This is a genomic window from Pontibacter sp. Tf4, assembly GCF_014212495.1.
Lineage (GTDB): Bacteria > Bacteroidota > Bacteroidia > Cytophagales > Hymenobacteraceae > Pontibacter.
In genome coordinates, this window is record NZ_JACKZC010000002.1 from 519044 (window position 1) to 576714 (window position 57671).

Consider the following 57671-nt stretch of genomic DNA (forward strand, 5'->3'; position numbering starts at 1 on the left):
CCTTAGCAACAGCCCTGTTCTGCCTTCCTTTACTGTTAAGCCGGTCTGCCGCTGCAACCGTTGCACAAACGATTTGCTAAAACCAGCCGGCAAATGCACTGCCAGCAGTATGGTGGCGCTCAGTTCCGCAGAAAGCTCTTTCACCAGAAATTCTACTGCCTGCTGGCCGCCTGTTGAGGCGCCGATCACTATCACGGAGTCTACCAGTGGTTCAGGCTTCGGTTCTTCGGTAACTATAGTTTCCGCTTCCTGCAGCACTTTCGCCAGTTGTAGTTCCATATCAGCTATAGTTACCAGCCGGGCAGTACGCACCTTGTCTATCACTTTGGCTGCTATGTTCCTGTAGTTCGGGTATCGTTTATGATCCGTATCCGAAACAAACGCGTAAACACCCAAACGCATAGCATGTTGTATTAAATCTGCTGTCAGTTGTTCACGTTTCAGCAGCAGTACAACCGGTACCGGCGCTTCATGAAAGATCCGCTGCAGTGCAAACAGATTTTTATTGCCGGGTAAACTATAGTTCAGGAGTACCACATCCGGCCGCTGCTGTTTTACAAGCTTCACCAGCGCATCGGCATCAACCGCTCCGCCGGCAACCTGCAGGTCGGGCTCCTCTTCCAGTATGTTCCCGAGCACTAAACGCGCGCGGCTCGACTGGTCTGCCAGCAACACCCTTATCCTGGTACCCGAAACACTCATAAAAATTCTAAACTATAGTTGCAGGTACTGAAATGCTTATTCTTCTTTCAGCGCCTGGCTTACTATTTCCAGTACTTTTTCTTCCGAAAACGGCTTCACGATATAGGCAAGCGCTCCGTTTTCCATCGCCTCATTCACGATCACTTCCTGGCCTACGGCACTCACGATCACCACTTTCATATCGGGTTGCTCGGCTTTTATGCCTTTCAGCACATCCAGCCCGGTATTGTCCGGCAGTATTACGTCCAGCGTCACCAGGTCAGGTACCAGCTCTTTTGTCAGTTCCAGGGCAGTCTGCCCGTTCGGGGCCTCGCCCACTACGTCGTAACCTGCATCTGTCAGCATGTTCTTTAACATGGTGCGCATGTAAAAAGAATCATCAACGATCAATATTCTCTTCATAAGGTATGTTTTGCTTTGTTAGCTTGATAACTGTCTGATCTCATCGCCTGAAAGTATCTTGTACATATCCAGCACAATGATCAGGCGGTTATCTACTTTTGCAATTCCTTCAATATAGTTTTCCTGCACGGCAATGTCCTGCAAAAAAGACGGCGTTTTATCTAATTTTGAAACCGTAAGATTCAGCGACTGAGGCACTTCTCTTACTACTACGCCAATACTGTATTCCTTTGCCTCAATTACAAGCGTATAGGTTACACCATTCTCGGATTCAGCAGGCTCCGGTCTTATCCGGAAGCGCTCTTCCAGATCCATAATAGCGATGATATCCCCGCGTATATTGGCTACTCCTTTCACAAAGTCAGGGGTGCGTGGCATTCGGGTAATTGCAGGCGTAACCGTTACTTCTTTTACCTGTTCTATCTTAATACCATAATATTCGGCACCAAGCTTAAACACGATGAGATGCAGCAGCGGCTCATTTACCTTTCCTTTATCCGCCTCTTCCTTCCCGTTAGTCGTTGCAGGTGTCAGTTCATCGGCAGGCAACGCTGGGGTTGCCTGCCCTTTATCCTTTTTGGTAGGCATGCTTGCTCTCTTAGTTGTTGCTGTTACCCGGTCTGTTTACCCGACCTGTTGCTTTGGTAGTGGCACGTCTGGCCGCTCCGTTGCCTGCAGGTATCGAAGTCAGTCGTTTTGGTTTAGCCTGGTTAAAGATGATGTTACCATCAATAAGTTTGAAGGCTGAGATACTGATCTGCAGGTCGGCCGCGATGTCGTTCAGGTTCTGAGACGATGAGGTCAGCTCCTGCATCGAAGTGGAAAGCTGCTTGGCTGTACTTGCTACCTGCTGCGTACCAGAAGCTGTCTGTTCCGCAATGGCAACCACTTCTTCCACGTACTTCACAACGTCTCCGATAGATGACTTCTGAACTTCGGTTGCCGTTAAGATGTCCTGTGCCGTTCTCAGCGTTTCACCACTTGATGCCGCAATGTTCTTAAAGGCGCTGGATGCTTCGAATGTTGCATTCTTTCCTTTCAATACACGGCCTTCCATGGTCGAGATCGCTGTTGCAGCAGAAGCCGTATCTTTCTTCACGTCCTCAACCAGCGTTGCAATCTCACTGGCTGATTTACGGGATCCTTCGGCCAGTTTCCTGATCTCTTCGGCTACTACCGCAAAACCACGTCCTGCTTCGCCTGCTCTGGCCGCCTCAATAGCAGCGTTAAGTGCAAGTAGGTTGGTTTGTGCCGCAATATCAGTGATCACACCAAGCGATTTGGATATCTCCTGAGAGCGAGTGCTCAATACTTCAATCGTTTTCGCAGTGAGGGCTGCAGAGCTGGAAATCTCTTCCATGTTCTTCACCACTTCCGCTACTGTTTTCAGACCTATCTGAGAGCTTTCCTCACCAAGTAACGCTGTTTTGTTCACTACTTCGGCACGGTTTGCAGTCTCTTTAGTACCTTTCATGATCTCCTCGATCAGCTTAAAGGCCTGGTCTGTTTTTAACGCCTGGTTCTGTGCACCTTCAGCCATTTGCTGCATTGCCAGGGCCACATCCAAGGTTACTTTGTTCATCTCTAGTCCTTTGCCAGCCATTTCTTCAGAAGAAGAACCAACTACAAGCGAAGAGTCATTTATCTCACCAAGAAGCGCATTCAGGTTATCAACGGCAAGGTTCAGGGCATTGGCCATATCCAGAATATCACCGGCAGTCTGGATCTCCGCTTTCTGGGTCAGGTCACCTTCTGAGATAGCACGTACTACACGAGATACTTCCAGCACCGGGGTAACTATAGATTCCAGCAGGTCATTCAGGGTATCTACCAGTTCTTTCCAGCTACCGCCCACACCTTTCAGCGTGGCACGTTCAGTCAGTTTACCTTCCACACCCGCAACTCTGGCCACACGCGATACCTCACCAGCCAGTCTGTTCAGGTCAACCACCATCGTGTTGATCGTTTCAGCAAGCTCTGCTACTTCACCCCGTGCTTCAAGGCTCAGTTTCTGGGTCAGGTCACCTTTTGATACTGCTGTTACTACTTTAACTATACCACGTACCTGCGTTGTCAGGTTAGATGCCATGGTATTTACATTATCAGTCAGGTCTTTCCAAACACCGCCTACATTCGGCACCGATGCCTGGCCACCTAATTTACCTTCCGTACCTACCTCGCGGGCAACACGGGTTACCTCACCGGCAAATATGTTCAGCGAGTCCACCATCTGGTTCAGGTTCACTTTCAGGTCAGCAAGTTCGCCTTTTACATCTACCGATACCTTCTGGGTCAGGTCGCCTTTCGCTACCGCCGTTGCTACGTTGGCAATGTCACGCACCTGTAAGGTAAGGTTGGCAGCCATGGTGTTCACGTGGTCGGTCAGGTCTTTCCATACACCCGCCACATTCGGAACTATAGCTTGTCCGCCCAGTTTACCCTCAGTACCCACTTCACGTGCCACACGGGTTACTTCGTCGGCGAAGATGTTCAGCGAGTCCACCATCTGGTTCAGGTTTTCCTTCAGGTCGGCAAGCTCACCGCGCACATCCACTGATACTTTCTGAGCCAGATCACCCTTCGCCACCGCGGTGGCTACGTTGGCAATGTCACGTACCTGGTTGGTCAGGTTACCAGCCATCAGGTTTACGTTGTCGGTCAGTTCTTTCCAGATACCGGCAACGTTTGGTACGTTCGCCTGGCCACCTAATATTCCTTCGGTACCCACCTCACGTGCCACACGCGATACTTCCGCGCCAAACACATTCAGTCGGTCCACCATTTCATTCAATATATCCTTCAGTTCACCCAGCTCGCCTTTCACATCCACAGATACTTTCTGCGTCAGGTCGCCTTTTGCCACTGCCGTTGCTACGTTGGCAATATCGCGTACCTGCAGTGTCAGGTTGCTGGCCATCAGGTTCACATTCTCGGTCAGCTCTTTCCAGGTACCTTCTACTTTTGGTACATTGGCCTGGCCACCCAGTTTACCTTCTGTTCCTACCTCGCGGGCAACACGGGTTACCTCACCGGCAAATACGTTCAGCGAATCCACCATCTGGTTGATGATGTCTTTCAGGTCGGCCATCTCGCCGCGTACGTTCACCGTAATTTTCTGGGTCAGGTCGCCTTTTGCAACCGCTGTTGATACGTTGGCAATATCACGCATCTGAGAGGTAAGGTTGCTGGCCATGGTATTCACGTTGTCGGTCAGGTCTTTCCAAACGCCGCCTACATTCGGCACTTTGGCTTGTCCGCCCAGTTTACCTTCTGTGCCTACTTCACGTGCCACACGGGTTACTTCGTCCGCAAATACGTTCAGCGAGTCCACCATCTGGTTCATGTTGTCCTTCAGCTGGGCAAACTCACCACCAACATCCACCGAAATCTTTTGGGCCAGGTTACCTTTCGCTACAGCAGTTGCCACATTCGAAATGTCCCGTACCTGTAAGGTCAGGTTCGAGGCCATGGTATTTACATTATCGGTCAGGTCTTTCCATACACCGGCCACGTTTGGCACCGATGCCTGGCCACCCAGTTTACCTTCGGTACCCACTTCAAGGGCCACACGCGTTACCTCACCGGCAAACAGGTTCAGGTTGTCGATGGTACGGTTTATCGTTTCCGCCATCACCTTAAAGTCACCTGACACCGGGATCTGGAATGTTTCGTCCAGGTTACCGCGCGAGATGTTCTTTAGTACCTTGCCTACCTCAAGTACCGGTACCGCAATTGAGTCTACAAGACCGTTGATGTTGTTGATCATGTCCTTCCAGAAACCGGAAGCGTTCTCGGCAGAGGCACGTGCTTTCAGGTTACCCTCCACACCGGCTACTTTCGAGATACGGGATACCTCGCCACCTACACCACCGATCATTTCCACCATCGAGTTGTAGGCTTCGGCTATCTCAGCAAAAATATCGTTGTTCTGTTTGGTAAGTCGCACCGAAATATCACCCTTTTTAAAGGCATCAAGCGCGTACAATACCCTGTTCAGTTGCTCATTAATGTAGTCGGGGTTCTGCAGCAGTTTTTCGTCCGTCATTTTTCCATTTCCATTCCCGTTGCCGTTACCGTTTCCATTCTCACTTCCGTTGGTGGTTCTGGCGTTCGGCGACTGTGCTGTTCTGCCTTCCTCGGCAGTAGTTACAGGCACTGGTGCCACCTTTGCAGCGGAAGTTTTACGGGCACCTGTTGTTGTTTTAGGCGCCTGCGGAGCGTTAGCGGTACTGCCTTCCACGTCACTGATGAGCTTGTCTTTGCTCAGCTTCAAGTTTTTACCTAAGGCCATATAAGTTGAGTTGCGTTACTACTTAAAGTTGCACTGAAATCTCTTTCTAATCCTGATCTGATACTAATTTCGAAATATAGTACACACCGAATGTAATGCAAAATAGTTTAATTAATCTGTTCGTTCAAATGTAAAAAAAGCGTTGGTTAACCGGAGATGAACTCTTCGGCAAGTGCTTTGTAATCTTTCGCGCCGTTTGAAGCAGGGTCGTAGTCCATTATGCTTCTACCAAATGAGGGCGCTTCGGCAAGTTTAACATTAAGGCGTATACTTTGGTTAAAGATGTGTTCTTTCACGTTTTCGCGGAGGTATTCCAGCACTTCCTGGCTTAGCTTTCTGCGCACATCAAACATGACAACTACGATCCCTTTTATTTTAAGTTGCGGATTGAACGCTTTTTTTATTTTCTGGACCGTATTCATGATCTGATCGAGGCCCTGTAATGTGAGCACTTCCATCTGCAGAGGAATGAGCACTTCGGTGGCTGAGGTAAGTGCGTTGAGTGTTAAAACCGACAGCGAAGGAGGACAATCGATGAGGATATAGTCGAATCCTTTCAGGTCCTGCAGCATGTTTTTCAGAAACTTCTCGCGTTCCGGCTGAGCCACCAGCGATATTTCCACATCTACCAGCTCGTTGGAGCCCGGCACCACCCACAACCCGTCTTTTTCAACGAGCACTTCCTGCAGGGTGTTATTTCCTAAAAAGGCATCAGCCAGCGTAGCCTTTGTTTCGGTTACAGCCAGCGAGTACGAGAGGTTTGCCTGTGGGTCAAGGTCTACAAGCAATACGCGTTTTCCTAATTTGCTCAGGGCGCTGCCCAGGTTAATGGTAGTGGTGGTTTTACCGGTGCCACCCTTTTGGTTTATAACGGCCACTGTGGTTGTTGCCATGGTGTTTCTTCAGTTGTATAGGTTTATGCCTTCGGCCCGACCCCCTAAACTAACTATAAATAGGGCTTTAGCCAAAACAAAATAACTAAACGCGCTGCGGCAGATTGGTACCGAGCAGCGTAGCCTCTGTTATAAAGATATCTTCCCAGGTTTCCAGATCGGCGGCAATGACTGCTACCTGGCCCGGCTCCAGATAAGGTAAATTTTTGTTTACCAGGCTCCTGAGCAATTGCGTGAGGGCGGGGTTATGCGATACAACTATAGCTTTCTGTACGGTAGCCGGTAACTGGCTTATAGTTTTCAGCAGCTGCGATTCTTTTGGGTTGTAGATATCCGGGGCATAGGTAATTTTCTCGGCATCAAAATAAAGCCGTTCGGACAGGATACGGGCGGTAGCACCAGCGCGCCGTGCCGGGCTCGAAACGATAGCATCGGTTTTCTGATACTGTTCGCGCAGCCATTTGCCTGTTTCATGCGCCTGCCGTATACCTTCGGGTGTGAGGTCGCGCTCAAAATCAGATTGCAGCAGATAGGTGTCCTGGGCTTCGGCGTGCCGGCACAGGTATAAATAGCGTTGCATAGGTTTTACAAGTATAACCGTATTAGGTGCTTAAGTATAAAACAGTTTGTAACGGGGAAGTAATTTAAGCACTATTAAACCTATGTTCTGCATAGGAGGTTGTATTTGTTAGAAAAAAAATATGAACTTTGGGCAAATTTGAGCTCAGACCGGTTGGGAAACAAAGCATGATAAAAAACTTAGTAATAGTAGAGTCGCCTGCGAAGGCAAAGACAATAGAAGGGTATTTAGGGAAAGATTTCGTTGTTAAGTCGAGCTTCGGCCACGTACGCGACCTGCCTAAGGACAATAATGCCATTGATATAGAGAACGGGTTTAAGCCAACCTATGTCATCAGCAGCGATAAAAAAGAGGTAGTAGCCCAGCTCCGCAAATTAGCCAAGGAAGCAGAAACTGTATGGCTTGCATCGGATGATGACCGCGAAGGAGAAGCCATATCCTGGCACCTAACCGAAGCCCTGAACCTGAATGATGCTAAAACGCGCCGCATCGTTTTCAGGGAGATCACTAAAAATGCCATTCTGAACGCTATCAGTTCGCCACGAACGATAGACATGGACCTGGTAAATGCCCAGCAAGCCCGCCGTATACTCGACAGGCTGGTAGGTTTTGAGCTGTCGCCGGTGCTATGGAAAAAGATCAAAACGGGTCTGTCGGCCGGGCGTGTGCAGTCGGTGGCGGTACGTCTGGTGGTGGAGCGTGAGCGCGAAATAGAGCGTTTTAAAGCAGAAGCCGCTTTCAGGATAACTGCACAGTTTGATGTACAGGGCCGTACCCTGGAAGCCGAACTGCCGACCAAATTTAAGACCGAAGAAGAAGCACAGGCATTTTTAGAAAAGTGTCTTGGCGCCAGCTATACGATAGAGAACCTGGAGAAGAAGCCGCTGAAGCGCAGCCCCGCTCCTCCCTTCACTACTTCTACCCTGCAGCAGGAAGCCAGCCGTAAACTATATTTTTCGGTAGCGCAGACCATGACCGTAGCCCAGCGCCTGTACGAGGCCGGTAAGATCTCCTACATGCGTACTGACTCCGTAAACCTGTCGGATGAAGCTATTTCCGGTGCTGCCAATGCTATTCAGCAATCATTTGGCGAAAAGTTTGTAAAGACACGTCGCTTCAAAACAAAATCATCAGGCGCACAGGAGGCGCACGAAGCCATTCGCCCCACAGATTTCTCGCAGCTGCAAGTAAGCAGCGACCGCAACGAGCAACGTCTGTATGAACTGATCTGGAAACGGGCTATTGCCTCGCAGATGGCCGATGCAGAAATAGAGAAAACGACTGCAACAATAGGTATCTCTACCCAACCTGAAAAACTGATTGCAACCGGAGAAGTCATCAAATTTGAAGGCTTCCTGAAAGTATACATTGAGTCGAAAGATGATGAGGATGTGCAGGATGAGGATGTGAAGGGCATGTTGCCTCCGCTTTCGGTTGGCCAGACTATAGCTTTGCGCCAGATGCTGGCTACGCAGCGTTACTCCCGCCCGGCCGCCCGCTATACAGAGGCAAGCCTGGTAAAGAAACTTGAGGAAATGGGCATCGGGCGTCCTTCTACGTATGCCCCAACCATCTCGACAATACAGAAACGTGGGTACGTAGAAAAAGACAGTCGCGAAGGAAAAGAGCGCCCTTACCGCGTGCTTACCTTGCAGAAAGACCAGATCAACAGCCAGACCAAAACCGAAATAACCGGCGCCGAAAAAGCCAAACTGTTCCCGACGGATATGGCAATGGTGGTGAATGATTTCCTGGTAGAGCACTTCCCTACCGTGATCGACTACTCGTTTACAGCTAAAGTAGAAGCCGAGTTTGACGAGATTGCCCAGGGCCATGAAGAATGGAAGGCGATGCTCGAAAAATTCTATGAAAAATTTCACAAGCGCATTGAGTCGAGTGAGACGATTGACCGGGCGGCCGTATCTGGTGCCCGCGAACTGGGAACAGACCCGAACACCGGCAAAAAACTGATCGCCAAGCTGGGTCGTTTTGGCCCCTATGTGCAGTTGGGTGAAGAGGATGCGGAAACAGGTGAAAAGCCCGTGTACGCCAGCCTTCGCAAGGGGCAGTTTCTGGAGAGTATTACGCTGGAAGATGCGCTGGAACTGTTTAAACTGCCACGTGTTGTCGGCAACTACGAAGACAAGGAGATGAAAGCTGCCATCGGTCGTTTTGGTCCGTACATCAGCCACAACAGCAAGTTCTACTCCCTGCCAAAGGGCATGGACCCACTGTATATTACCCCGGAAGAGGCGATTGCCCTGATCGAGCAGAAGCGCAAAGCCGATGCTGAGAAAATGATCAAAACCTTTGACGAGAACCCGGATGTGCAGGTACTGAATGGCCGTTATGGTCCTTATATTGTTGTCGGTAAAAAGAACGTCAAAATCCCAAAAGGCAAAGAGCCTTCCGAGTTAACACTGCAGGAATGTTTAGACCTGGCAGAAGCAACGCCTGAGAAAAAAGGGAAAGGTGGTTTTAAAAAGAAAGCAGAAACTACAACTGCTGAAAAGAAACCTGCTGCCAAAAAAGCACCAGCCAAGAAAGCTGCTGCTAAACCGAAAACCGCAGCAAAGCTAAAAGCGAAGAAGTAATTTTTTGTTTATTGTTCATTTGAAAAACGCAGCAGGTTTGGTCCTGCTGCGTTTTTTGTTTTAGTAGAGATCTGTAGTTCAATACTTACGATAAATGTCAACCGAGCATTCTTGAGATGCGAGTCGAAAAAGAGCTAGCATAGCTACAAGGGATTTTATATGTCCTATATTTCCACTATTGTCATTTCGAACGCAGTGAGAAATCTATCTCAGACTATAGTTGCTTCTTTGTCATCCAGAGCGAAGTCGAGGGATCTTATTTGTCCTATAGTTTGAATAGCTATAGTTCTATAGTTGACTTTGCCTGCCATCCGAACCAAGCCATTGTTTTATAGTTTACTCTAATCCTGGGAGCTCTACTAACCCATAGTTCTATAGTTTGCTTGGCTCCCTCCCGGGCCGGGAGGCCCGGTCTTTGGGCATCGCGCTGCTGCCTTCTTGCTATCCTCGCTGCGCTCGGATTGCCTGACGGCACCGCAACAAGTCAAAGGCGCTCAACCCAAAGACTGATATCAATTCGATAGCTAAAGCTTAATCTATAGTTGCTGTATCTGCTCTTGGTTGAAGCAGATCGGTTATTTTCTCGTGGTTGTAATTCCTTGGGGTAGGCTATGCCTACCTGCTCGTGGGCTGTAACTACAGAACTATAGCTCCAACTATAGCAATGTCAGAGTTCCCCTCCTTGGATAAGGAGGGGCAGGGGTGGTTGGACCGACACCAACTATAGAACTATAGCTGCCCCAACTATAGCAAAACCCCAAATCCTGAAAATCCTGATTCAGACTAAAGATCAGCAAACTATAGTTCAGAAAACCAGGCCTCTACCCTTTTTATAACTACTGTAAAGTTTTCAGATGAATCACCTCCTGTTCCTATTTCACTTGTATAATCAAACCCTAAGCCTTTGCATAACAGAAAGTAATGGGTTTTCACCAGGTTGGCCGGGTGTAGTTCCAGCACTTTACAGTTCTCCGCGAACAGGAGGTTCGTCAGCCCGGCGCCGTGGGGGGCTATAACGGCCTCGGTATTATAAAAGAGCTGCACCTGCTCTTGGTAACTGAGTTCTTCTGCGCGAACAATCTCGAATCCATAGTTGGACAGCAAAGGCAATAATTCCGGCTCGTTCAAAACCCGACGCGTTTTAGCCTTGCTCCTGCTGATGTAAATTCGTTTTTTGCTCCCGGTATGCTTTACCTGATATCCTTTCCAGATAGCCTCGCGCAGCCACTGGCTAACTTGTAATGGCAGATAGCCGCTCTGCGGGTTAGAGATGAACGACGGAAGAATAAACTGCTCCACCTCCCACTTTTCGTGCTCCCCAATATACATCACTTCTACATTCGGGTGCTCCTGCAGTAAAAATTGCAGCGTTTCGTACTGGTAGGCAGGCAGATCGCGGCGCATGATGAGCTGGATCGGCTCCTGCACCTGCTGTAATAAAAAGTATAAACGCGGCAGGCAATCAAAGAACCAGTGGTAGTTGTTATTTTCGGCCCAGGGCAAATGCAGCACCGAAGTATAAAGTCCGGGCCTGGTCTTGGATAACATAAAGGCGGGCGTTTTAAATGCCGGCGATTTTGAAAGCCTGCTCCCATCAAACACCGACTCTACCACAACTTTACCACCTTGCACTATTGCACCCGAATTACCTAAAAAAGTTACATCCTGCAGCGTAACTATAAACTGGGGCTTAATGCGGTAACCCAAAGTATAATCTAAACTATAGTTAAAGCTGGCCGCCGACTGTTCCAGAAATTCCTGTTCCTGCTCATTAAAGTAAATAACCTGTGTTGGCGCTACCACCCTTTTAGAAGCATGATGCAGCACCGAAGTATAACGGAAATAATAGCTGGCTGTATGAAGAATGCGGAAGAGTAACTTTTTCAGCATAGGTTAAGGGTATAGCCCGAAAGATACGATTTATAGTTTTTAGTTAAGAGTTATGTGTTAAAAGTTCAACTGACAGCAGTCAACAATTCAACAATCAACAATTAAATAGTAACTTGCACCACAAATGTTGGCTATAGTTTGCCGCACTCAAAAAGTATAAAATCAGCATGGCATTAGACCTGAATCATAAGTCTATTTTGGTAACGGGCGGCACGGGCTCGTTTGGTAAAAAATTCGTGGAGATGGTATTTGCCCGTTTCCCGGATGTGAAGCGCCTGGTCATTTATTCGCGCGATGAACTGAAGCAGTTTGAAATGTCGCAGACCTTTCCGCACAGCAAATACAAGGCTATCCGGTATTTTATCGGCGATGTGCGTGACGGTGAGCGTTTTAAGCGCGCCTGCGAAGGCATCGACATCATTGTGCATGCCGCCGCTATGAAGCAGGTGCCTGCTGCTGAGTACAACCCGATGGAGTGCATCAAGACCAACGTGTTGGGCGCTGAGAACGTGATCAATGCGGCCCTGGACAGCGGCGTGAAGGACGTGGTGGCCCTTTCGACTGATAAGGCGGCTGCGCCTATAAACCTGTATGGAGCTACCAAACTATGCTCCGATAAGCTGTTTGTGGCCGCTAACAACATGAAAGGCAAACGCGACATTAAGTTTTCGGTGGTACGCTATGGCAACGTGATCGGTTCACGGGGCTCTGTTGTGCCATTCTTTTTGAAAAAACGCGAGGAAGGTGTGCTGCCTATCACTCACCAGGACATGACCCGTTTCAATATCTCCCTGGAAGAAGGTGTAGAAATGGTATTCCATGCCCTGGAAACGCATTGGGGCGGTGAGATCTTCGTTCCTAAAATTCCATCTTACGTGATCACAGAGCTGGCAAAAGCTATTGGTCCGGATTGCAAACAGGAGATTGTAGGCATTCGTCCGGGCGAGAAACTGCACGAAGAAATGATTACGGAAACAGATTCGCTGAACACGGTGGAGCTGGATAAATATTATGTGATCCTGCCGTCTACACCAACCTGGGCGACCGAAGATTTCCTGAAAGCATTTAATGGTAAAATGGTACCGATGGGCTTTAAATACAACTCCGGTACCAACGACGAGTGGCTGTCAGCCGAGCAACTACGCGACCAGATACGCCAGCATGTAGACCCGGCATTTAATGTGTAATGATTAATTCTCATTTTATTACATTTAAAATTATTCATTATTCATTCCTAATTATTCATTAAAGAGATGAAGCCAATTCCCTACGGTCGCCAGCATATTACGCAGGAAGATATCGATGCAGTGATTGAAACGTTGCAATCTGATTTCCTGACACAGGGACCTAAAGTAGCTGAGTTTGAGCAGGCTTTTGCCAACTATGTAGGCGCAAAATATGCAGTAGCCGTAAGCAATGGCACAGCGGCTTTGCACTTATGTACACTGGCACTGGGCGTGAACGAAGAATCCAGGGTGATCACAACGCCGATCACTTTTGTGGCTTCGGCCAACTGCGTGCGCTATTGCGGCGGTACCGTTGAATTTGCAGACATCGACCCTGAGACTGCTCTGCTTGATATAAATAAGGTACGTGTGATGCTGGAAAGCAAGCCCAAAGGCTACTATACCGGCCTCATCCCTGTCGATTTTGCCGGCAACCCGGTAAACCTGGAAGAATTCAGAAAACTGGCCGATGAGTTTGGCTGCTGGATCATAGAAGATGCCTGCCATGCCCCTGGCGGTTATTTTATGGATAGTAACGGCGAGAAACAACTATGCGGAAACGGCAAATATGCTGATCTGGCTATTTTCTCGTTCCACCCGGTAAAGCACATTGCAACCGGCGAGGGCGGCATGATCACAACCAACTCCGACGAACTATACCAGGAACTGCTGAAACTGCGCACCCACGGCATTACCCGCGACCCGCAACTGATGGAAGAAAACCATGGCGGCTGGTACATGGAGATGCAGGAACTGGGCTACAACTATAGAATTCCGGATATGCTCTGTGCCTTAGGTGTTACACAATTGCGTCGCGCCGATGCCGGCCTTGCCCGTCGTAAAGGCATTGCCAAGGTGTATGACGAAGCATTTGAAACTATAGCCGGCATTGAAGTATTGGGCACATCTGCAGAGGCCTTATCCGAAAACGGCGACACCGGCCATGCGTACCATTTGTATGTTATTAAAGTAGCTGACCGAAAAGGCCTATACGATTTTCTGCGCGGGCATAACATTTTTGCACAGGTGCATTACATTCCGGCACACACCATGCCGTACTACAGAAACCTGGGCTATAAAAAAGGCGATTTCCCGGAAGCTGAAGCTTACTATAGCGAGTGTCTGAGCCTGCCTATGTACCCAAGTCTGACGGCAGAAGAACAGGAATTTGTAATTGAGAAGGTGAAGGAATTTGTTGGATGAAAGCCATTGCCATCATACCAGCCCGTGGCGGCAGCAAACGTATTCCGCGCAAGAATATAAAATCGTTCTTAGGTAAGCCGATCATAGCTTATTCCATAGAAGCTGCCATTGCCTCCGGGCTGTTTGATGAAGTAATGGTATCGACAGATGACGCAGAGATCGCAACTATAGCGGAGCAGTATGGGGCGAAAGTGCCTTTCCTGAGAAGTAACGCTACAGCCGATGACTATGCCACAACGGCCGATGTACTGCTGGAGGTGCTGAAAGAATATGCCGGACTTAAACAGGAGTTTGCTGTAGGTTGCTGCCTTTACCCAACAGCGCCGCTTGTCAGGATTAGTGCCCTGAAAGAAGCGTATGACCTGCTGAACAGCCAGCACTATGACACCGTGTTTCCGGTATTGAAATACAGTTACCCCATCTGGCGCAGCCTGAAACTACAGGAAGCTAAAGTGAGCATGAACTGGCCGGAGCATCTCAACAGCCGCTCCCAGGACCTGCCCGCTGCCTACCACGATGCCGGCCAGTTCTACTGGTTTAAGACAGTTAGCTTCCAGCGGTCAAAGAAACTCTTCACTGAAAATTCAGGCGCCATAGAACTCGAAGAACTGGAGGTGCAGGACATCGACAACGAAACGGACTGGAAACTGGCAGAGCTAAAGTATAAACTGTTACATCACATTGACTGAAGCATCCACAAAACGTCGCATCATTTTCCGTGCCGATGGCAACAGCCGGATTGGGTTGGGCCATGTGGTCCGGTCGCTGGCGCTGGCCGGTATGCTGCGCGATGATTTTGAATGCGTGTTTGCCATTCAGGAACCAGATGATGCCCTGAAGAGCCAGATACTGGAGACTTGCCATGGCCTGATCACGTTGCCGGTATGTGCCCCAACTGAGGAACGCTTTAACTATGAACTGGCTGCCTACATCTCCGAAGAAGAAATGGTGGTGCTGGATGGCTATAGTTTTGATACCGACTATCAGCAAACTATAAAAGCACGGGGAGCGCAATTGATTTGTATAGACGATATCCATGCCTACCGGTTTGTGGCCGATGTGGTACTGAACCAGGCAGGTGGCGTGGCACCCGACAACTATAGCATTGCCCCCTATACCAAACTGCTGCTGGGTCCGGAATATGCCCTGCTTCGTGCCCCTTTTTTAAAAGTGGCCCGGCAAGAAAGAACGCTTCCAAACGGCAACAGTAAACTACTCTTAAACTTAGGCGGTGCAGACCCCGAAAACTATACACTCAGGTTAGCGCAGGAAATAGCTGCTTTACATAAAACTACAACTATAGAAATCATAGTTGGCAGCGCTTACAAACACCTTCCCCAACTACAAAGCTGGCTTCAGGATAAACCAATCTATAGTTTACACCAGAACCTGGATGCCGAACAGATGTGCAAACTAATGCAACAGTGCGCCATAGCTGTTACATCGGCAAGTGGCGTGGCCTACGAGTATGCAGCGGTAGGCGGTAAGTTGTTCATTCTTCAAACCGCAGATAACCAGTCAGGACTCTATCACTTCCTGATAAAAAGTGGCATTGCCCAGCCCTATACAATGGATGCGTTGCCTGCAGCTATTGATAGTGAATTTGAAGAACTGGTAACTATACAACGTCGCTTTTTCGATGGTCATAGCGATGAGCGTTTGCGTACGGTATTTCTGCAGTTAAGCCTACGGGCAGGCCTGATACTCCGGAAAGCAACTATAGCTGATCTGCAACTGGTGTACGACTGGAACAACGATCCGGAAGTACGCCAGCGGTCTTTTAACCCGCAGCCAATCCTGCTGGAAAATCACACCCGCTGGTTTACCGCCAAACTTGACGATGCGACCTCTAAATTTTATATTGCAGAAGCAGCCGGCACTCCTGCAGCACAGATCCGGTTCGATATAAAAGCTGAGAAAGCAACTATAAGCTACCTGATCAGCAGAGATTTCCGGGGCAAAGGGTTGGGACATACGGTGCTACAGAAAGGCATCGCACAACTGCAAAAGGAGGTTCCGCAAGTGAAGGAGGTAGAAGGACTAGTGCAGCAGGATAACATGGCATCGGTAAGAGCATTTGAGAAAGCCGGTTTCAGCTACGGTACACCAGACCCTAACCACCCGGAAGCGCACCGTTTTGTGCTGGAGCTGCTTTAACAACTATAAGTTCAGACAATCATGATCAACGATATAACTATAGCCGGCCGCCTGGTTGGTGCTAACCATAAGCCTTTTATTATTGCCGAAATGTCGGGCAATCACAACCAGTCGCTGGAGCGGGCACTGGCTATAGTTGATGCCGCCGCCGACGCCGGTGCCGATGCCATTAAACTACAGACCTACACCGCCGACACCATGACCTTGCCCGGCGCTTTTACCATCGAAGATGAGAACTCGCTCTGGAAAGGTCGTGAACTATACGATCTCTACAAAGAGGCCTATACGCCCTGGGAATGGCATAAACCTATTTTTGAACGGGCCAGAGAACGCGGTATGATCGCTTTTTCGTCGCCGTTTGATGAGACTGCCGTTGATTTCCTGGAAGAGCTGGGCGCACCGGTTTATAAGATCGCCTCTTTTGAGAATACTGACCATCCGCTGCTGCGTAAAGTAGCAGCTACCGGCAAACCGGTCATCATGAGTACAGGCGCGGCTACCGTGCAGGAAGTGGCCGAAGGCGTTCAGGTGTTACAGGAAGCCGGTTGCAGGGAACTCATTCTTTTAAAATGCACCAGCACCTACCCTTCTACTCCCGAAAACACAAACCTGCTGACCATCCCTCACATGCGCGAACTTTATACCGTGCAGGTTGGCTTATCGGACCACACGATGGGTGTAGGTGCAGCTGTGGCAGCCGTAGCATTGGGTGCCACGGTTATCGAAAAACATTTTACCCTGCGCCGCGCGGATGGCGGTGTGGATTCAGCCTTCTCGTTGGAGCCAGAAGAACTGAAGCTGCTGGTTGTGGAATCGGAAAGGGCCTGGCAGGCTATGGGACACGTGCAGTATGGCGTGCAGAAAGCCGAAGAGAAAAGCCGCCTGTTTAAACGCTCGGTTTATGCTGCTAAAGACATAGCTGCCGGCGAAGCGTTTACAAAAGAAAATATCCGTGTCATCCGACCGGGGTTAGGCCTGGCGCCCAAGCATTACGAGGAACTGTTGGGCAAAGCTGCTGCTACTAACATAAAAGCCGGCACTCCCCTCACCTGGGACATGGTATAACTCGTGAAAAACTGGTACGCCCTTTACAGCAACATCCTGCACCTGCACTTTTCGGAAGGCTTTTACAGACTGCCAGAGAGTGCCAAAAATGCTGTGTCTCCTGCTCAACCGCTCAGGCGTTTCCTTAAAGTACTTGGCTATAGTTTGGTCAGGCTTATAGGTAATCTTTTTAAAAACGTTGAGCATAGCGAGCAACTACAGGGCAAGGTATGGCTGTATGTGGTCAGCCAGAATAATGTGGATAGCCTGCAGTTCATAAAACACGGTTTGCCGAATGCCGTTTTTGTAGCCGGGCAGAGCAAGGAAATAGGCAAGTACAATAAAACGGTCCAGCGCATTTCTCTGCGCCGGAAACTATTCTATTACTATAAGTTCCTTCCCCTTTACTTCCAGTTTCTGAAGCGCAAAAAGCAGAGCACGCTACGGTTTTATGATATACTGTTCGATGCCGTTGGTTTTTATGAAGTGTACCTCCAAAAGCTCCGAAAATATAAACCCGCAGCCATAGTTTTTGCCAACGACCACAATGCCGATGCCCGATCCATGTTGTTAGCTGCTAAGGCGGCAGGTATCAAAACAATTTATATTCAGCACGCCAGCGTCAGCCCTATATTTCCGCCACTGCAGTTTGACCTGAATCTGCTGGAGGGACAGGATGCGCTGCAGAAATATAAAATCTGCGGGCCCATAGAGGGAAAAGTAGAGCTGATAGGGATGCCTAAAGCGGATGCTTTTGTGCCGTTCCGTAACAGAAACCAACAGATACAAACGATAGGCATTGGCTGCAACCTGATGGACGATTTAGGGGAAATCGGAAAGCTGATACGCCAATTAAGTTCAGATTTCCCGTCCATACACTTTATACTACGCCCCCACCCCCGCGACAAACGTGACTTTAACGCACTCTCAACTATAGGCACTAACATCAGCCTCTCTGATAGCCGAACTATAGTTACCTTCGATTATCTGCGCCAGGTAGATGTACAGATCAGCGGCAACTCCGGCATCCACTTAGAAGCAGTTTTACTGAACGTGTGGTCCATCTTTTATAACATGAACCCAACCGAAAAACTGGACGATTATTACGGGTTTATCGCGCACGGTTTGGTTGATGCTCCTGCTGGTTACGAGGAACTGAAGCACCTGCTACAACAACACCTGCACGAAAAGCCGAATGTATACCAGCGAGCGAAATACTACAACGAAACAGTAGGGTCCACTTACGAAGGTAAAAGCAGCGAGCTGGCTTTAAAATTCCTGAAAGATTTTGTTCAGGTTGGTCGGCCTGCAAAGGCGAATCTATAGTTACTTTACTATCCCCAAAAACTTTACCTTTGCTCTCTGACTTTAGCCAATGAGTAGACAATTACAGCGCGAAGGCATCTGGAACACCATCATCTCGTATGCCGGCATTGCCATCGGGTACGTGAATGTACTTATCCTTTTCCCGAACATCCTGGATGAAGAACAGGTTGGTTTAACGCGCTTGCTGCTAACTATAGCCGAGATGTTCGCACAGTTTGCCGCCCTGGGCTTCGTGAACATGAGCGTGCGGTACTTCCCGTACTTCCGCAATAAGGAGAAACAACACCACGGCTTCCTGTTTGTGTTGCTCTCAGTACCGATGTTCGGGTTTGCACTCATGACGGCGCTGTTCATCATTTTCAAGCCTGTAGTTGCCGATTATTACCGCGAGAACTCTTCGCTGCTGCTCGATTACTATTACTACATTATTCCACTGGCGTTCTTCACGCTGCTGTTTAACCTGTTCACGGCTTACCTGCGGTCGCTTTTCAAAACTATAGTTTCGTCTTTTGTCAAGGATTTCCTGTCGCGGGTACTGATACTGGTGTTGCTGCTGGCCTATAGTTTTGGCTGGATGGATTTTGAGATGTTTGTGCTACTGTACGTGGCTGCCAACTCTGCCATTGCGCTCGTGCTGATCGGGTATACTATGTGGCTGAAGCAATTCCACATACGTCCTGCATTCTCAGAGGCGGTAAGCATTGTTCCTTTCCGGGAGATGCTGTTTTTCGGGCTGTTCACGTTTATGGGTAACATTTCGGTCACCATCATCAAGTCCGTGGACCAGGTAATGATCAGTTCTGTAAGTTTGAGCGACAACGGGATTTACACTACTGCCTTTTACATGACGAGTGCCATTGTTACACCTGCGCTGGCCATTTTCAAGATCGCTTTCCCGCAGGTGGCGGAGTTCTGGAAGGAAAGAAACATGCCGGGCATGGCAAAATTTTACAAGCAGATCACGCTCATAAACCTGATCATCGGGCTGCTGCTTTTTATAGGCATCTGGGCCAACCTTGATAACCTGTTCTCTTTCATGCCCGACACCTATAGTGCCGGCAAATATGTGGTGCTGTTTCTGGCCATCGCGCGACTGGTAGATCTGGCCACCGGCATAAACGGCATTATCCTGGCCACTTCGGATAAATATCGCTGGGACCTGCTGTTTAATATTGTGCTGGCGGGCCTCACCATCTGGACAAACTCTATTTTTATTCCGCTTTACGGCATGAACGGGGCTGCTTTTGCCACTATGCTGTCGTTGGTATTTATTAACCTGCTGCGGATGTTCTTTGTGCTATGGGCATACAAAATGCAGCCCTTCGCCTGGAGTTCGCTGGGCATAACCATAATTGCTTTGGTGGCATTGGGAGTGTCTTACCTTATTCCTTACCTGGGCAATGTGTACCTCGATATTGCTGTGCGGTCTATAGTTATAACTATAGTTTACAGCGCCCTAACGCTCGGTTTTAAAGTGTATCCGGATCTGAATGACTGGGTTCGAAAACTCGTAAAAACTTATACCGGAATATAAACAAGCTATAGTTTCGGAAGATATAGCTATAGTTCACCCACACGAAGTTTAAAACTATAGTTTAGCAGGGTTAAAGCGTATCTACTGTGAAAGCCAACAGAATAAATTCTACCAACTATAAACTATAGCTGGTTATCTAAAACACTGTTAACCTGAAAGAGAGGCTGCTTAGTAGCTGGCGGTTGTAAAAGCGAAAGTTTCTTTGTTGGAATCCAGCACTTTGCCGCTTTCGCATTTTAAAACCCGTTTTGGATAACGGTTGATGATCTCGTAGTTGTGGGTAGCCATTAGGATGGCCGTGCCGCTGTTGTTAATTTCCATAAACAGCTGCATAATGCCATCGGCCACGATCGGATCGAGGTTACCGGTTGGTTCGTCGGCGATCAGGATTACAGGCTCGTTCAGCAGGGCGCGAGCTACTACAATACGTTGCTGCTCCCCTCCTGATAGCTGGTGTGGCATTTTGTTTGCAGCAGCATCCAGGCCAACTCGCATCAGCACTTCCGAAATGCGCTGCTTTATTTTGCTTTTGTCTTTCCAGCCTGTTGCGCGTAGCACAAAGCTCAGGTTCTCGGCCACTGTACGGTCGAACAACAACTGAAAATCCTGGAAAATAATACCCAGACGGCGACGCAGAAAAGGAATTTTAGTGCGTGGAAGTTTGCTTAAGTTGAAATCAGAAACAGTAGCTGCGCCCGTCAGCAAAGGCAGGTCCGCATACAACGTTTTAAGTAAAGAGCTTTTCCCACTGCCTGTGCGCCCCACCAGGTACACAAATTCCCCTTTCTCGATATCAAAGGATACGCCACTCAGAATGGTATTGCTGTCCTGGTAAACAGCTACATCGCGAAGGGATACTACGGGTGAAGAGGAAAAACTCATGGGTACGTTACGCTACTTAAATCTCTAATTTCTGCAGTTTACCAAATTCCAACGACTCTATCAAAGCGGCCAGCGCATCTTCTTTACCTTCCAGCCCGTAACGGTCCAGGTTTTTAAGCGGCCGGTCGGCCCGGAAATAAGCTATCAGCACAAAATTGCTGTCGCGCAACTGTATGTAATCCGGAATTTTAGCCTTGCCTTTAACTTTGATGATGTACATTTTTTTGGAATGAGTAATTAATAATGATTAATGAATAATAAAGCTTGTATGCTCCATTACTCATTAATCATTACTCATTAATAATTATTTATTTCCTTTGGCGTGGTCGGCCAGGAACTTCTGCAGACCGATATCGGTAAGTGGGTGGTTCAGCAGGCTGGTGATTACGTTCAGCGGGCAGGTAACCACGTCGGCACCAATCTCAGCGCACTGCACCAGGTGCATTACGTGGCGCACCGAAGCCGCCAGTACCTGTGTCTGGTAACCATAGTTGCTGTAAATCTGCACGATCTGGTCAATCAGCTGCATACCGTCTGTCGATACATCATCTAAACGACCTACGAACGGAGACACATAGGTTGCACCGGCTTTAGCCGCCAGAATAGCCTGACCAGCAGAGAACACCAACGTACAGTTTGTTTTAATTCCCTTTTCGCTGAAGTAACGGATCGCCTTCACGCCATCACGGATCATAGGCACTTTCACCACGATGTTCGGGTGCAGCTCAGCTAAAAACTCACCTTCTTTAATGATGTTCTCGTAATCCGTTGCAATAACTTCCGCGCTGATGTCGCCGTCTACTATTTCGCAGATCTTTTTGTAATGCGCCATCACGTTATCGTGACCAAAAATGCCTTCTTTGGCCATTAAAGATGGGTTGGTTGTTACACCGTCGAGCACACCCAGGTCGTGTGCTTCCTGAATTTCCTGCAGGTTTGCAGTATCAATAAAGAATTTCATAGGAATTGGGATGATTATAGTACAAAGCTAAACTATAAATCCTGAAACCGGAAAGAAAGCGGGTATTTTTAGGTTTGGCGGGGAGCGCCGTTGGGGTATGGGCAAAAAAAAGTGGCAAACCAACATCGCGCCGCTTCGACCGCCTACCCTTGCTACCTTCCGGTCCTGGGGGATTTGGCAGGAGCTGGCCGTGCCGATTTGCCGTTACAAAAGTACTGATTTTATCATTCAATGCAAACTATAGCCGCTTAAAAAGTAGTTTTATTTATGTTGAGAGCCATAAGTCTCAATTATTCAGGCAGATTGTTTTAAAGTATTAATCATGTAGATCGCAGCCGAGTGATTTGATGTGTCCTATAGTTTCCACTATTGTCATTTCGAACAAAGTGAGAAATCTATTTCAGACTATAGTTGGTTCTTTGTCATCCCAAGCGTTAGCCGAGGGATCCTTGTCATTTCGAGTGCAGCGAGAAATCTATCTCAGACTATAGTTGAAGCTCACAAGCTATCCTTCTATAGTTGACTTTGCTTACTTCTGGAACCAAGCCATAGTTTCATAGCCTCTTTTTATCCTGGGAGCTCTAAGAGCCTACAGTTTTATAGTTTAGTTGGCTCCCTCCCGGGCCAGGAGGCCCCGTCTTCGGGCATCGCGCTGCTGCCTTCTTGCTATCCTCGCTGCGCTCGGATTGCCTGACGGCACCGCAACAAGTCAAAGGCGCTCAACCCAAAGACTGATATCAAGTTCGATAGCTACAACTATAGTTTATTTGAACAGCTATAGTTGCATAGCTTTTCTCATGTCTATAGTTCCTTGGGGCAGGCTGCGCCTGCCTACTCGTGGATTGTAACTATAGAATTATAGCTTCAACTATAGCAGTATCAGAGTTCCCCGCCTTAGATAAGTAGGGGCAGGGGTGGTTGGACAAACAGTAACTATAGAACTATAGTTAAACTATAGCAAAGGCAGAAATTGTCCCCTTGAGGGGACTACAGGGGTGTTGAAGCGGCCACTATAAAACTATAGCCACCAACTATAGCCAAAGGCCAAATCCTGAAAATCCTTTAATCCTGTAAACCCCGGTTCAGACAGACCAAATCCGTCCATAATTCCCCTAACCTTCACTTATCTTCAAAAGTATTGGCAATTGCTATAAAAGCACCTTACCTTTGCGCATGCCAGAAAAAATTCTCATCCTCGACTTTGGCTCCCAATATACCCAGCTTATAGCAAGACGGGTTCGCGAGCTTAATGTATACTGTGAGATTTACCCCTACAACAATGTTCCTGCGCTCACGGCAGATGTAAAAGGTGTCATACTTTCAGGGAGCCCCTGCTCTGTGCGGGATGCCGAACACCCAACCATAGACCTTGATCAGTATTTAGGCAAGCTGCCGGTACTCGGTGTTTGCTACGGCGCGCAGCTTATTGCGCACGAGAGCAAAGGCGAAGTAACGCCTTCCACTATCCGCGAGTATGGCCGTGCCCGTTTATCGGAACTACACACTGCCAACCGCCTGATGAAGGAACTGACACCGGGTTCTGTAGTCTGGATGTCGCACGGCGATACGATAAAAGAGGTCCCGGATAATTTTGAAATTCTTGCCAGTACCGATAACGTACGTGTAGCTGCTTACAAACTGCGCGACCAGGAGACGTATGGCATTCAGTTTCACCCGGAAGTAACCCACTCCGACGAAGGCAAAACCCTGCTCCGCAACTTTGTGGTACACATCTGCGGCTGCCAGCAGGACTGGACATCGGAGCAATTTGTAGATGCAACCGTAGCTGATTTGAAAGCGCAGCTTGGCAATGATAAAGTTGTACTTGGCCTGTCGGGCGGTGTAGACTCCAGTGTAGCTGCCATGCTGATCCATCATGCGATCGGCAAAAACCTGTACTGCATATTTGTAGATAACGGCTTGCTTCGCAAAGATGAGTTCGAGAACGTACTGGACTCTTATAAGCACATGGGCCTGAACGTAAAAGGTGTAGATGCCAAAGCGAAGTTTTACGATGCTTTAGCTGGCCTCACCGATCCGGAAGCAAAACGCAAAGCCATTGGCCGTGTATTTATCGAGGTGTTCGATGAAGAAGCGCATAAAATAGAAGACGTGAAATGGCTGGCACAGGGTACAATTTACCCGGACGTGATCGAGTCGCTGAGTGTGAAAGGCCCTTCGGCAACTATAAAATCGCACCACAACGTAGGTGGCCTGCCCGATTTTATGAAACTGAAAGTGGTGGAGCCGCTAAAAACATTGTTCAAAGACGAAGTACGCCTGGTTGGTAAAACCTTGCACATTGATGATGCTATTCTTGGCCGTCATCCGTTCCCGGGCCCTGGTCTGGCTATCCGTATTTTGGGTGACATCACTCCGGAAAAGGTACAGATATTGCAGCAGGTAGACCATATCTTCATCAGCAACCTGAAAAAGTCTGGTTTGTATAATGAAGTCTGGCAGGCCGGCGCTATTCTTACACCTGTACAATCAGTAGGTGTGATGGGCGACGAGCGTACCTACGAAAATGTGGTAGCCCTGCGTGCCGTTACCAGCATTGATGGCATGACCGCCGACTGGAGCCGTTTACCGTATGAATTCCTGGCCGATGTATCAAACGAGATCATCAACAAGGTAAAAGGTGTAAACCGCGTGGTATACGACATCAGCTCCAAACCACCGGCAACTATAGAGTGGGAATAAGTATTAATGAGTGAATTTTGAATGACTGAATGATTGAAGAAAGATTTAAAACCAGATATTCACTCATTCAGTCATTCTGTTATTCAAAATTTAAAATTATGAGCAACTTCTGTAAGAGTGTACTTCTGGTAATAGGGCTGTCGTTTGCATCGCCGGTTTTTGCACAGCAGGGCGACGAGGTAACCTATAGCAACGGTAAAATTCTGTTGCAACAGCAGCGTTACGAACAGGCCATGGCCGAATTTATGCCGCTAACTATAGCCAACTCTCCTTACGCTCCGGAAGCTTCTTATTTTTATTCCTTAGCCGCCTTTAAAGCGCAGAAGTACAAAGAGGCACAGGAAATGCTGCAACAATTAAAAATGCAGCATCCCGACTGGCCACAGATGCCTGATGCCACTTACCTGTTAGCGAACGTACTTTTTGAGCGTAATAACTACGAGGAAGCTATCACACAACTGCAACAGCTAAACAATACGCCATTAGCTACTGATGCAGCTGCCCTGGAACGCTACTATCTTGTAAAGCTGGCCGATAAAGCTGCTTTTGAGAAACTGGTACAGCGCCACCCAAACGACAAAGTGCTGGCTCAGGTGTATGCTGATAAACTTGTAAACGGCTGGTACCGCCAGGAAGATAAAAATACGCTGGAGCGTTTGGTAAGCAAACACAACCTGGACCGCAACAAATACCTGAACGCGGCTGCACGCCGCCAGCAAGGGTTTGATGTAGCCCTGCTCCTGCCCTTCCAGCTAAACCAGGACCTGAACCAGAATGCCCGCAAGAACCAGTTCGTAAACGACCTGTATGCCGGCATGCAACTGGCCCAGGACTCACTGGAAGAACAAGGCGTAAAACTGAATCTGTATGCCTATGATGCTGGTGCCGATACAGCCAAAGTAAGCCGTATTTTCCAGTTGCCGGAAGTAAGACAAATGGACCTGGTGATTGGGCCGGTTTATAAGAGCGGTGCAACTATAGCAAATCGTTTTGCACGCACTACAGGCACTACAGTCATAAATCCCTTGTCTCAGGATCTGGAAGTGGCTGGCCCTAACAGCAATGTTTTCCTCTTTGAGTCATCGGTAGCTACGCAGGCCCGTCAGGCTGCAACGTATGCTTATAATACCTTCTCCCCTAAAACAGCGGTCATCCTTTTTGAGAATACGAAGGACGACACCACCTTTGCCTATTTCTACAAAGATCAATTCAAAAAATTAGGCGGCAAGGTAAAGACCTATAAGAAAATAAGCTCCTCACAGGCCTCAGCTACTGCCAGTGTTTTCAACAACCTGAACCTGACTGATGTGGGCCACATGGCAGTGTTCTCTGATAAGATGACGGCAGCCGTGAATGCAACCAGTAAACTACAGGCCAGCGCGGCTACGCTTCCGCTTATCACCTACAACAACTGGCTCAACATCAACCAGATCTCTTTGCGACAGTTGGATAACCTGGAAGTATATTTTATCAGTCCGAAATATGTAGACACCACGTCTCCGGCCGTTAAAAGTTTCCGGGAAAAGTACATCCAGCGCTATAATGTACCTCCTTCGGTTTATGCGTACGCCGGTTTCGAAATGCTGTATTTCTATGGCAGCATGCTGCAGCAATATGGTCCTAACCTGACACAGGCTTTGTTAGAAAATGGCATCAGCAGAGGGGCGCTTTACCCGGCGGTAGGCTATACAAACAAAACTACCCGCGTCGAGCTGCGCTCCGATAACCAGTTCGTACCGATCATTAAATTAGAAAACCTTCAACCTATTGTAGTAAACACGGTTTACTAAGTAAACTATAAAATAATACCTGATGAAAACTGCACCAATCAGTGAAGAACTGTTTCAGCGCGCTCAAAATTTTATTCCAGGCGGCGTAAACTCTCCTGTAAGAGCTTTCAGAGCCGTAGGTGGCAACCCACGTTTTATAAAGTCTGCCAAAGGCGCTTATTTATATGATGAAGACGGCAACCGCTACATGGAGTTCATCAACTCCTGGGGTCCCATGATATTGGGTCATGCCGCCGAAATTGTGCAGGAAGCTGTGCAGCAGGCAATTCCAAATTCTTTATCGTTTGGCGCCCCTACCCGCAAAGAAGTAGAGATTGCCGAACTGATCATCAGCATGGTGCCAAGCATTGAAAAGGTGCGTATGGTAAATTCCGGTACTGAAGCTACTATGTCGGCGATACGCGTGGCACGTGGCTTTACCGGCCGCGACAAGATGATCAAATTTGAAGGCTGTTACCACGGCCACGGCGATTCTTTCCTGATCGCGGCGGGCAGCGGCGCTATTACCTTAGGCGTTCCGGATAGCCCGGGTGTAACAAAAGGCACTGCCAACGATACCCTTACAGCTCCTTATAATAACCTGCAGGCTGTACAGACGCTTGTGGATGCCAACAAAGACCAGATAGCTGCCATTATTTTAGAGCCGGTTGCCGGTAACATGGGACTGGTGCAGCCAACGCCGGAATTTCTGCAGGGTCTGCGCGACCTGTGTACCAAAGAGGGCATTGTCCTGATCTTCGACGAGGTAATGACCGGTTTCCGTTTATCACCGGGTGGAGCCCAACAACTATATGGTGTAACGCCTGATATGACCACACTGGGTAAAATTATCGGTGGTGGTATGCCTGTTGGTGCCTATGGCGGTAAAAAAGAGATCATGGACTTTGTTGCCCCGGCCGGCCCGGTTTACCAGGCAGGTACTTTATCCGGTAACCCGATCGCGATGGCAGCAGGTATGGCCATGCTGACGTACCTGAAAGATAACCCACAGGTGTATACACAGCTTGAAGAAACCACCGGAAACATAATAGCTGGAATGCGCAGCAACATGCAGAAGCTTGGCCTGAACTATACTATAAACCAGGTTGGCTCCATGTTCACTGTCTTCTTTACAGATAAACCGGTAACAGATTTTGAAAGTGCTAAAACTTCAGATACTGCGCTGTTTGGCCGTTACTTTAACGAAATGCTGCAGCGTGGCATTTACCTGGCCCCATCTCAGTACGAAGCGCTGTTTGTTTCCACTGCCATTACCCCGGAAATGGTGAACGAGTACGTGCAGGCAAACTTTGATGCCTTACAGGCTATTCAGGGCTAACTATAGTTCAGACAATAAAAAAGCGGCAGTGCCTGAAAAATGGTGCTGCCGCTTTTTGGTTTATGCTTGGTGTATATAGCCTTTATTCACTACTTTTACACTCAACTTTTTAGCGTGCATTTCCCATGATCTTAACAGATAAACAAATACTTGAAGAGATAGAAAAAGGTACTATCCTGGTAGAGCCATTTAAACGATCGAGCCTTGGCACAAACTCCTATGATGTGCACCTGGGCCGTTACCTTGCTACCTACCGCGACGAAGTATTAGATGCGCGCCAGCACAACGAAATTGATGTTTTTGAGATACCGGAAGAAGGCATTGTACTGCAGCCGGGTACGCTCTATTTAGGGGTAACCTTGGAATATACTGAAACCCATGCCCACGTACCGTTTCTGGAAGGTAAATCGAGCGTTGGCCGTTTAGGAATAGACATTCACGCTACAGCCGGTAAAGGCGATGTAGGTTTCTGCAACACCTGGACACTGGAGATTTCAGTTACCCAGCCGGTGCGTGTGTACTATGGCATGCCGATCGGCCAGCTGATCTATTTTGAGGTAAAAGGCGGTATTGAGAACTACTATAACCGAAAAGAAAACGCCAAGTATAACAATCGCACCATTACGCCCGTTGAATCCATGATGTGGAAGAATAACTGGTAATACCGGTATAAAAAATTAAAATAAAAAGGGCCTCTCCACACCGGAGCGGCCCTTTTGGCATAATTCCTGCATTATACCTGTCAGAAAAAAACGTGGGCTGTGACGGAATTATTTTGGACCGGCGCTGGTTAATAAATACGAAAAGGGAAAGTAGAAAAGGAAAAAGGAAACACTATGAAAAGATTATTGGTAACAACATGCGCGTGCTTAGGTCTGATCTTCTCAGCTGCAGCAAATGGTAATGAGAAATCTATAACTGTAGAGAGCAGAGCCCAGAATCTTTCAGACCAGATGATTCGCGAACTGCGCCTGAACAACTACCAGTCAAACAAGGTACGAGCAATAAACATGGATGTAATTGCAAAAATGATGGCCGTGGAAGCCGAGTTTGCAGGCAACCAGGAACTGATCGACCAGAAATGCAAAGCTATCTGCGCTGAGCGCGATGTGAAGCTGGAAGATGTTTTAAGCACTGTACAATACAACGACTATTTCGGCGACCGTACCTACTATAGCAAATTTGATAAAGAGTTTGTAGCTAAAGGTGGCCAGCCGGTTAACAACACCATTGCAAGCGCTCCTGCCGGCAATGCAGTGGCAGTTAACTAATACACCAATCTATAACCGACCATAAAACCAGAAAGGCCGCTATTAGTAGCGGCCTTTCTGGTTTTATGGCTTACAGCTTATTACTGCTGGCTGTTCTTCTGGCGCTCTGCCTCTACGTGGTTCATCAGGTCTTCGCAAAGGGCACGCATTTTCTGGGCCATTACGCTATCACTAGTGGCTGTAGCAATGCTTTGTGCCATAGCCCCAATTGTATCTATGTAGAAATACTTCATCTCATCAACCGGCATATCCTTTGTCCAAAGGTCAATTTTCATGGTTCCGGCTTCGTCTCTGTCCCATAGCGAGATGTTGATCGCCTTGGCAAAATGGATCTTCTCCCCTGCATCGGTGGCACGCCAGCTAATGGCTTCAGGTATCTTCTGATCGTCTAAGGCAATGCTAAAGTATATTTCTGACTTCTTCATTTCGTTAAAATTTAAACTTTATAGTATCGTTATCTCGTAATATGCCTGAAAACATATATTTTCTACAAAGTTACGCGATGCGCCACGGAATAAAAACTCTCTTAACGCTTTTTACCCTTATCACCCTTGCGGGCTGTGCCCGTATCTTCCCCGGATCAAGCAAAACCTATACAGTTGGCTTCTATAATCTCGAAAAACTGTACGATGCCCAGGCTAACGCCAAAAACATGGACTATACGCCCGACGGGGCCATGAAATGGAACAGCATCCGGTATGAGCAGAAACTGAAGAACCTGTCCCAGGCCATCAGCACCATTGGTGGCAAGAACGGGCCAGCTATACTTGGTGTAACCGAAGTGGAAAGCAACAAAGTGCTGCAGGATCTGCTGAACACGCCGCCGCTTAAAAAGAAAAAATACCGGTTCATACACTTTGAGTCAGGCGATCCGCTGGGGCTGGATGTGGCAATGATCTATGACCCCAAAGTTTTTAAACCGTCCTATCAGAAGATCATTCATATTGATTACCCGCAACGCAACTTTGAGGGTAAGGGCATACTACAGGTAAAAGGCGAACTGGCCGGTGAATATGTAATCCTTTACATTAACCACTGGCCACCCAACTATGGCAACGTCCGTCGTGGGGAACGCAACCGGCGCGCTGCTGCGGCCACCCTGCGCAAACAGATAGATGCCGACCTGAAACAGGACCCGGATGCCAGTATACTGGTAATAGGCGATTTTGATGAAGAGCCTAAGTCGGCTATACTGCAACAGGTTTTAAAAGCCAACGGACGTCCCAACCCACAGTATAAGACTGAATTGTTTAACACCTTTTACATTAACTATGTGCAGGGCCTGGGCAGCTTCCACAAACGTGGCGACTTTAAGATGCTGGACCAGGTACTGGTATCAAAAGGATTGCTGAACAGAGAAGGGCTGGAATATGTGATGGGCTCAGCGCAGATACACGATCCGGAGTTTATGAAGTATACCTTTGGCAAATATAAGAACACCCCACGCACTACCTACAACGGCACTACTTACATTGGTGGCTACTCCGACCACTTCCCGGTTTATATCAAACTGCAGAAAGTCAAATAGATCAGTTGCTCAGCGGCAGCGTAATGCTAAACGTAGTACCCTGGTCTGCATTGCTTTCTACGGTTATGGCGCCATTATTCTGCTGCACCAATGTATTCACAATATTAAGCCCTAAACCCACAGAGTTTTCTCCGCGCACCCCTTTTCTGGACGCCTTGGAAAAAGCCTTGAACAAATGTGGTTTCAGGTCCTGCGGTATGCCAATGCCGTCATCCGAAATTTTAAGCAATACATCACGATCGGTACAGTTTATACCAATGCGGATGTGGCCCTGTTCCTGCGTAAATTTTACTGCGTTAGACAATAAATTATCGAGCACGCGGCGGAATCTTTCCGGGTCTATACTGGCATAAATTGGCTGTGAAGGAACATTGAATTCAATCTTACGACTATCTTTCAGCTCAGCATTCCATTGCTGGTGTACCTCTGCTACAAACGCTGTCAGGTCTGTTCGCTGCAATGTATAACTATGGTCCTGTTCATAGCGCGCCATAACCAGCAGGTCGTTAATGATAGAGGCTGATTTCTGGCAGCTTTGCAGGATCATGTCGTAGAAACGGTCTTTTTCAGCAGCGGTCATTTCACGGACACGCATGATTTTAATGAGCGATTCAATGTTGGTGAACGGGCCACGAAGGTCGTGCGCTACCACTCCCAATATGGTAGTTTTAGCCTTGTTTACGTTTTCCAGTTCCTGCTTCTGTGTCTCTATAAGCTGTAGTTGTATAAAATTATTTGCCCTGAAACTATAGTTAAGCCTGCTGAGCAGAAAGAAAAAGATCAGAATAAAAACTGAGCCCGTCTGGTTAGTGATCTGCTGCGCGTCTGTCAGGTTCAGGAATTGAACGCCAATGGAAAAGGACAGCCCGATAAGGATAGTTAAAATCAGCAGCTCTTTAAGCTCCAGTACCACCAGCAATGCCACCAGCATCAGGCCCATCAGGTACATGGTCATGTTATTGATCGGGTTGCCCTGGTACGCCACCGACATCAGCAGGCAGGTAATGGCAAAAGTATAACTATAGCCTAAGCACACCCACCGGTAAAGCCCGGCGTCAGGAGCAACTTTTTTGTGTTTAAACCAACAGAAGAGTAGCAGGGTAAGTGCAGAGATCGTTGCATAACTATAGTAAGCTATGCGGTAAAGGGCTGCCCCTTGTATTTTTTGCTCATACGGGTACACCATGTTACTGGCCAGCAAGATAAGGGCAATGGCCAGCCACACACGGGCTATAATGGTAGTACTCTTGTTGTTCTGCGGCTGATAAAAAGCCTTAAAGCCATCTGCAAAGGCAACAGGCACCGACCTGAATAAATACAACTTCATCTGAAAGAAAACGGCCAAAGTTTGGAGCGCGCAAATGTAGAAATAATGCTGATAACTTTACACCGGGCTCACCATTTTTCATGTTAATTTATAGTTATAATATCCTGAATACCAGGCATAAACTATAGCATAGCTTGCCGCATTCTGTCAGGCTATAAAAACAGAAGGCGGGCTTGTGGGCCCGCCTTCTGCGCGTTAGGAGAAATATATTTCTTATACGTAATTGTTCAGCATTACAGGCATTACCAGCATCAAAACATTTTCGTTGTCTTCGTTGGCAAGTGGCATCAGCAGACCTGCTCTGTTTGGCGTAGACAACTCAAAGGTAATCTCGTCAGAGTCGATGTTGTTCAGCATTTCGATCAGGAACTTAGCGTTGAAGCCGATCTCCATGTCTTCGCCATCGTACTGGCAGGCAAGGCGCTCATTTGCTTCGTTCGAGAAATCCAGGTCTTCGGCAGATACCTGCAGTTCTGAGCCAGACAGTTTCAGACGGATCTGGTGAGTGGTTTTATTTGAGTAGATAGAGATACGCTTTACAGAGCTTAACAGTGCCTGGCGCTCAATGATCAGCTTGTTCGGGTTCTGAACCGGGATAACGTTCTCATAATCCGGGTAACGCTCATCGATCAGACGGCAGATCATACGGATGTTATCGAAGCTGAAGAAGGCATTTGAGTTGTTGAACTCTACACGAACCGAAGTAGCTTCTGATGGCAGCGTAGACTTCAGCAAAGTGAACGCCTTACGTGGGATAATAAGCGATGCTTCCTGGCTGGTAGCAATGTCAGTGCGGCGGTAACGCAGTAAACGGTGACCGTCTGTAGCTACAAACGTAACGTTATCAGAGCGCAGCTGCACAAAAATACCGGTCATGGCCGGGCGAAGCTCATCGTTGCTAACGGCAAAGATAGTCTTGTTAATAGCGCGGGCCAGCACATTAGAAGGAATCTCGATCGCGTTACCACCTTTTACAACCGGCACGCGCGGGAAATCAGTAGCATTCTCGCCAGACAGTTTATAGCGTCCGTTTGAAGAGCTGATCTCGATGGTATAGGTTTCTTCGTCTATGGTGAAGGTTACCGGCTGGTCTGGCAGGTTCTTCAGGGTATCCAGCAGGATTCTGGCTGGGGCAGCAATACGGCCACTTTCTTTTGCTTCAACAGGCAACTCCGTGATCATGGAAGTCTCCAGGTCGCTGGCTGTTATAGTTAGTGTACTGTCGCTGATCTCGAACAGGAAGTTCTCAAGGATCGGCACTACCGGGTTGTTGGTTACTACCCCATTTATGCTGGCTAACTGCTTAAGCAGCGCAGATGAAGAAACTATAAATTTCATTCTATATCCCTATAATGTTATTTAGGCAAAGTTAAAAATATTTCGGATTTATACTAAGCCCGCAGGCAAAGGTTTTTAAAGTTTATAGCTGTTTTAAACTATAGTTTTAAAACTTTTCGTAACGGCGTTTACGCAGGTAGTAACGTGTTATACCAAACAGCGCCAGCAGCACGATCGGGGCCACCAGGTTTAGCACCTGCCAGTACGTTTTTTCTTCCTGCACCCGTACCCTGTCTAACGGACGAAGTTTGATTTCCTTGCTTCGGATATTGATCAATCCTTCCGAATCCAGCAGATAATGGATAGTGTTCATGGCCAGTTCCTTGTTAGCAAACGTGATGTTGTTAAACCTGTCGAAGCCAAGTTCATAGGCCTGCCCACTGCGTGGGTTAACATCGTTCCGGATCAGATCGCCATCCGAAAAAACTGCAATTTTGGTTGGTACACCCTGCTCTTTTACAGTCGTGTTGGCCACACCAGCCGGTGCCCGTCGGTTACGGAACAGCGATGTAAAGGCACCTTCCAGCAAATATCCAACTGGCTGCTCCCCTGCCTGGTACTGTTCCGGGTTAACCTCCATCCGGGCTTCTTCCAGGGTAAGCGGCACCGGCGCCTGCATAATACGTGAATAAGGCGAGGTGTAAATAAGAGGCGTTTTCCGGATACCTGTTGCTTTAACAGTATCTATAGTTCCGACAAATTTGCCATAAACTGCATCTAAGTTACGCGTGATCGGGTGCTTGCTGAACTTGTTGAGCACCGGGTAATAGCGCCAGTTAATCATTTCGGTACTTGGCCGGCCGCCACTATAGCCGGTAACCAGCGGTATAAAACCGGAGTTCAGGTCCATGATCAGCGTAGGATTCAGGCGCACACCGTACCGGAATAACAGGTCATCAAGGTTCAGGTTGTAGGGCATGGCAAAGGTACCGCCTGTTCCGAGGCTATCCAGGTTGGCATTAAGCGCATCCACAAAGAAAACGGCTTTGCCCCCGTTCATGATAAACTGATCTATTTTGTACTTATCGGCTTCCGTGTAGGTACCGGTTGGTTTGGCCACAATAATCAGGTCGAGGCCATCTAAGGTAGGGATCTGGTCCAGGTCGCCCATGGCAACACGGTAATACTCCTGTAAAGAGCCTAACAGGGCAGTTACATGAGGGTATTCCAGCTCGCCCTGGCCTGTTATGTAACCAATGGTTTTATTCCCCTGGAAAGCCAGTTTACGCACCGCTGTCGCCAGCTCATACTCCACTCCCTCCACCGACTGGTTCAAACGCTCATCCGGCGTAGCTGCCAGGTTACCTTTCAAAAAATTAACAATTGTCTCTTTGCCTTTGTACCGGATCACGGCACCCGGAAATACCAATCGCTCTACCTGTTTCCCTTCTTCTGTCGCTTTCAGGTTGGTTGGTTGTATGCCTTTCTGGGCAAGCAGTGTCATAAACTCTGTGCGCTTTTTCTCATCAGTTATCGAGCCTGGGTCATAGAACTCATAGCGCACCTTGCCATCAGCATAGATCCTGAACTCATCCAGCGTCTCGCGCACCGTTTGCTGCAGTCTTTTGAAGCCGGACGGAAAATCCCCTTCCAGGTACACCTCCACAAAAACTTCATCGGGCAGGTTTCCCAGCATCTGTTTGGTTACCGGCGAAATAGAATAACGTTTATCCTCTGTCAGATCTACCCTGAAAAAGTAATTATAAACCAGTACGTTAACTATAACCAACGCAACTATAGCTATAAGATAGCGGGTAAGGTCGCGACGGCGGTTGTTGGGGGCTTTTGTCGTTTCCTGCGTTACCATTTTCTGCTGCTTAAAACCAGTTTAGTTGATAGGATCATGATAGCGATAACGGTGAGGAAGTAGAGCACATCGCGCGAGTCGACAAGGCCTTTGCTGATGGCATCGTAATGGTAGGAAATACCCAACTGGCTGATTAAGTAACTATAGTTTGCCAGCGCCGGAATGGAGGCCAGCAGATCGAAACCGGTATAGATGATGTAGCATAGGAATAAGGCCACAATGAAGGAGATGATCTGGTTGCTGGAGATGGATGAGGCAAAAACCCCTATCGCGCAGAACACACCGGCCAGGAACATCAGCCCCAGATAAGAGCCAACTACAGCGGCAGAATCGACGTTGCCCTGCGGGTTGCCCAGTTCATAAACCGTATAGTAATACAACAGCGTTGGCACCAGGGCAAACAGGGCCAGCAACAAGGCGGCAAAATATTTCCCCAGTATAAGCTGCAGATCAGTAATTGGTTTGGTCAGCAGCAGTTCTATTGTTCCTTCACGTTTCTCTTCGGCAAACGTGCGCATGGTAATGGCCGGTATCAGAAACAGGAACAGCCATGGGGCCATCGAAAAAAGCGTCTGCATATCGGCAAAGCCATAGGTCAGGACACTGCTCTCCGGAAACACCCACATAAACATGCCGGTCGCCACCAGAAACACCGCGATCACCATATAAGCGATCAGCGAGTTCAGGAAGCCGTTAAATTCTTTCTTAAGTATAGCGAGCATATTAATTAGTAATGACGAATGATTAATGAATAATAAATTTCACACTATTACTCATTAATCATTACTAATTATTCATTCTTAGTAAGCTGTTGGAATATCTGTTCGAGGGAATTTTCTTCCTGACGCAGGCCTACGAGCGGCCAGTTCTGTTCGGCTGCAATACGGAACACAGAGGCCCGGATGTCGGCATCCTGGCTTGATGTGATTCGGTAGGTACTGGCCTGCACCGGTTCTACTTTCTCTACGCCGGCTATAGTTTGCAGCAGGTCTATCTCTATTGGTTGCTCGAACTCAACTATAGTTGTTTTCTGTCCTCTGTTACCTGCCTGCAGACTGGCCACATCGCTGTTGGCTACCAGTCTGCCCCGGTTTATGATCACCACGCGGTCGCAGATGGCGGCTACTTCCTGCATAATGTGAGTCGAGAAGATAACGGTCTTGTCCTGGCCGATGCGTTTGATAAGCGAGCGGATTTCCACAATCTGGTTCGGGTCCAGACCGGTGGTTGGCTCATCTAAAATAAGCACCTGCGGGTCGTGCACCAGCGCCTGCGCCAGGCCAACACGCTGCCGGTAACCTTTCGATAAAGCGCCTATCTTTTTACCCTGCTCCAGCGTCAGGCCACAAAGCTCAACCATTTCCTTTACCCGCGACTTTGCAAACTTCCCATTTAGTCCGTAAACCGATGCTACAAACTCGAGGTACTCATGCACATACATATCCAGGTACAGCGGGTTATGCTCCGGCAGATACCCTACCATACGGCGTACCGCAATCGGGTCCTGCACCACATCATGGCCGTTCACAACTATAGTTCCCGACGACGGCGGCAGATAACAGGTCGCGACCTTCATGGTAGTGGATTTACCGGCACCGTTCGGCCCCAGGAAACCCAGAATCTGCCCCTGCTCCACTGCAAACGAAATATCATCTACAGCACGTTGCGCCCCGAATAGCTTGGTAAGGTTCTTTACTTCTACAGACAATTTATTCTAATGAATAATGACGAATGATTAATTATGAATTAGCATTTATTCAGTGAATAGCGAACAATTATATCATTATTCACTATTCATTACTCATTATTAATTCTTAGTTCAAAATTAACAAAATCCTGGTTTCCGAAACATCCTTACACCTTACTTCTGCTTCTGAATTTTGCCTTTTGGCATGAGCGGGCGTACTTCAATTTCTACATGATGGTAGTTCGGGTGAGACTCCAGGGCATGCACTATAGTTGACGCTATATCTTCCGGGCGCATCATGTTCTCGCGGGCTGTTACGTTTTCAAAATTATCGAAGAAACTGGTGTTAACGGAGCCCGGGTAAATACAGGTAACCTTAACGCCATAGTTGCGCACTTCCTTATAGAGCGCCTGCGAAATGCCCCGCACAGCAAATTTACTGCCGCAGTAGCCTGACATTTCCTCGATACCGGTTGTACCTGCAATAGAAGATATGTTGATGATATGACCTTCGCCCTGCTCCTTCATTTCGGGTAACACTAACCGCGAGCAGTAAAATACGCCATGCACATTGGTATCAAACATGGTGTGCCAGTCGTCTATACTCAGCTCATCCAGCTTACCACCTATGCCGAGGCCGGCATTATTTACCAGCACCGCCACATGCACACCCAGTCGGCTTATAGTTTGGTCAAACGCATTCTGCACCGATTCGGCATAGCGCACATCGCATTCAAAAAAGTGAAAGTTTTGGTGCTGCACCTCGGGTGCTGTTCTGCCCCAGCCGGCAACTATAGCCCCCTTCTCTAAAAGCGCTTCTACTGTTGCCAACCCAATACCTTTGCTAACGCCGGTCACCACGGCTATCTTACCCTTTAATTCCATAGTTTTAATTTGATTGCTGATTGTTAATTGTTAATTGCTGGAGGTTAGATGGTTAATTTTTAATCGTTAAATGATAGATCTGCTATAGTTTAAGACGCAACGTATTGCGTCTCTACAATCTAAAATTCATACTTCTTACTTCTCTAACTCCCAAACTCGTACCTCTAAATGTCTCCCAATTGCGGGCGGATCAAAATCTCTTCTACTACGCTGTTCGCCGACATGTTGTAGGCACCCCAGATCGCACTGGCCACGTCTTCTGATTTCATAAAACGTTCTGCCGGCAGGTCCACTCCTTCCCAGCTGGCTGTCAGCGTAGCACCTGGTAGTATAGCGGTAACTTTTACGTTGTGCTCCTTGGTTTCCTCGCGCAGCACCTTGGTCATGCCATACAGGGCGTATTTAGAGATGCAGTAAGAACCACCGTTAATGTAGGGCGTGATGCTGGCCGTTGAGCAAAGGTTAAAAATGTGCCCGCTGCGGCGTTTTATCATCTGTTTAGCAAACGCCTTGGAAATGTAATACGCACTGTAAAGGTTGGTATTAATCATAAATGGCAGCGCCTCATCATCCTCCTCGGTAATTTTGCCCGATATAAACAGGCCGCTGTTATTCACGACCACATCCACCTGCACGTTCAGGTCCTGCACGTATTTTATAAACTTTTCCAGCGATTTGCGGTCGCTCAGATCCGCCTCCTGGTACAGCACTTTCGAGAAAGTATAGGCCTGTTCAATCTCCAGCTTCAACTTTTGCAGGTCATTTTCGTTTCGGGAGCAGGTAATGATGTGGAACCCTTCTTTAGCGAACAGTTCTGCAACCGCCCTGCCTATACCTTTTGTGCCGCCCGTAACCAGAATGTATCGTTGCATGTGGAAATATAGTTAGATTAAAATGTTTCGATAAATTACGCGTAAGATAGGCATTTAAAGCTTAATTTTGATTTAAACACGTATAAACACCGACGTTTAGACGCCATACACCCCTATGCTGAAGCATTTCGGAAAATATATCATGTTCATGGGTAGCCTTGTTACCCGGAGCGAGTCGCCGCGCATTTTGTTTAACAGAACTATAGATGAAGCCATCCTTATTGGTATAAACTCCATTTTTATAGTTGCTATTGTATCCACCTTCATCGGGGCGGTAACCTGCGTGCAAATTTCCTATAACCTGACCAACGCCTTTATTCCGCGCTCAACTATAGGTTTTATGGTACGGGAAATGACCATCCTGGAGCTGGCCCCAACTATAACTTCTATTGTGCTGGCAGGCAAAGTAGGCTCCAGCATTGCCAGTGGCCTGGGCACCATGCAGATAACCGAACAGGTGGATGCCCTGGAAGTAATGGGTATCAACTCCGAGAACTACCTCGTGCTGCCCAAAATTATTGCGGCCCTGCTGGTTTTCCCAATGCTGGTTATTCTTTCCATGTTCCTGTCCATAGCAGGCGGTTTTGTAGCCGGCACTCTTACCAATGCCCTCACGGCGCAGGAGTACATTACCGGTATCCGCGACGCTTTTATACCTTATAACATTGTTTTTGCCCTTATAAAATCTGTTGTGTTTGCTTTCCTGATCTCGTCTATCTCGTCGTTCAGGGGCTATAATACATCGGGTGGGGCCCTGGAAGTGGGCAGCGCCAGTACGGCAGCCGTAACGCAGAGCGTAATTGCGGTACTCATTGCCGATTACGTGTGTGCCCAGTTACTACTATAGCATTACTTTATGATAGAAATACATAACATACATAAAACTTTCGGCGACAAAAAAGTGCTGGATGGCGTGAGCGGGATATTTGAAACCGGTAAGACCAACCTGCTACTGGGTGCCAGCGGTACCGGTAAAAGTGTGCTGCTCAAATGTATTGTAGGCCTTATTAAACCCGACATTGGCAGTGTTACTTTCGATGGCACTTATTTCACCAATAACAAGCTGGATATACGCCAGGAAATCCGACGTAAAATAGGCATGCTGTTTCAGGGCTCGGCCCTTTTCGACTCTATGACAGTACAGGAAAATGTGGAGTTCCCGCTGAAAATGCTGACACCGGACATGAGCAGAAGCGAACGCCTGGATCGCGTAAATTTCTGCCTGACCCGGGTTGGCCTGGAAGGTGTGAACAGGAAAATGCCATCCGAACTGAGCGGCGGTATGAAAAAACGGGTTGGTATCGCCCGCGCCATTGCTCCTAACTGTACCTACCTGTTCTGCGACGAACCCAATTCCGGCCTCGACCCGCTTACTGCTATTAAGATTGATGAGCTGATTAAAGAGATCACCGTGGAGTATAACATCACAACTATAGTTGTAACCCACGACATGAACTCTGTGATAGAGATCGGTGATAAGATCATGTTTCTGTACGAAGGTAAAAAACTATGGGAAGGCACCCGCGACGACATCATGGACTCTAACGTGAAGGAGCTGAACGACTTTATTTTTGCCAACCGCCTGATGCGTGATGCAAAAAAAGTGGAAGAAGAGGAACGCGAAGAACACGAAGAAAAACGGGATACTATTTGAGTATAGTTTAATCGTTTCCTTTATTTCGATAATTCTTCCTTTGTCATTTCGAGCAAAGTCGAGACATCTTATGTGTTCTGTTATTCATCTCCGCTATTTTTTTTGTCATTTCGAGTGGAGCGAGAAATCTATCTCAGCTTATAGTTTGTAGAGACCTAGCAGCGTGCGCAGCTCCTGCTAGTGTCTGGTGCTATAGTTTGCTTTGCCTACCATTTGAACCAAGCCTTTTCTTTCATAGTTGCTTCAATTCCTGGGAGCTCTATGAGCCTATCGTTTTATAGTTTGCCTGGCTCCCTCCCGGGCCGGGAGGCCCCGTCTTCGGGCATCGCGCGGTGTACATTTCCTTTGCTCGTGCCTCGCAATGCCCTACAGGCACCGGAAATATACAAGGCGCTCAACCCAAAGACTGAGATCAAATTCGATAGGTTATGATCTAGCTATAGTTGATGTGTTGTCTTTTCGTTAGATCTGATCGGTTATTTTCTCGTGGCTATAGTTCCGTGGGGACAGGTAAACCTGTCTACTCATGGATTGTAACTATGAAACTATAGTTTGAGAAATGGTAGCAGCTAAAACTATCCTCAAATAACTGGTATCTTGGGTTCGGAGGTAGAAAGCTTCGCTCTGAAAGGATAAGCAACTATAGCACATAAAAAGGGCCTTCCGTTTACAGCGGAAGGCCCTTTTTATAGTTGTACTAACTATAGCTTACAAAGCAAACAGCATACCAGCTACGGTGGCCGACATCATACAGGCAATGGAAGCACCTAACAGTGCACGTAATCCAAGTCTGGAGATGTTACCCTGCTGGTTTGGCGCCATACCTCCTATACCACCCACCTGAATAGCGATGGAACTGAAGTTAGAAAAACCACACAACGCATAGGTCGCCATAATCACCGATTTATCTGTTAAGGTTCCGGCTGCTTTCATGTTTGCCAGGTCCAGGTACGCCACAAACTCGTTGATGGCTGTTTTCTGGCCAAGTAAGCTACCTACCTGCAGTGTATCAACCCACGGCACACCCATTATAAAGGCAAACACCCGGAAGATCTGGCCCAGAATATACTGGAACGAGAAGCCATCGAACTGACCGTTTGTACTGGAAACTACCAGCTCATTAAGGCCTGTAACACCACCGATCTTCATCAGGGCATAGTTGAGCAGGGCAATAACTGCAATAAAGGCCAGCAACATACCGCCCACGTTGGCAGCTAATCTTAAACCATCAGCAGCACCCCTTGATACCGCATCGATCAGGTTGTCGCCGATCTGCTCCGGGTTTACTTCAAGTCTGGTATTGATCTTATCTTCGTCGGTTTCAGGCACCAGCATTTTAGCCAACACAATACCTGCCGGCGCGTTCATAATTGAGGCAGTGAGCAAGTGCGCTGCAAATACCGCCTGCTGGGCCGGGTCGCTGCCACCTAAAAAAGATACATAGGCTGCCAGCACACCGCCAGCCAAGGTTGCCATACCACCGGTCATCAGACACATCAGCTCTGAGCGGGTCATGGTAGGGATGAACGGACGCACCAGAAGCGGTGCCTCGGTCTGGCCCATAAAGATGTTACCTGCTGCCGATAAACTTTCTGCACCGGATAAACGCATGCCTTTCGACATAACTGCAATAAAGGCCAGCAACATACCGCCCACGTTGGCAGCTAATCTTAAACCATCAGCAGCACCCCTTGATACCGCATCGATCAGGTTGTCGCCGATCTGCTCCGGGTTTACTTCAAGTCTGGTATTGATCTTATCTTCGTCGGTTTCAGGCACCAGCATTTTAGCCAACACAATACCTGCCGGCGCGTTCATAATTGAGGCAGTGAGCAAGTGCGCTGCAAATACCGCCTGCTGGGCCGGGTCGCTGCCACCTAAAAAAGATACATAGGCTGCCAGCACACCGCCAGCCAAGGTTGCCATACCACCGGTCATCAGACACATCAGCTCTGAGCGGGTCATGGTAGGGATGAACGGACGCACCAGAAGCGGTGCCTCGGTCTGGCCCATAAAGATGTTACCTGCTGCCGATAAACTTTCTGCACCGGATAAACGCATGCCTTTCGACATTACCCAGGCAATACCATACACGATCTTCTGAAGCACACCCAGGTAATACAAACCTGATGATACAGCCGAGAAGAATATGATGGTTGGGAGTACGTTAAAGGCAAATATAAAGCCTATGCCTGCGTTTTGAGAAGGATCGGCCAGGTTACCGAACAGAAAGCGGGCACCTTCGTTGGAGAAGCTTAAAAGCTTTACAAAAGCGCGGCTTACAAAAGCAAAGCCATCGGCCACCAGTGGCACTTTGGTTACCAGTACCCCGAAAAGTAACTGCAGGAACACACCGTAGATTACAATTCTCCAGTTAATGGATCTCCGGTTCGTAGAGAACAGAAAGCCAATAGATAACAGGACAATAAGACCTATTATACCTCTAAAAACATCAAACATAAAAAGGCTAAAAATTTGTCAAAAGTAAGTCTTAAATGTTATAAAACAAAAAGTCCTGCAATGTATAAATGCAGGACTCTCCGTGTAATATTATAGTTCTCTTAATTGCGCTTATTCAGTTCGTCGCGGATCTTGGCTGCTTTCTCGTAGTCCTCTTTCTCAAGGGCTTCGTTCAGCATTTTGTTCAGCTCATCAACAGAGGTCTGGTGCAGAGGCTCTTTCGCGCTGCTGCCGGAACTGGTGCTTTTTACTGTTGCGGTCTCTTCGCTTTCCTCCTCTTCCTCTTCCAGGTCGCTGAGAATGATCCCAGCTTCAGATAAAACACTTTCTACAGTATAGATCGGCACGCCAAAACGCAGGCCAATGGCAATGGCATCTGACGGACGTGCATCCAGTTCAAACTCCTTTTCGCCATCGGTACACATGATCTTGGAATAGAAAACCCCTTCCTTCAGGTCCGAAATCAACACCTCGGTGATGCTCACGTTTACCTGCTCGGCAAACGACTTGAACAGGTCGTGCGTGAGCGGGCGGTTAGGGTTTATTTTTTCGATCTGGATCGCGATTGACTGTGCTTCGAACATACCGATAATGATCGGCAGCCTTCTGTTACCATCTCTCTCGCCGAGCACAAGCGCAAACGAACCGGTCTGCGACTGACTGGAAGAGAGTCCGAGTATCTCTAATTGAATTTTTTTCACAATTAAGCCTTCTTAGTCTATTTGTCAAGGGCCCTGGCGGCCTCTATTAATTTAGGAACTACGTCAAAAGCGTCTCCAACGATGCCATAATCAGCAGCTTTAAAGAACGGAGCTTCCGGATCCTTGTTAATAACGACAATAACTTTAGAAGAGTTAACACCAGCCAAATGCTGAATAGCACCCGAAATACCGATAGCGATATACAGGTTAGGGCTTACAGCAATACCTGTCTGGCCAACGTGCTCGTGGTGAGGTCTCCAGTCAAGGTCAGCAACCGGCTTAGAGCAGGCTGTAGCAGCACCAAGTGCTTTTGCCAGATCCTCCACTAAATGCCAGTTCTCAGGTCCTTTCAGACCACGACCGCCCGATACTACGATCTCAGCTTCGGTAAGCAGTACGCCACCGCTGGTATCCTGCATAATGGTTTCTTTTGGCGCAGCTGCAAAGTCAGCGTCGGTCAGGTCAGCAGAGAATTTCTCTACAGTTGCCGCACCGCTGCCAGCATTTGCAATCTCAAGCGCGTTTTTCTTAACAGCAATGATCTTTACATCGGAAGTAAGATTTACCTCGGCAAATGCTTTACCAGAGAATACACTGCGTGTAACTATAAAACCACCATCTGTTTTAGGCAGCGTAGTTACGTTGGTTGCCAACGAGCCATTTAAACGAACTGCAAGCTTAGCACCAACAGCAGCACCAATGTTTGAGTTAGAGAATACCAACACCTTCGCGTTTTCCTGCTGGGCAGCTTTTGCAATTACTTTTACATAGGCATCGGCCACAAAATTGTTCAGGCGGCTGTCAGCATCATACAATACTTTGCTAATGCCCTGTTCGCCTAATTTTGCCAGTGCATCTTCGTGCACCTCACCGATAGCTACTGCTGTAGCTGTAGTGCCCAGTTGCTGTGCTACCTGGTAGCCGTATGTGGCCGCCTCCAACGAAGATTTCTTGATCTCTCCGTTAAATCCTTCTACAAATACTAATACAGACATGGTTATAGTACTTTAGCTTCGTTTCTTAATAATGTAATCAATTCACCGGCGTTCTCAGCGTCGATCATTTTCACGCCGCCTTTTTTCTCCGGTTTGCTGAAACTCACGTAATCAGCTTTTACCTCACCGCCAACAGGTTCTACAACCTGCAAAGGTTTGGTACGGGCCGTCATGATGCCGCGCATGTTCGGAATGCGTGGCTCCGACATTGGCTGCTGCGCGCTGGCTACAAACGGTAGTTTAACTTCTACCACTTCCTTGCCACCTTCAATTTCGCGCTCCAGGCGTGCAGTGCTGTCATCAACCAGGTCCAGTTTAGAAGCAGGAACTATAGACGGAATGCCCAGCATCTCGCCTACCATGTTGTGCACCTGCGAGCCGTTATAGTCAATAGACTCTTTGCCCATCAGGATCATGTCATAATTATTCTGCTTAGCGATAGCCGCGATCTGCTGTGCTACAAAGAAAGCATCCTTCGGATCAGCGTTTACACGTATCGCATCGTCGGCGCCGATAGCCAGTGCCTTACGGATGTTCGGTTCAGCATCTGCTTCACCTACGTTTAGTACCGTAACGGTTCCGCCTTTTGCTTCTTTCAACTCAATGGCGCGGGTAAGTGCGTATTCATCCCATGGGTTGATCACGAATTGTACACCATTCTTATCAAACGACTTGTTATCGCCTGTAAAGTTGATCTTGGATGTGGTATCCGGAACGTTACTGATGCAAACTAATATTTTCATATGATAAAATAGTTAGCTTATTAAAAGTTAAATTTGTTGCGAAGTTAGTAAAATATAGCCAAATCGAAATGTCACAAGATAGAATAACACAGCTTCATAAATTCCTGGAAGAAGACCCGAATGATCCCTTCACGATCTATGCCCTTGCCATGGAATATCGACCCACAGACAAGGATAAAGCCCTTTTATACTACACTCAACTCCTAACCGAGCATGAGCGCTATGTGGGTACATATTACCACGCAGCTAAGCTGTACGAAGAGTTGGGACAAAACGACGAAGCAGAACGCATCTATAAAAAAGGAATGCTCATCAGCAGACAAGAAGGAAACCTGCACGCTTTCTCAGAATTGCAGCAAGCCTACAACAAACTGATGGGCCTTGATTACGAAGATGACTAAACTGCCGGCTGCATGAACCAAAAATAGTATGCATGCAGCATATTTCCAAACTATACTTATATAACTTGTACAGGGTTTGTTTTGTTTGTCTGAATCAGGGTTGTCAGAAGCCTTTCGATTACAATTAAGCACCTACTCTTCAATAACTTACCTTTCATTAAAGTATAGTTTATCGTTCTATAGTTACTTCATTTGTCATCCCGAGCGTCAGGTGAGACAACTTATATGTCCTATTGTTTCTCTTTTGTCATTTCGAGTGCCGCGAGAAATCTATCTCAGACTATAGTTGGTTAAGACCTCACAGTGTGCGCAGCTCCTGTGAGTGTCTGATATTATAGTTGACGTCAGTTGCAACTGGAACCAAGCCTTTCTTTTATAGTTACCTCTAATCCTGGGAGCTCTACTTGCCTATAGTTTTATAGTTTGGTTGGCTCCCTCCTGGGCCGGGAGGCCCAGTCTTCGGGCATCGCGCTGCTGCCTTCTTGCTATCCTCCTGCGTCGGATTGCCTGGCGGCACCGCAACAAGTCAAAGGCGCTCAACCCAAAGACTGATAGCAAGCTCGATAGCTGCAGTTTCAGCTAAAGTTCCCTAGATGTCTCTTCGTCAAGGCAGATCATCTTTTCTCATGGTTGTAGTTCTGTAGGGACAGGTCGTGACCTGTCCGCTCTTGGTCTGTAACTATAGAACTAAAATTCAAACTATAGCAACATCAGAGTTCCCCTCCTTGGATAAGGAGGGGCAGGGGTGGTTGGACCAACGCCAACTATAGAACTATAACCTTAACTACAACTATAGCTGGAAATCCCCTCTTGGGAGGGGTTGGGGTGGGTTAAATCGGCAGCTATAGAACGATAGGTTAAACTATAGCAAAAGCTGCAAAGCTCCACGCCTTGGATAAGGAGGGGTTGGGGGTGGTTTGACCACGGAACCTCTAAACCAAAAGAGCAGCCCTTAACAAGCTGCTCTTCTTTATTTCTTCGAACTATAGTTTACCCGCAAACGTGTTCCAGGAACCTTACTTTGGTACTGCCGGGTACTAACTTCAGACCTTTCGGGATGCCGTGGTGTGAGTCTTTGTAGTGATTGGCGAACCATACTTTGTAACTTTCTTCGTCGGTCCAGTAGGTCATCAGCCAGATCTCGTTCTCGTTTTCCTGCGGATACATGACTTCCAGTTTCAAAAATCCTGCTTCCTTGTCTACCATGTGTGGTCTGTTCTTGAAAGCTTGTCTCACTTCTGCTGCCATATCGTTGGCAATTGTAAACGTACTCAGGGCTATAAACATATTCAGTATTTAAAAGTAAAACCGAACGCTCTAAGCCTGAACAGACGGAGTTATCAATTATAAAATTTTCTAAATTTAAGAAAAACCAGCCATACTATAACCTATAGCCAGGTATCCTGCTAAAAAAGAGCTGCCCGATCACCGGGCAGCTCTTCAGATTTTTAACTATAAACTATAGTTTACGACAAGGTCAGCACCAGGTCATCTGTGTTAACCAATGAGCCTTCTGGCAGGTGTATCGCCGAGATCATGGTATCGGAAGTAGCAGTTATAGTTGTCTCCATTTTCATGGCTTCGATAATAAACAGCGGTGTATTCTTTTTTATCGGCTGTTCTTTTTCTACCAGTATTTTGGATAGCAACCCTTGCAGTGGCGCGCCAATTTGTTTCGGGTTGGCTTTGTCCACTTTCACGTGCTGCACTTTCTCTACTTTCACCGACTTGTCGCGCACGTCAATGTTTCGCGTCTGGCCGTTCAGTTTAAAGAACACGGTACGCTCGCCGTCTTCGTTCACGTGACCCAGCGACTGGTATTTGATAACGATGGATTTACCGCGGGCAATATCGATAATGGCTTCTTCGCCGGGCTGCATGCCATAGAAGAATAAGCGTGTCGGGATCTGGGCTACTTCGCCGTACTGCTCCAGGTGCTTGTGGTAGCCTTCGTACACTTTCGGGTACAGCTGGTAACTCAAGAAGTCGGTATACTTGGTCTGCTCTCCGAACTTTTTCTGGAATGCCGCAAATTCACCTTCCAGGTCTATCGGCTCCAGGTGCTCGTTTGGCCGTTCTGTAAACGGTTGCTCATCTTTCAGGATGATCTTCTGCAGCTTTTTCGGGAAGCCGCCTACCGGTTGCCCCAACTCGCCTTTAAAGAAAGACTGCACCGATTCTGGGAATGAGATCTCTTCGCCGCGCTCCAGCACATCCACTGTCGTCAGGTTGTTGGCTACTAAATACAAGGCCATATCCCCTACCACTTTTGAGCTTGGTGTTACTTTTACCAGGTCTCCGAACAGGGCATTTACATCGGCATAGGTTTCTTTTATAGTTTCCCATTTGTCGCCTAAGCCCAGCGCATTGGCCTGCGGACGAAGGTTAGAATACTGCCCTCCCGGAATTTCGTGGTGGAATACTTCGGCAGTGCCCGCTTTCAGACCAGACTCGAACGGATAGTAATACTCGCGCACCGTTTCCCAGTAATTGGAGTGGCGGTTCAGACTTTTCTGATCAAACTCGCGGTGGCGCTCCTGGAAACGCATAGCCTCTACCATACTGTTAAAGTTAGGCTGCGATGTTAAGCCCGACATAGACCCAAGTGCCACATCCACAATATCAACGCCGGCCTCAATCGCCTTTAAATAAGTAGCTGATTGTATCGAGGATGTATCGTGGGTGTGCAGATGGATCGGCAGTTTTACCGTATCACGCAGGGCTTCTACCAACAGTTTGGCAGCATACGGTTTCAGCAGGCCGGCCATGTCTTTTATAGCCAGAATGTGCGCACCGCTGTCTTCTATCTGCTTGGCCATTTGCAGGTAATACTCCAGCGTGTATTTCGTTTTGGATGGATCCAGAATATCACCGGTATAGCACATCGAAACCTCAGCCAGGCCACCGGTACGCTTGCGCACAAAGTCGATGCACGGTTCCATGCTTTTCATCCAGTTCAGCGAGTCAAAGATGCGGAACACATCCACACCCGTCTCCCACGATTTCTCTACAAACGATTCGATCAGGTTATCCGGATAGGCTTTGTAGCCCACACCGTTCGAGCCACGGATCAGCATCTGCAGCAGGATGTTCGGGATAGCTTTGCGGAGTTGGGCCAGTCTGTCCCACGGGTCTTCGTGCAGGAATCGCAGGCACACGTCAAACGTAGCACCTCCCCAAACTTCCATACTGAATGTCTGCGGATGATCTTTGGCAAAAGCCTCAGCCACTTTCATCATATCGAAGGTACGCATGCGCGTAGCCAGCAACGACTGGTGGGCATCCCGGAAAGTGGTATCAGTATAGTGTATCTGCGGATCGTTGCGGAGCCATTTCGAGAACTCATCCGGACCAAGTTGCGTCAACAAATCTTTAGTACCCGGCTGATATTCCTTGTTCAGGTTAAACCCGTGGTAATCCGGCTTCACCAGTACGCGGTCTTTGTCTACTTTCTTTACATCCGGATTGCCGTTAACTATAACTTCAGCCAGGTAGCCCAGCATTTTGGTAGCTCTGTCCTGCGGCTTCTTGAACACGAACAGTTCCGGATGATTCTTTACAAAATCTACCGTTGCATCACCGGAAATAAACACCGGGTGGTTAATGATATTCTGCAGGAATTGGATGTTGTGCTTTACCCCACGGATACGGAACTCGTCCAGCGTGCGCGACATTTTCATGGCGGCATGCTTCAGCGTTGGGGCCTGGGCCGATACTTTTACCAGCAGCGAATCAAAGAACGGGCTTACTTTGGCTCCCTGGTACACACTGCCCTGGTCGAGGCGAATACCAAAACCACCGGCGCTACGATACGCGATGATAGTACCATAGTCTGGTTTAAAATCCTGTTCCGGATCTTCGGTGGTGATGCGGCACTGGATAGCTACACCATTGGCTCTTACTTTATGTTCCGGGCCCAGCAGCACTTCTTCGTGGTCTAATCTATAACCGTCAGCAATAAAGATCTGCGTTTTGATCAGGTCGATGCCGGTGATCATTTCGGTCACGGTATGCTCTACCTGGATGCGCGGGTTAACTTCTATAAAGAAGATGTTGTTGGTATGCGGCTCTACCAGGAACTCCACCGTACCCACGTTATTATAGTTTACTGCCGAGCAGATGCGTATGGCATAGTCGTATAGTTTCTGGCGTGTCTCTTCGTTCAGGCTGATGGCCGGGGCTACTTCCACCACTTTCTGGAAACGGCGCTGCACAGAACAGTCGCGCTCGAACAGGTGGGTAATGTTGCCATAGTTGTCGGCCACGATCTGCACTTCAATGTGCTTCGGGTTCTCTACATACTTCTCCAGGAAAAGTGTGTCGTCGCCGAAGGCTTTCAGGGCTTCGTTCTTGGCTTCAAAAAAGCCTTTCTCCAGTTGTTCATCATCCCTGATCACGCGCATACCACGACCGCCACCGCCGGCAGCCGCTTTCAGCATCAGCGGGTAGCCAATGCGGTGCGCTTCTTCCAGGGCGATCTCGTATGTCTTCAGGTCCTGCTGGTTACTCTGGATGATCGGCACTTCACTGCTAAGGGCAACTTTTTTTGCGGCAATCTTATCACCCAAAGAAGCCATAACGCTCGGCTTCGGACCTATAAAAATGATCCCGTTATCGGCGCAGCGCTGTGAGAAATGCTGGTTCTCGGACAGGAAACCATACCCCGGGTGAATGGCATCCACTCCGTTTTCCTTAGCTATTTTAATGATCGCCTCGATGTCCAGGTAAGGTTGTAGTGGCTGGTTGTCTTTGCCAACTTGATAAGCTTCGTCGGCTTTGTAGCGGTGCAAGGAATAACGGTCTTCATAGGTATAAATGGCTACCGTTTTTATTCCTAATTCGGTGCAGGCACGCAACACACGTATGGCAATCTCGCCACGGTTGGCAACAAGTACTTTTTTTATGTTCATATAAGGTGAGGATGAATGTAAAAGTATTTACAGGTGTTTTGATGCTGCCCTTCCGGCAGCACGGTTTATTAATTAAACTAAACTGGTGATTTCTGAACCTGAAACGAACGCAAAGCACTTGTTACATGGCCCGTTCAGCACCCGTTAATACAGGATTTTTATAAATAAGGTTATAATTCAATTTGCACTATATTACGGAACTATAGCCGAACGCAACACTGACTTAAAACCAGATAGTTACAGGCAGATTATCGCTTTTATATTCAGGCTAAACTATAAATGGTACCCGATTTTGTACAGTGTTCCGTATCTTTGACCAATGCTGAAACAACTGGCTACTTTAATGCTGCTCCTTTGCCTGCTTCTGCAGCTTACCACTGCAAACGCCACAACTATAGCTACTCCAGACTCCGGGCAGGTTAACAGGCAGAAGTTGCTGGTGTTGGGTGCTGGCTTTTCGGTTGGCTATTCGGCGATGCTGGTTGGGCTGAACAAGGCCTGGTACCAGGAACAGGACCGGACAGCTTTCCATTTCTTTAACGACAATAGCCAATGGCGACAGGTAGACAAGGCCGGGCATTTCTGGGGTGCTTTTCACCAGAGCCGCGCAGGAATTGACATGTTGCGCTGGGCAGGCGTACCGGATAAAAAAGCTATAGTTTACGGTGGCCTGCTGGGCGTGGTATTGCAAACACCAGTCGAAGTTTTTGACGGCTACCAGAAAGATTATGGCGCATCGGTAGGTGATCTGGTTGCAAATACAGCGGGATCGGCGGCTATAGTTGCGCAGGAACTGGCGTGGCGCGAAGTAAGGATCATGCCGAAATATAGTTTCCATAGTACCCGCTATGCTGCAGAACGGCCGAATGTACTGGGCAAAAGTTTAGCTGAACAGGCACTGAAAGATTATAACGGACAAACCTACTGGCTATCGGTGAACGTTGGTGATTTTCTTCCGGAACAAAGCAGATACCCGAAATGGTTAAGTTTAGCAGTGGGCTACGGAGCCGAAGAAGTGGTTTATAATCATGAAGAAACAAACTATAGTTTAGGATTCGATGCTCACCGCCAGTATTACCTGAGCCCTGACTTAAACCTGCTGCACTTTAAAGGCCGGAGCAAATTTCTGAACACCGCTTTGTATGTGCTGAGCATCGTAAAAGTGCCAGCCCCAACACTGGAATACAACCGCAAGGATGGTTTCAGATTTCATGCGCTATACTTCTAAAGCTGTCGTATCTTTGCTATAGTTGGCAGCTATAGTTTATAGTTGCGATCAACAACAACCAATTAACGAATAACGAAACTATGAACGTAGGAGACCGTGTGCGACTGATGTCTGGTCGTGAGGAAGGCATAATTACCAGAATACTGGATAACAATATAGTTGAAGTTGCTATTGATAACGACTTTACCATACCGGTAGCACGTCGCGAGATAGTAGTAATTGCTGCAGAAGAAAGCAAATACATGCGCACTGATGATGTGATTGAAGCGCCAACCCGCAAACAGCCACCTGCACCAGTGCTGGCCGAAAAAGGAATTTACCTGGCCATGGTACACCAGTCGGAAGAATTGCTGGCAGCAACTATAGTTAACAACACCGATTACGATATACTTTTTACGACCGGCGAAGAACGTAACAACCAGTACCGCGGCCTGCAAAACGACAAACTGGCCCCAAAAGCAACACGAGTGGTTTCACATTATCACCTGAAGGATTTCGAAAAATGGCCGAGTCTTGTTGTTCAGTTTCTGCAACACAGAAACGGTGCTCCTGCTTTATTTGAGCCTGTTACCAAACGCGTGCAGTTCAGGGCAAACTCTTTTTATAAGTCCAAGAAAACCGCCCCGGTCATTAATAAAGAAGCTTACCTGTTCCAGTTAGATACCAAGCCTACAACTATAGATCCGGATAAGATAAAAGACCAGTTAGCGGAAACTCCTAAGCAGAAAGAAACCAACTATAAACTTCAGGCACCGGAGCACGAAATAGATCTGCACATCGAAAAGCTAACGGAAGACTATAGCACCATGAGCAACAGTGCTATGCTAAAGCTACAACTCGAGACTTTTCAGGATGCGTTGGATCGAGCCATGGCAGCCAACATGCATGAGATCGTGTTTATTCATGGGGCAGGAAACGGTATACTCCGCAAAGAGATCCAGAAAATACTCAGCCGCACGCCAGGCATCAAATTTTACGAAGATGCGAAAAAAGAAAAATTTGGCTACGGAGCCACGTTGGTAAGGATGAAGTAAGAAGTAAGAAGTAAGAAGTAAGAAGTAAGAAGTTAGAAGTTAGAAAGTGTAGAGACGCAATACTTTACGTCTTAAACTATAGTAGAGCCAACAATTTAACCATCAACCATTTAACAATCATCAACCAACAATCAACAATTAATCTTACCTTTGTAAACTATAAAAGAGAAAGCAGCAAGCCGTCTTATCGCTGCTCCCTTTGTGGAGGAGAGGAAAGTCCGGGCAACGCAGAGCATCCTGCTTCCTAACGGGAAGGGTCTGTTTTGGAGACGAAACAGATACAGCCAGTGCCACAGAAAATAACCGCCAGGCTAATGAATAATGGTTAATTAATAATGAATAATTAGTCATTAATCATTATTCACTAAAAATTAGTCTGGTAAGGGTGAAAAGGTGCGGTAAGAGCGCACCAGCGGCTGGGTGACCAGTCCGGCTGGGTAAACCTCAGGAGTTGAAAGACCAAATAGGCCGGCAGCGTCTCCGCTTCGGCGGGACTAAGGGCTGCTCGTCCGATGTCGGTGGGTAGGTCGATGGAGCCTGTGCGTGAGTGCAGGCCTGGATAAATGATAAGACGCACGCTTTCGGGCGTAGCGACAGAACCCGGCTTACAGGCTTGCTGCCACTCTTTTTTATAGTTTCACTTTCCTCCTTTTTCCCAAAACTATAGTTCGTACGGCCGGCTGGTATACCGCATTGTTTGTATCTTTGCAGCGCAATTTTCTGACACAAGCCATGCCTGAATTAAAACTATACGACCCGTTCACAACCATGCAGTTTACAGACGAACACTGCTTTTTGTGCGGCACAACTATAACTATACAACAACGCACTCCGGTTTTCGGAGAATGGATGCAGGACAAATACAACCTGCGCAACAAAGAACTGCTGATGCTGGATAAAAGCGTTACCACGTTCGGCCAACTCACCATCCCCTGCTGCGACAACTGCCACACCAACCATATTCTGCCATTAGAGAAGGAAATAGAAACTGCCGCTGAGAATGGTTATGAAGGCATCAGCTCTCTTGATCCGAAGCGCATTTTCCAGTGGATCGGAAAGATGTACTACGGCACACTGGTTACGGAACTGATAAAAGAAAAGGACCCGCTAATAATGCCGGAGAATCCGGTAAGTGAGAACCTGCAGATGCTGGGCAAGTTCAAGACCTTTTTACAGGTATTGCAGTCGTTGCGGGTGCCCATGGTGTTCTCCGATTTCCTGCCCTGTTCGATTTTTATTCTGCAGGTAGATCCCACTGAAGACGAACTGCCTTTTGAGTACCAGGACGAGCTGACAACGATGGCTTTCAGTATAAAGCTGGGGCCGGTGGTTATAGTTTGCAAACTGCTTGATAACGGAATTATCCGGAATGTACTGAGCAGGCTGTATAAACTTACCGAAGGGCGCCAGTTACACCCGATTCAGGTAGCAGAATTTAAAGCACGTGTGTTTTATGCCGCTTACATCTTTAATGTGGTTCCGGATTATTTCATCAGGCCAGGCAAGCCCGAAGATGAGCAGTTGGTGCTGGACAGTCTGATAGATGACATCACGAATGAAGTGTTTAATCCGTTTGAACCCTTGGCCTATGCGCACATGCTGGAGGAAATGTGGAAGCCCTGGAGTATCAGGGAAAAGGAAATTCTGGAGAAACCGCAACAACCGCTCACCTTCCTGACTGATGAAAACGGTGATTTAAAAACTATAAGCAGGTTTGAGAGATAACAATAAAGGCTTCCTGCTAACCAGGAAGCCTTTACTTTACATGGCTATAGTTGGCTCTTATGACGCGCCTTATAGTTTAGTTTTCGATCACGAAGCTGACACTGACGTTTGACGTAATAATAACTTCGCCGCCGGCTATAGTTGGTCCTTCTGCTCCGGCACTGTCCATTGTTTTCATCATGGCAGCTTCGGCATACATAGGTACAGGTCTTCCGCCATTGGTGCTTTCGTTAATGCTATAAACGTTTCCTACTTTTGCGCCCAGCTCACCTGTAAGGGCTGTCGCTTTTTGTTTGGCATCCTGCACCGCCTTTTTACGGGCTTCCGCTCTGTACTTCTCCACATCCGATACCTTAAACTGTACCCCTTCTACCCTATTTACGCCAGCTCCGTAAAGCCCCGACATCAGTTCATCAAACCTGTTAAGTTTGCGCACCAGTACGGTCATAGTTTTCTGAGCAGTATAGGCATCCGGCGTAGTTCTGCCGTACTCTCCGTTGCTGTAGATCGGGTAAATGCTCATGTAAGATGTCTGGATATCCTTCTCACTTACACCTTGTTTTTTAAGATAAGAAATGATAGCAGCGGCTTTTGCATCAGCTTGTTTCCGGGCCTGCTCCAACGTTTTCTCCCGCACTTCCACGCCCATCTGCAGCATTACCTGGTCGGGCTGCACGCGCACTTCACCTACGCCGTTCACATTTACCAAAGGGGGCAACACCTGTTGCTGTGCCTGTGCCTGCATTAGTCCTGCTGTTAATAGTACCAACAGCATAAAGATTGTCTTTTTCATGATCAGATAGTTTTAAATTGTACTTGGTTAGTATAGATAGTTTTTTACTATATAGGCTGATGTTATCAAATGTTATACCACAAATCTATAGTTCATAAAATAAAAAAGCCTTCACCGGGTAGGAGAAGGCTTCTGATTATTTCTGCTTCAGTTATTCCGAAGCGTATTCATATTCATCTTCCATGTTATAGCGGGCCAGCAGCACGGCGCCAATAGTAAGTGCTCCGGCCATCAGAATGAGTTGTGTGGTAGATAATTTGCGCGAGGCACGCACGATAATATTACCCACATCTTGCAGCAAATCTGGCAGCTTTTCATGATTACCCTGCAGCACATGCAGCGCCGATTCCACTGTTTTCGACATATCCTGAGGTTGCAGGATTTTCAGCACACTGTCTTCTGACTTGTTCTGTTTATTGCTGCTATTTTCTTTGCTGCTGTTATTCTGTTTTTCTTTTGATTCGTTTTCCATAGTTCTGTGTAGTTCTTCAGTGTTATTTTATAGTTATACGCACTAAGCGGGCACAACAGTTAGGCCGTTCTGCCGCCATATTCTTCCACCATCTGGGTCATACGTTGCACCAGGCTATTCTCGTTCACCATCATACTGGCCGGAAACCCAACACTCAGTTCGTTTATTTCCAGGCTCTGCTGATCGGGGTTATAGTTGTAGCGGGCTTTAACACCTTTTTCGTTTATGTTGCCTTCGTTGCCCTCCAGCGTTAAGCCTAATTGCTTAAGCTTATCTCGCAGCTGGTTAAACGCATCCGGGCTTACACTTGTAAAATGCACTTGCTTTGACATATGATTCTGTTCTTTTAAATACATTGTAAAACTACACTAACGCTACATTTTATCTATTGGTTAAGCCTTAAAACTATAGTTAAAGCTGAAAAATGAGTTTTATTCGCAAATTTTCTGATTTTTACTCGCCTGGGCTTTGCAATTTTAAAACACTCTCCTATCTTTGCACCCGCAATACAGCAAGAACGGTCCGTTCGTCTAGGGGTTAGGACTCCAGATTTTCATTCTGGCAACAGGGGTTCGATTCCCCTACGGACTACAAGTTATCAATCTAAAATCAGCAAAAAGCCTGCAAATCGAGTGTTTGCAGGCTTTTTGCATTTTGGGACCTACCGGATTATTCTTCTTTTCCCGATAAAAAGGAGCGCGATTCGGTGCGTCATTTTTGACTCTCTTTATTGACTCACCGAATCCGGCGTATCTTCTTGACGCACAGCATGTACAGACACTGTACATCTTGACTTTCGGCTGGCTGCAAGGCTAACTTTAATAACCTGTAAAGCCACATGAGCCATGAGCAAGCGCATCCGTATTATCTTTTACCTCAAAAAACCAAAGCACTACACAGCAGGCCCTGTTCCCATTTACCTGCGCATCACTGTTACCGGAAAAAGGGCTGAGATCTCCACCTCCAGGGAATGCGAGCCGCGCCGGTGGAATGCTGCTGCCGGGAGAGTTACCGGCACCCGCGAAACGGTACTTTCCCTGAACGCCTACCTGGACACGCTCCAGCAAAAAGTTTACGAATCCCACCGCCAGTTACTGGAACAGGGAAAAGAAGCCACTGCCAACCAGGTAAAGGCCGCTTATCTGGGCAAACAGGAAAAAGCCAGCACGCTCGTGGAAGTGCTGGAGAGGCACAACCAGCGGGTAGAATCCCTGCTAGACTCGGAATACTCCCCTTCCACCCTGAAAAGCTATAAAACATCTTTATACCACCTACAGCAATTCCTGTTAAGCAGGTACGGAGTAAAAGATGTGGACCTGAAAAAAGTGGACTACAGTTTTGTCTCCGACTATGACTTTTATCTGAGAGGTACCTGCGGCTGCTCCAACAACTCTACCCTCAAGTACATCAAGCTCCTGAAGAAAGTAATCAGCGAATGTCTGCACCAGGGCCTGCTTGAGAAAGATCCCTTCCTGCACTACAGAGGAAAGGTAAAGCAGCTGGAGCGGGTCTACCTGACAGAAGAAGAACTGGAGAAGATAGCTTCCAAGGAAATGGTCACCGATCGGCTCAGCCAGGTGAGGGACATCTTCCTGTTCTGCTGTCTGACAGGCCTTTCCTATGCAGACGTGCAGCAGCTCACCTGGGAGCATATCATCAAGGGAGTGGATGGAGAACAGTGGCTTTCTGTACACCGGCAGAAGACCGGCACCCCTACCCGCCTGCCCCTGTTGCCTGCCGCCTTACGTTTGCTTGAAATCTACCGGCAGCACCCGCAGTGCCTCTACCAGAACCGCCTGCTACCCGTGCTGAGCAACCAGAAGATGAACGCCTACCTAAAGGAGATCATGGACGTGTGCGGCATCTTAAAGACAGTCACTTTCCATACTGCCCGTCATACCTTTGCCACCACCGTTACACTTTTGAACGGGGTGCCCATGGAGAGCGTCTCGAAAATGCTCGGACATACATCCATCAAGACTACCCAGCACTATGCCAAGGTGCTGGATTTAAAGATCAGCCAGGACATGCAACTACTAAGAAGTAGATATACAGAACTAGTTAAAAGATGAAATTTAAACGGCCTAAAAAATTATTTTGCTTTGCAAAAAAGTTTAAAGCAGTAGCAAGGAGCTTATTGTTCCTTGCTACTGCTTTAAACTTACCTTATAATTAGAGCTTCCATATAAGGGTTAAAAAATCATCCTTAAAATTATCCTAATGGACCTTAACTTTTCCGAATGACTCTAACTCTAGAAACTTAGAAGGGAAAAACTCAGAAGGAATCTTTTTCTGAAGTAAGTGGTGAAAGTTATCATCATGAGTTGAAATTATTACTTGCTTT

General features: G+C 47.7%; 49 protein-coding genes, 1 tRNA gene, 2 other RNA genes and 1 pseudogene (2 of these 53 running past the window's edge). 23 read left to right on the forward strand and 30 right to left on the reverse strand.

The features are described 5' to 3' along the window. From H7F15_RS05190 to H7F15_RS05215, 6 genes are all read right to left on the reverse strand, one after another. Positions 1-702: the 5' portion of a chemotaxis protein CheB gene (locus H7F15_RS05190; protein ID WP_185195883.1), read on the reverse strand. The gene continues 411 nt to the left of window position 1, outside the view; the window shows 702 of its 1113 coding nt (coding positions 1-702); it begins with the start codon at positions 700-702; its stop codon lies beyond the left edge, outside the window. 36 nt (positions 703-738) lie between these two features. Further along, on the reverse strand, positions 739-1104 hold the full coding sequence (locus H7F15_RS05195; RefSeq protein ID WP_185195884.1) for a response regulator: 366 nt from the start codon (positions 1102-1104) through the stop codon (positions 739-741). 18 nt (positions 1105-1122) lie between these two features. Then, a complete protein-coding gene (locus H7F15_RS05200; RefSeq protein ID WP_185195885.1) occupies positions 1123-1692 on the reverse strand; it encodes a chemotaxis protein CheW in 570 nt (189 codons plus the stop codon). Between the two features lie 10 nt (positions 1693-1702). Next, a complete protein-coding gene (locus tag H7F15_RS05205; protein ID WP_255481091.1) occupies positions 1703-5395 on the reverse strand; it encodes a HAMP domain-containing protein in 3693 nt (1230 codons plus the stop codon). A gap of 146 nt (positions 5396-5541) precedes the next feature. Then, entirely contained in the window at positions 5542-6288 is a 747-nt protein-coding gene (locus H7F15_RS05210) for a ParA family protein (RefSeq protein ID WP_185195886.1), read from the reverse strand. A gap of 85 nt (positions 6289-6373) precedes the next feature. After that, positions 6374-6868: a histidine phosphatase family protein gene (locus tag H7F15_RS05215; RefSeq protein ID WP_185195887.1), complete on the reverse strand. Its 495-nt coding sequence runs from the start codon at positions 6866-6868 to the stop codon at positions 6374-6376. 167 nt (positions 6869-7035) lie between these two features. Between H7F15_RS05215 and topA the strand changes: the two genes are divergently transcribed. After that, positions 7036-9462: a type I DNA topoisomerase gene (gene topA, locus H7F15_RS05220; RefSeq protein WP_185195888.1), complete on the forward strand. Its 2427-nt coding sequence runs from the start codon at positions 7036-7038 to the stop codon at positions 9460-9462. Between the two features lie 798 nt (positions 9463-10260). Here the strand turns inward: topA and H7F15_RS05225 are convergent. Then, positions 10261-11352, reverse strand: coding sequence for a DUF563 domain-containing protein (locus tag H7F15_RS05225; protein WP_185195889.1), 1092 nt, complete (start codon positions 11350-11352; stop codon positions 10261-10263). Between the two features lie 167 nt (positions 11353-11519). Between H7F15_RS05225 and pseB the strand changes: the two genes are divergently transcribed. From pseB to H7F15_RS05260, 7 genes are all read left to right on the forward strand, one after another. Further along, complete coding sequence (gene pseB, locus H7F15_RS05230) at positions 11520-12539, forward strand: UDP-N-acetylglucosamine 4,6-dehydratase (inverting) (protein WP_185195890.1); 1020 nt, start codon at positions 11520-11522, stop codon at positions 12537-12539. Between the two features lie 66 nt (positions 12540-12605). Next, positions 12606-13781 (forward strand): UDP-4-amino-4,6-dideoxy-N-acetyl-beta-L-altrosamine transaminase, encoded by a 1176-nt coding sequence (gene pseC / locus H7F15_RS05235; RefSeq protein ID WP_185195891.1) that lies wholly within the window; start codon positions 12606-12608, stop codon positions 13779-13781. After that, complete coding sequence (gene pseF / locus H7F15_RS05240) at positions 13778-14470, forward strand: pseudaminic acid cytidylyltransferase (protein WP_185195892.1); 693 nt, start codon at positions 13778-13780, stop codon at positions 14468-14470. Before pseC ends, pseF begins: the two co-directional genes overlap by 4 nt. After that, positions 14463-15938: a UDP-2,4-diacetamido-2,4,6-trideoxy-beta-L-altropyranose hydrolase gene (gene pseG, locus H7F15_RS05245; protein WP_255481092.1), complete on the forward strand. Its 1476-nt coding sequence runs from the start codon at positions 14463-14465 to the stop codon at positions 15936-15938. Before pseF ends, pseG begins: the two co-directional genes overlap by 8 nt. Before the next feature lie 21 nt (positions 15939-15959). After that, complete coding sequence (gene pseI, locus H7F15_RS05250; RefSeq protein ID WP_185195893.1) at positions 15960-17003, forward strand: pseudaminic acid synthase; 1044 nt, start codon at positions 15960-15962, stop codon at positions 17001-17003. 3 nt (positions 17004-17006) lie between these two features. Further along, on the forward strand, positions 17007-18308 hold the full coding sequence (locus tag H7F15_RS05255; RefSeq protein ID WP_185195894.1) for a hypothetical protein: 1302 nt from the start codon (positions 17007-17009) through the stop codon (positions 18306-18308). 49 nt (positions 18309-18357) lie between these two features. Then, positions 18358-19842 (forward strand): lipopolysaccharide biosynthesis protein, encoded by a 1485-nt coding sequence (locus H7F15_RS05260; protein ID WP_185195895.1) that lies wholly within the window; start codon positions 18358-18360, stop codon positions 19840-19842. A 168-nt stretch (positions 19843-20010) separates the two neighbouring features. Here the strand turns inward: H7F15_RS05260 and H7F15_RS05265 are convergent, their stop codons facing one another. From H7F15_RS05265 to ffs, 4 genes are all read right to left on the reverse strand, one after another. Continuing rightward, positions 20011-20724, reverse strand: coding sequence for a cell division ATP-binding protein FtsE (locus H7F15_RS05265; RefSeq protein WP_185195896.1), 714 nt, complete (start codon positions 20722-20724; stop codon positions 20011-20013). 16 nt (positions 20725-20740) lie between these two features. Next, positions 20741-20944 carry a fructose-6-phosphate aldolase gene (locus H7F15_RS05270; protein WP_162345577.1) on the reverse strand — a complete coding sequence of 68 codons (204 nt, stop codon included), beginning with the start codon at positions 20942-20944 and terminating at the stop codon, positions 20741-20743. 84 nt (positions 20945-21028) lie between these two features. After that, positions 21029-21685, reverse strand: coding sequence for a fructose-6-phosphate aldolase (fsa, locus tag H7F15_RS05275; protein ID WP_163915880.1), 657 nt, complete (start codon positions 21683-21685; stop codon positions 21029-21031). A gap of 108 nt (positions 21686-21793) precedes the next feature. After that, positions 21794-21890: signal recognition particle sRNA small type (gene ffs, locus H7F15_RS05280), an RNA gene on the reverse strand. A gap of 968 nt (positions 21891-22858) precedes the next feature. Between ffs and guaA the strand changes: the two genes are divergently transcribed. From guaA to H7F15_RS05305, 5 genes are all read left to right on the forward strand, one after another. After that, complete coding sequence (gene guaA / locus H7F15_RS05285) at positions 22859-24388, forward strand: glutamine-hydrolyzing GMP synthase (RefSeq protein ID WP_185195897.1); 1530 nt, start codon at positions 22859-22861, stop codon at positions 24386-24388. A gap of 98 nt (positions 24389-24486) precedes the next feature. Beyond that, on the forward strand, positions 24487-26178 hold the full coding sequence (locus H7F15_RS05290) for an ABC transporter substrate-binding protein (protein ID WP_185195898.1): 1692 nt from the start codon (positions 24487-24489) through the stop codon (positions 26176-26178). 22 nt (positions 26179-26200) lie between these two features. After that, on the forward strand, positions 26201-27496 hold the full coding sequence (gene hemL, locus H7F15_RS05295; protein WP_185195899.1) for a glutamate-1-semialdehyde 2,1-aminomutase: 1296 nt from the start codon (positions 26201-26203) through the stop codon (positions 27494-27496). A gap of 125 nt (positions 27497-27621) precedes the next feature. Then, on the forward strand, positions 27622-28158 hold the full coding sequence (dcd, locus tag H7F15_RS05300; protein WP_185195900.1) for a dCTP deaminase: 537 nt from the start codon (positions 27622-27624) through the stop codon (positions 28156-28158). Between the two features lie 174 nt (positions 28159-28332). Further along, the gene (locus tag H7F15_RS05305) at positions 28333-28767 is read left to right on the forward strand and encodes a hypothetical protein (RefSeq protein WP_185195901.1); all 435 of its coding nucleotides are present in this window, start codon (positions 28333-28335) and stop codon (positions 28765-28767) included. Between the two features lie 80 nt (positions 28768-28847). On the opposite strand, the gene gldC is transcribed toward H7F15_RS05305, so the two are convergent. Beyond that, positions 28848-29192 carry a gliding motility protein GldC gene (gene gldC, locus H7F15_RS05310; protein ID WP_185195902.1) on the reverse strand — a complete coding sequence of 115 codons (345 nt, stop codon included), beginning with the start codon at positions 29190-29192 and terminating at the stop codon, positions 28848-28850. Positions 29193-29269: 77 nt separating this feature from the next. Here gldC and H7F15_RS05315 point away from each other — a divergent pair, with 77 nt between their 5' ends. Next, positions 29270-30295 carry a hypothetical protein gene (locus H7F15_RS05315; RefSeq protein WP_185195903.1) on the forward strand — a complete coding sequence of 342 codons (1026 nt, stop codon included), beginning with the start codon at positions 29270-29272 and terminating at the stop codon, positions 30293-30295. 1 nt (position 30296) lies between these two features. On the opposite strand, the gene H7F15_RS05320 is transcribed toward H7F15_RS05315, so the two are convergent. The 7 genes from H7F15_RS05320 to H7F15_RS05350 form a co-directional block, all read right to left on the reverse strand. Then, entirely contained in the window at positions 30297-31622 is a 1326-nt protein-coding gene (locus tag H7F15_RS05320) for a sensor histidine kinase KdpD (protein ID WP_185195904.1), read from the reverse strand. Between the two features lie 213 nt (positions 31623-31835). Next, positions 31836-32960, reverse strand: a complete 1125-nt coding sequence (gene dnaN / locus H7F15_RS05325; protein ID WP_185195905.1) for a DNA polymerase III subunit beta — start codon at positions 32958-32960, stop codon at positions 31836-31838. Between the two features lie 106 nt (positions 32961-33066). Then, the gene (gene gldG, locus H7F15_RS05330; RefSeq protein ID WP_185195906.1) at positions 33067-34767 is read right to left on the reverse strand and encodes a gliding motility-associated ABC transporter substrate-binding protein GldG; all 1701 of its coding nucleotides are present in this window, start codon (positions 34765-34767) and stop codon (positions 33067-33069) included. After that, the gene (gldF, locus tag H7F15_RS05335) at positions 34761-35489 is read right to left on the reverse strand and encodes a gliding motility-associated ABC transporter permease subunit GldF (protein WP_185195907.1); all 729 of its coding nucleotides are present in this window, start codon (positions 35487-35489) and stop codon (positions 34761-34763) included. The genes gldG and gldF overlap by 7 nt, the downstream gene beginning before the upstream one ends. Before the next feature lie 68 nt (positions 35490-35557). Next, a complete protein-coding gene (gldA, locus tag H7F15_RS05340; RefSeq protein ID WP_185195908.1) occupies positions 35558-36475 on the reverse strand; it encodes a gliding motility-associated ABC transporter ATP-binding subunit GldA in 918 nt (305 codons plus the stop codon). 153 nt (positions 36476-36628) lie between these two features. After that, entirely contained in the window at positions 36629-37339 is a 711-nt protein-coding gene (locus H7F15_RS05345; protein WP_185195909.1) for an SDR family oxidoreductase, read from the reverse strand. A gap of 164 nt (positions 37340-37503) precedes the next feature. Next, positions 37504-38211, reverse strand: coding sequence for an SDR family oxidoreductase (locus H7F15_RS05350; RefSeq protein ID WP_185195910.1), 708 nt, complete (start codon positions 38209-38211; stop codon positions 37504-37506). Positions 38212-38326: 115 nt separating this feature from the next. Here H7F15_RS05350 and H7F15_RS05355 point away from each other — a divergent pair, with 115 nt between their 5' ends. Both H7F15_RS05355 and H7F15_RS05360 read left to right on the forward strand, forming a co-directional pair. Further along, on the forward strand, positions 38327-39058 hold the full coding sequence (locus H7F15_RS05355) for an ABC transporter permease (RefSeq protein ID WP_185195911.1): 732 nt from the start codon (positions 38327-38329) through the stop codon (positions 39056-39058). A 9-nt stretch (positions 39059-39067) separates the two neighbouring features. After that, the gene (locus H7F15_RS05360; protein WP_185195912.1) at positions 39068-39865 is read left to right on the forward strand and encodes an ABC transporter ATP-binding protein; all 798 of its coding nucleotides are present in this window, start codon (positions 39068-39070) and stop codon (positions 39863-39865) included. Positions 39866-40573: 708 nt separating this feature from the next. Here the strand turns inward: H7F15_RS05360 and H7F15_RS05365 are convergent. From H7F15_RS05365 to H7F15_RS05385, 5 genes and pseudogenes are all read right to left on the reverse strand, one after another. Continuing rightward, on the reverse strand, positions 40574-41512 hold the full coding sequence (locus H7F15_RS05365; protein ID WP_370523467.1) for a NupC/NupG family nucleoside CNT transporter: 939 nt from the start codon (positions 41510-41512) through the stop codon (positions 40574-40576). After that, positions 41498-42325, reverse strand: a pseudogene (locus H7F15_RS05370) (NupC/NupG family nucleoside CNT transporter); the annotation flags it as partial. The gene H7F15_RS05365 and the pseudogene H7F15_RS05370, both read right to left, overlap by 15 nt. Before the next feature lie 101 nt (positions 42326-42426). After that, on the reverse strand, positions 42427-43026 hold the full coding sequence (locus H7F15_RS05375) for a bifunctional nuclease family protein (RefSeq protein WP_185195913.1): 600 nt from the start codon (positions 43024-43026) through the stop codon (positions 42427-42429). Positions 43027-43043: 17 nt separating this feature from the next. Then, positions 43044-44021 (reverse strand): electron transfer flavoprotein subunit alpha/FixB family protein, encoded by a 978-nt coding sequence (locus H7F15_RS05380; RefSeq protein ID WP_185195914.1) that lies wholly within the window; start codon positions 44019-44021, stop codon positions 43044-43046. A 2-nt stretch (positions 44022-44023) separates the two neighbouring features. Further along, the gene (locus tag H7F15_RS05385) at positions 44024-44764 is read right to left on the reverse strand and encodes an electron transfer flavoprotein subunit beta/FixA family protein (protein ID WP_185195915.1); all 741 of its coding nucleotides are present in this window, start codon (positions 44762-44764) and stop codon (positions 44024-44026) included. Between the two features lie 68 nt (positions 44765-44832). Here H7F15_RS05385 and H7F15_RS05390 point away from each other — a divergent pair, with 68 nt between their 5' ends. Then, a complete protein-coding gene (locus tag H7F15_RS05390; protein ID WP_185195916.1) occupies positions 44833-45165 on the forward strand; it encodes a tetratricopeptide repeat protein in 333 nt (110 codons plus the stop codon). A 990-nt stretch (positions 45166-46155) separates the two neighbouring features. Here H7F15_RS05390 and H7F15_RS05395 read toward each other — a convergent pair. Together H7F15_RS05395 and H7F15_RS05400 are read right to left on the reverse strand one after the other, a co-directional pair. Then, positions 46156-46452 (reverse strand): antibiotic biosynthesis monooxygenase, encoded by a 297-nt coding sequence (locus tag H7F15_RS05395; RefSeq protein WP_185195917.1) that lies wholly within the window; start codon positions 46450-46452, stop codon positions 46156-46158. 179 nt (positions 46453-46631) lie between these two features. Continuing rightward, a complete protein-coding gene (locus tag H7F15_RS05400; protein ID WP_185195918.1) occupies positions 46632-50075 on the reverse strand; it encodes a pyruvate carboxylase in 3444 nt (1147 codons plus the stop codon). Positions 50076-50394: 319 nt separating this feature from the next. Between H7F15_RS05400 and H7F15_RS05405 the strand changes: the two genes are divergently transcribed. The 4 genes from H7F15_RS05405 to H7F15_RS05420 all read left to right on the forward strand — a co-directional run bounded on the left by H7F15_RS05405 (position 50395) and on the right by H7F15_RS05420 (position 54062). Continuing rightward, positions 50395-51303, forward strand: a complete 909-nt coding sequence (locus H7F15_RS05405) for a DUF2279 domain-containing protein (protein ID WP_255481093.1) — start codon at positions 50395-50397, stop codon at positions 51301-51303. 80 nt (positions 51304-51383) lie between these two features. Beyond that, positions 51384-52337: a DUF2027 domain-containing protein gene (locus H7F15_RS05410; RefSeq protein ID WP_185195919.1), complete on the forward strand. Its 954-nt coding sequence runs from the start codon at positions 51384-51386 to the stop codon at positions 52335-52337. A 171-nt stretch (positions 52338-52508) separates the two neighbouring features. Further along, positions 52509-52961, forward strand: an RNA gene (gene rnpB, locus H7F15_RS05415) — RNase P RNA component class A. A 108-nt stretch (positions 52962-53069) separates the two neighbouring features. Then, entirely contained in the window at positions 53070-54062 is a 993-nt protein-coding gene (locus tag H7F15_RS05420; protein ID WP_255481094.1) for a hypothetical protein, read from the forward strand. Positions 54063-54138: 76 nt separating this feature from the next. Here the strand turns inward: H7F15_RS05420 and H7F15_RS05425 are convergent, their stop codons facing one another. The 3 genes from H7F15_RS05425 to H7F15_RS05435 all read right to left on the reverse strand — a co-directional run bounded on the left by H7F15_RS05425 (position 54139) and on the right by H7F15_RS05435 (position 55659). Further along, positions 54139-54855, reverse strand: coding sequence for an SIMPL domain-containing protein (locus H7F15_RS05425; protein WP_185195920.1), 717 nt, complete (start codon positions 54853-54855; stop codon positions 54139-54141). A gap of 151 nt (positions 54856-55006) precedes the next feature. Further along, positions 55007-55327 carry a hypothetical protein gene (locus tag H7F15_RS05430; RefSeq protein WP_185195921.1) on the reverse strand — a complete coding sequence of 107 codons (321 nt, stop codon included), beginning with the start codon at positions 55325-55327 and terminating at the stop codon, positions 55007-55009. A gap of 59 nt (positions 55328-55386) precedes the next feature. Further along, on the reverse strand, positions 55387-55659 hold the full coding sequence (locus tag H7F15_RS05435; RefSeq protein WP_185195922.1) for a hypothetical protein: 273 nt from the start codon (positions 55657-55659) through the stop codon (positions 55387-55389). Between the two features lie 187 nt (positions 55660-55846). Here H7F15_RS05435 and H7F15_RS05440 point away from each other — a divergent pair. Together H7F15_RS05440 and H7F15_RS05445 are read left to right on the forward strand one after the other, a co-directional pair. Further along, positions 55847-55918: transfer RNA gene (locus H7F15_RS05440), tRNA-Glu, on the forward strand. Positions 55919-56172: 254 nt separating this feature from the next. After that, positions 56173-57399, forward strand: a complete 1227-nt coding sequence (locus H7F15_RS05445; RefSeq protein ID WP_185195923.1) for a site-specific integrase — start codon at positions 56173-56175, stop codon at positions 57397-57399. 145 nt (positions 57400-57544) lie between these two features. On the opposite strand, the gene H7F15_RS05450 is transcribed toward H7F15_RS05445, so the two are convergent. Then, positions 57545-57671, reverse strand: partial view of an AAA family ATPase gene (locus H7F15_RS05450; RefSeq protein WP_185195924.1) — the 3' end only. The gene runs 2957 nt beyond the window's last position; the window shows 127 of its 3084 coding nt (coding positions 2958-3084); its start codon lies beyond the right edge, outside the window — the gene reads right to left on this strand; its stop codon occupies positions 57545-57547.

Bases quoted from the DNA above. Each gene is read 5' to 3' on its own strand.
- H7F15_RS05400 (WP_185195918.1), bottom strand. From the start codon at position 50,075: ATGAACATAAAAAAAGTACTTGTTGCCAACCGTGGCGAGATTGCCATA.
- H7F15_RS05315 (WP_185195903.1), top strand. From the start codon at position 29,270: ATGCGCCACGGAATAAAAACTCTCTTAACGCTTTTTACCCTTATCACC.
- H7F15_RS05270 (WP_162345577.1), bottom strand. From the start codon at position 20,944: ATGTACATCATCAAAGTTAAAGGCAAGGCTAAAATTCCGGATTACATA.
- pseF (WP_185195892.1), top strand. From the start codon at position 13,778: ATGAAAGCCATTGCCATCATACCAGCCCGTGGCGGCAGCAAACGTATT.
- H7F15_RS05385 (WP_185195915.1), bottom strand. From the start codon at position 44,764: ATGAAAATATTAGTTTGCATCAGTAACGTTCCGGATACCACATCCAAG.
- H7F15_RS05305 (WP_185195901.1), top strand. From the start codon at position 28,333: ATGAAAAGATTATTGGTAACAACATGCGCGTGCTTAGGTCTGATCTTC.
- gldG (WP_185195906.1), bottom strand. From the start codon at position 34,767: ATGGTAACGCAGGAAACGACAAAAGCCCCCAACAACCGCCGTCGCGAC.
- dcd (WP_185195900.1), top strand. From the start codon at position 27,622: ATGATCTTAACAGATAAACAAATACTTGAAGAGATAGAAAAAGGTACT.
- H7F15_RS05290 (WP_185195898.1), top strand. From the start codon at position 24,487: ATGAGCAACTTCTGTAAGAGTGTACTTCTGGTAATAGGGCTGTCGTTT.
- H7F15_RS05205 (WP_255481091.1), bottom strand. From the start codon at position 5,395: ATGGCCTTAGGTAAAAACTTGAAGCTGAGCAAAGACAAGCTCATCAGT.
- H7F15_RS05355 (WP_185195911.1), top strand. From the start codon at position 38,327: ATGCTGAAGCATTTCGGAAAATATATCATGTTCATGGGTAGCCTTGTT.
- H7F15_RS05200 (WP_185195885.1), bottom strand. From the start codon at position 1,692: ATGCCTACCAAAAAGGATAAAGGGCAGGCAACCCCAGCGTTGCCTGCC.
- H7F15_RS05320 (WP_185195904.1), bottom strand. From the start codon at position 31,622: ATGAAGTTGTATTTATTCAGGTCGGTGCCTGTTGCCTTTGCAGATGGC.
- H7F15_RS05410 (WP_185195919.1), top strand. From the start codon at position 51,384: ATGAACGTAGGAGACCGTGTGCGACTGATGTCTGGTCGTGAGGAAGGC.
- H7F15_RS05365 (WP_370523467.1), bottom strand. From the start codon at position 41,512: ATGTTGCTGGCCTTTATTGCAGTTATGTCGAAAGGCATGCGTTTATCC.
- H7F15_RS05405 (WP_255481093.1), top strand. From the start codon at position 50,395: ATGCTGAAACAACTGGCTACTTTAATGCTGCTCCTTTGCCTGCTTCTG.
- gldF (WP_185195907.1), bottom strand. From the start codon at position 35,489: ATGCTCGCTATACTTAAGAAAGAATTTAACGGCTTCCTGAACTCGCTG.
- H7F15_RS05390 (WP_185195916.1), top strand. From the start codon at position 44,833: ATGTCACAAGATAGAATAACACAGCTTCATAAATTCCTGGAAGAAGAC.
- dnaN (WP_185195905.1), bottom strand. From the start codon at position 32,960: ATGAAATTTATAGTTTCTTCATCTGCGCTGCTTAAGCAGTTAGCCAGC.
- H7F15_RS05350 (WP_185195910.1), bottom strand. From the start codon at position 38,211: ATGCAACGATACATTCTGGTTACGGGCGGCACAAAAGGTATAGGCAGG.
- H7F15_RS05445 (WP_185195923.1), top strand. From the start codon at position 56,173: ATGAGCAAGCGCATCCGTATTATCTTTTACCTCAAAAAACCAAAGCAC.
- H7F15_RS05345 (WP_185195909.1), bottom strand. From the start codon at position 37,339: ATGGAATTAAAGGGTAAGATAGCCGTGGTGACCGGCGTTAGCAAAGGT.
- H7F15_RS05225 (WP_185195889.1), bottom strand. From the start codon at position 11,352: ATGCTGAAAAAGTTACTCTTCCGCATTCTTCATACAGCCAGCTATTAT.
- H7F15_RS05265 (WP_185195896.1), bottom strand. From the start codon at position 20,724: ATGAGTTTTTCCTCTTCACCCGTAGTATCCCTTCGCGATGTAGCTGTT.
- H7F15_RS05380 (WP_185195914.1), bottom strand. From the start codon at position 44,021: ATGTCTGTATTAGTATTTGTAGAAGGATTTAACGGAGAGATCAAGAAA.
- pseC (WP_185195891.1), top strand. From the start codon at position 12,606: ATGAAGCCAATTCCCTACGGTCGCCAGCATATTACGCAGGAAGATATC.
- guaA (WP_185195897.1), top strand. From the start codon at position 22,859: ATGCCAGAAAAAATTCTCATCCTCGACTTTGGCTCCCAATATACCCAG.
- H7F15_RS05395 (WP_185195917.1), bottom strand. From the start codon at position 46,452: ATGTTTATAGCCCTGAGTACGTTTACAATTGCCAACGATATGGCAGCA.
- topA (WP_185195888.1), top strand. From the start codon at position 7,036: ATGATAAAAAACTTAGTAATAGTAGAGTCGCCTGCGAAGGCAAAGACA.
- fsa (WP_163915880.1), bottom strand. From the start codon at position 21,685: ATGAAATTCTTTATTGATACTGCAAACCTGCAGGAAATTCAGGAAGCA.
- H7F15_RS05195 (WP_185195884.1), bottom strand. From the start codon at position 1,104: ATGAAGAGAATATTGATCGTTGATGATTCTTTTTACATGCGCACCATG.
- pseI (WP_185195893.1), top strand. From the start codon at position 15,960: ATGATCAACGATATAACTATAGCCGGCCGCCTGGTTGGTGCTAACCAT.
- gldC (WP_185195902.1), bottom strand. From the start codon at position 29,192: ATGAAGAAGTCAGAAATATACTTTAGCATTGCCTTAGACGATCAGAAG.
- H7F15_RS05260 (WP_185195895.1), top strand. From the start codon at position 18,358: ATGAGTAGACAATTACAGCGCGAAGGCATCTGGAACACCATCATCTCG.
- H7F15_RS05360 (WP_185195912.1), top strand. From the start codon at position 39,068: ATGATAGAAATACATAACATACATAAAACTTTCGGCGACAAAAAAGTG.
- H7F15_RS05210 (WP_185195886.1), bottom strand. From the start codon at position 6,288: ATGGCAACAACCACAGTGGCCGTTATAAACCAAAAGGGTGGCACCGGT.
- pseB (WP_185195890.1), top strand. From the start codon at position 11,520: ATGGCATTAGACCTGAATCATAAGTCTATTTTGGTAACGGGCGGCACG.
- H7F15_RS05420 (WP_255481094.1), top strand. From the start codon at position 53,070: ATGCCTGAATTAAAACTATACGACCCGTTCACAACCATGCAGTTTACA.
- H7F15_RS05425 (WP_185195920.1), bottom strand. From the start codon at position 54,855: ATGAAAAAGACAATCTTTATGCTGTTGGTACTATTAACAGCAGGACTA.
- H7F15_RS05215 (WP_185195887.1), bottom strand. From the start codon at position 6,868: ATGCAACGCTATTTATACCTGTGCCGGCACGCCGAAGCCCAGGACACC.
- H7F15_RS05430 (WP_185195921.1), bottom strand. From the start codon at position 55,327: ATGGAAAACGAATCAAAAGAAAAACAGAATAACAGCAGCAAAGAAAAT.
- H7F15_RS05435 (WP_185195922.1), bottom strand. From the start codon at position 55,659: ATGTCAAAGCAAGTGCATTTTACAAGTGTAAGCCCGGATGCGTTTAAC.
- hemL (WP_185195899.1), top strand. From the start codon at position 26,201: ATGAAAACTGCACCAATCAGTGAAGAACTGTTTCAGCGCGCTCAAAAT.